This is a genomic window from Hyphomonas sp. (assembly GCF_046313735.1).
Taxonomy (GTDB): Bacteria; Pseudomonadota; Alphaproteobacteria; order Caulobacterales; family Hyphomonadaceae; genus Hyphomonas.
This window is the reverse complement of sequence record NZ_JBKBXW010000018.1, coordinates 1-55,302: the sequence shown is the minus strand read 5'-3', so window position 1 is coordinate 55,302 and position 55,302 is coordinate 1. Positions and strand designations below refer to the sequence as shown.

53 protein-coding genes and 3 tRNA genes (1 of these 56 only partly in view) are annotated in these 55,302 nt (G+C 65.3%); 30 read left to right on the top strand and 26 right to left on the bottom strand.

Going from position 1 to position 55,302, the window contains the following annotated elements; translation table 11 throughout:
- Positions 1-833, top strand: partial view of a 3-hydroxyisobutyrate dehydrogenase gene (mmsB, locus tag ACK4SV_RS10295; RefSeq protein WP_409917739.1) — the 3' portion only. It extends 58 nt beyond the left edge of the window; only the last 833 of its 891 coding nucleotides appear in the window; its start codon lies off the left edge, out of view; it ends in the stop codon at positions 831-833.
- Here mmsB and ACK4SV_RS10290 read toward each other — a convergent pair.
- Positions 830-1,135, bottom strand: coding sequence for a DUF190 domain-containing protein (locus ACK4SV_RS10290; RefSeq protein ID WP_409917738.1), 306 nt, complete (start codon positions 1,133-1,135; stop codon positions 830-832). The two genes, mmsB and ACK4SV_RS10290, sit on opposite strands and share 4 nt — an antisense overlap.
- Positions 1,136-1,146: 11 nt before the next feature.
- Entirely contained in the window at positions 1,147-2,124 is a 978-nt protein-coding gene (locus ACK4SV_RS10285; protein ID WP_409917737.1) for a sodium-dependent bicarbonate transport family permease, read from the bottom strand.
- A gap of 315 nt (positions 2,125-2,439) precedes the next feature.
- On the opposite strand from ACK4SV_RS10285, the gene ACK4SV_RS10280 reads away from it, so the two are divergent.
- Complete coding sequence (locus ACK4SV_RS10280; protein WP_409917736.1) at positions 2,440-3,042, top strand: phosphoribosyl-AMP cyclohydrolase; 603 nt, start codon at positions 2,440-2,442, stop codon at positions 3,040-3,042.
- Positions 3,043-3,156: 114 nt separating this feature from the next.
- Positions 3,157-3,813, top strand: a complete 657-nt coding sequence (locus ACK4SV_RS10275) for a DUF2490 domain-containing protein (protein WP_409917735.1) — start codon at positions 3,157-3,159, stop codon at positions 3,811-3,813.
- Between the two features lie 9 nt (positions 3,814-3,822).
- Here ACK4SV_RS10275 and ACK4SV_RS10270 read toward each other — a convergent pair whose 3' ends face one another.
- Complete coding sequence (locus tag ACK4SV_RS10270) at positions 3,823-4,761, bottom strand: hydrogen peroxide-inducible genes activator (protein WP_409917734.1); 939 nt, start codon at positions 4,759-4,761, stop codon at positions 3,823-3,825.
- Between the two features lie 115 nt (positions 4,762-4,876).
- On the opposite strand from ACK4SV_RS10270, the gene ACK4SV_RS10265 reads away from it, so the two are divergent.
- Positions 4,877-5,041, top strand: coding sequence for a hypothetical protein (locus tag ACK4SV_RS10265; protein ID WP_409917733.1), 165 nt, complete (start codon positions 4,877-4,879; stop codon positions 5,039-5,041).
- Positions 5,042-5,277: 236 nt separating this feature from the next.
- Here ACK4SV_RS10265 and ACK4SV_RS10260 read toward each other — a convergent pair whose 3' ends face one another.
- Complete coding sequence (locus tag ACK4SV_RS10260; RefSeq protein WP_409917732.1) at positions 5,278-5,724, bottom strand: MarR family winged helix-turn-helix transcriptional regulator; 447 nt, start codon at positions 5,722-5,724, stop codon at positions 5,278-5,280.
- A gap of 122 nt (positions 5,725-5,846) precedes the next feature.
- On the opposite strand from ACK4SV_RS10260, the gene ACK4SV_RS10255 reads away from it, so the two are divergent.
- From ACK4SV_RS10255 to ACK4SV_RS10240, 4 genes are read left to right on the top strand one after another with little or no spacing between them, the layout of a single operon-like run.
- Positions 5,847-6,497, top strand: coding sequence for a glutathione S-transferase family protein (locus ACK4SV_RS10255; RefSeq protein ID WP_409917731.1), 651 nt, complete (start codon positions 5,847-5,849; stop codon positions 6,495-6,497).
- Positions 6,498-6,517: 20 nt separating this feature from the next.
- The gene (locus tag ACK4SV_RS10250) at positions 6,518-7,000 is read left to right on the top strand and encodes a VOC family protein (protein ID WP_409917730.1); all 483 of its coding nucleotides are present in this window, start codon (positions 6,518-6,520) and stop codon (positions 6,998-7,000) included.
- A complete protein-coding gene (locus tag ACK4SV_RS10245; protein ID WP_409917729.1) occupies positions 6,997-7,485 on the top strand; it encodes a VOC family protein in 489 nt (162 codons plus the stop codon). Before ACK4SV_RS10250 ends, ACK4SV_RS10245 begins: the two co-directional genes overlap by 4 nt.
- Positions 7,486-7,511: 26 nt before the next feature.
- A complete protein-coding gene (locus tag ACK4SV_RS10240; RefSeq protein WP_409917728.1) occupies positions 7,512-8,234 on the top strand; it encodes a DUF1428 domain-containing protein in 723 nt (240 codons plus the stop codon).
- Between the two features lie 16 nt (positions 8,235-8,250).
- Here the strand turns inward: ACK4SV_RS10240 and ACK4SV_RS10235 are convergent, their stop codons facing one another.
- Together ACK4SV_RS10235 and ACK4SV_RS10230 are read right to left on the bottom strand one after the other, a co-directional pair.
- Positions 8,251-10,143 carry a polysaccharide biosynthesis protein gene (locus ACK4SV_RS10235; protein WP_409917727.1) on the bottom strand — a complete coding sequence of 631 codons (1,893 nt, stop codon included), beginning with the start codon at positions 10,141-10,143 and terminating at the stop codon, positions 8,251-8,253.
- Positions 10,144-10,260: 117 nt separating this feature from the next.
- Positions 10,261-10,337 (bottom strand) — tRNA-Ile (locus ACK4SV_RS10230).
- A gap of 99 nt (positions 10,338-10,436) precedes the next feature.
- On the opposite strand from ACK4SV_RS10230, the gene ACK4SV_RS10225 reads away from it, so the two are divergent.
- On the top strand, positions 10,437-11,216 hold the full coding sequence (locus ACK4SV_RS10225) for an SIMPL domain-containing protein (protein WP_409917726.1): 780 nt from the start codon (positions 10,437-10,439) through the stop codon (positions 11,214-11,216).
- 7 nt (positions 11,217-11,223) lie between these two features.
- On the opposite strand, the gene ACK4SV_RS10220 is transcribed toward ACK4SV_RS10225, so the two are convergent.
- Positions 11,224-12,189, bottom strand: coding sequence for an SIS domain-containing protein (locus ACK4SV_RS10220; protein WP_409917725.1), 966 nt, complete (start codon positions 12,187-12,189; stop codon positions 11,224-11,226).
- Positions 12,190-12,282: 93 nt separating this feature from the next.
- Complete coding sequence (locus ACK4SV_RS10215) at positions 12,283-13,569, bottom strand: D-alanyl-D-alanine carboxypeptidase family protein (RefSeq protein WP_409917724.1); 1,287 nt, start codon at positions 13,567-13,569, stop codon at positions 12,283-12,285.
- 279 nt (positions 13,570-13,848) lie between these two features.
- Between ACK4SV_RS10215 and ACK4SV_RS10210 the strand changes: the two genes are divergently transcribed.
- The 5 genes from ACK4SV_RS10210 (at position 13,849) to clpA (ending at position 19,049) form a co-directional block, all read left to right on the top strand.
- Positions 13,849-14,271: a phasin gene (locus ACK4SV_RS10210; protein WP_409917723.1), complete on the top strand. Its 423-nt coding sequence runs from the start codon at positions 13,849-13,851 to the stop codon at positions 14,269-14,271.
- 232 nt (positions 14,272-14,503) lie between these two features.
- Positions 14,504-15,820 (top strand): tetratricopeptide repeat protein, encoded by a 1,317-nt coding sequence (locus ACK4SV_RS10205; protein ID WP_409917722.1) that lies wholly within the window; start codon positions 14,504-14,506, stop codon positions 15,818-15,820.
- A 3-nt stretch (positions 15,821-15,823) separates the two neighbouring features.
- Entirely contained in the window at positions 15,824-16,225 is a 402-nt protein-coding gene (locus tag ACK4SV_RS10200; RefSeq protein ID WP_409917721.1) for a DUF1499 domain-containing protein, read from the top strand.
- A gap of 137 nt (positions 16,226-16,362) precedes the next feature.
- A complete protein-coding gene (clpS, locus tag ACK4SV_RS10195) occupies positions 16,363-16,680 on the top strand; it encodes an ATP-dependent Clp protease adapter ClpS (RefSeq protein WP_409917761.1) in 318 nt (105 codons plus the stop codon).
- Positions 16,681-16,733: 53 nt separating this feature from the next.
- The gene (gene clpA / locus ACK4SV_RS10190; protein ID WP_409917720.1) at positions 16,734-19,049 is read left to right on the top strand and encodes an ATP-dependent Clp protease ATP-binding subunit ClpA; all 2,316 of its coding nucleotides are present in this window, start codon (positions 16,734-16,736) and stop codon (positions 19,047-19,049) included.
- 55 nt (positions 19,050-19,104) lie between these two features.
- Here clpA and ACK4SV_RS10185 read toward each other — a convergent pair whose 3' ends face one another.
- The 5 genes from ACK4SV_RS10185 to ACK4SV_RS10165 all read right to left on the bottom strand — a co-directional run bounded on the left by ACK4SV_RS10185 (position 19,105) and on the right by ACK4SV_RS10165 (position 24,239).
- Entirely contained in the window at positions 19,105-20,100 is a 996-nt protein-coding gene (locus ACK4SV_RS10185; RefSeq protein WP_409917719.1) for a glutathione S-transferase family protein, read from the bottom strand.
- Positions 20,097-20,519 carry a DUF1330 domain-containing protein gene (locus ACK4SV_RS10180; protein ID WP_409917718.1) on the bottom strand — a complete coding sequence of 141 codons (423 nt, stop codon included), beginning with the start codon at positions 20,517-20,519 and terminating at the stop codon, positions 20,097-20,099. The genes ACK4SV_RS10185 and ACK4SV_RS10180 overlap by 4 nt, the downstream gene beginning before the upstream one ends.
- Before the next feature lie 3 nt (positions 20,520-20,522).
- Positions 20,523-21,086: an NUDIX hydrolase gene (locus ACK4SV_RS10175; RefSeq protein WP_409917717.1), complete on the bottom strand. Its 564-nt coding sequence runs from the start codon at positions 21,084-21,086 to the stop codon at positions 20,523-20,525.
- Positions 21,083-23,347: a DPP IV N-terminal domain-containing protein gene (locus ACK4SV_RS10170; protein ID WP_409917716.1), complete on the bottom strand. Its 2,265-nt coding sequence runs from the start codon at positions 23,345-23,347 to the stop codon at positions 21,083-21,085. The genes ACK4SV_RS10175 and ACK4SV_RS10170 overlap by 4 nt, the downstream gene beginning before the upstream one ends.
- Positions 23,348-23,483: 136 nt before the next feature.
- Complete coding sequence (locus ACK4SV_RS10165; RefSeq protein ID WP_409917715.1) at positions 23,484-24,239, bottom strand: hypothetical protein; 756 nt, start codon at positions 24,237-24,239, stop codon at positions 23,484-23,486.
- A 126-nt stretch (positions 24,240-24,365) separates the two neighbouring features.
- On the opposite strand from ACK4SV_RS10165, the gene ACK4SV_RS10160 reads away from it, so the two are divergent.
- The 3 genes from ACK4SV_RS10160 (at position 24,366) to ettA (ending at position 27,071) form a co-directional block, all read left to right on the top strand.
- Positions 24,366-24,707 (top strand): hypothetical protein, encoded by a 342-nt coding sequence (locus tag ACK4SV_RS10160; protein ID WP_409917714.1) that lies wholly within the window; start codon positions 24,366-24,368, stop codon positions 24,705-24,707.
- A 51-nt stretch (positions 24,708-24,758) separates the two neighbouring features.
- Positions 24,759-25,307, top strand: coding sequence for an MBL fold metallo-hydrolase (locus ACK4SV_RS10155; RefSeq protein ID WP_409917713.1), 549 nt, complete (start codon positions 24,759-24,761; stop codon positions 25,305-25,307).
- A 99-nt stretch (positions 25,308-25,406) separates the two neighbouring features.
- Positions 25,407-27,071 carry an energy-dependent translational throttle protein EttA gene (gene ettA / locus ACK4SV_RS10150; protein ID WP_409917712.1) on the top strand — a complete coding sequence of 555 codons (1,665 nt, stop codon included), beginning with the start codon at positions 25,407-25,409 and terminating at the stop codon, positions 27,069-27,071.
- Here ettA and lipB read toward each other — a convergent pair.
- On the bottom strand, positions 27,061-27,765 hold the full coding sequence (gene lipB, locus ACK4SV_RS10145; protein ID WP_409917711.1) for a lipoyl(octanoyl) transferase LipB: 705 nt from the start codon (positions 27,763-27,765) through the stop codon (positions 27,061-27,063). The two genes, ettA and lipB, sit on opposite strands and share 11 nt — an antisense overlap.
- 86 nt (positions 27,766-27,851) lie before the next feature.
- On the opposite strand from lipB, the gene ACK4SV_RS10140 reads away from it, so the two are divergent.
- A tRNA-Leu gene (locus tag ACK4SV_RS10140) sits at positions 27,852-27,936 on the top strand.
- Between the two features lie 148 nt (positions 27,937-28,084).
- Here the strand turns inward: ACK4SV_RS10140 and ACK4SV_RS10135 are convergent.
- From ACK4SV_RS10135 to gltX, 4 genes are all read right to left on the bottom strand, one after another.
- Positions 28,085-28,618 carry a M15 family metallopeptidase gene (locus ACK4SV_RS10135; RefSeq protein WP_409917710.1) on the bottom strand — a complete coding sequence of 178 codons (534 nt, stop codon included), beginning with the start codon at positions 28,616-28,618 and terminating at the stop codon, positions 28,085-28,087.
- A 117-nt stretch (positions 28,619-28,735) separates the two neighbouring features.
- Positions 28,736-30,025 carry an aminotransferase class V-fold PLP-dependent enzyme gene (locus ACK4SV_RS10130; protein ID WP_409917709.1) on the bottom strand — a complete coding sequence of 430 codons (1,290 nt, stop codon included), beginning with the start codon at positions 30,023-30,025 and terminating at the stop codon, positions 28,736-28,738.
- 97 nt (positions 30,026-30,122) lie between these two features.
- A complete protein-coding gene (locus tag ACK4SV_RS10125) occupies positions 30,123-32,540 on the bottom strand; it encodes a TonB-dependent receptor plug domain-containing protein (RefSeq protein ID WP_409917708.1) in 2,418 nt (805 codons plus the stop codon).
- Between the two features lie 363 nt (positions 32,541-32,903).
- Positions 32,904-34,244 (bottom strand): glutamate--tRNA ligase, encoded by a 1,341-nt coding sequence (gltX, locus tag ACK4SV_RS10120; protein ID WP_409917707.1) that lies wholly within the window; start codon positions 34,242-34,244, stop codon positions 32,904-32,906.
- A 130-nt stretch (positions 34,245-34,374) separates the two neighbouring features.
- On the opposite strand from gltX, the gene ACK4SV_RS10115 reads away from it, so the two are divergent.
- On the top strand, positions 34,375-35,211 hold the full coding sequence (locus ACK4SV_RS10115) for a hypothetical protein (protein ID WP_409917706.1): 837 nt from the start codon (positions 34,375-34,377) through the stop codon (positions 35,209-35,211).
- Between the two features lie 81 nt (positions 35,212-35,292).
- Here the strand turns inward: ACK4SV_RS10115 and ACK4SV_RS10110 are convergent, their stop codons facing one another.
- The 4 genes from ACK4SV_RS10110 to ACK4SV_RS10095 form a co-directional block, all read right to left on the bottom strand.
- Positions 35,293-36,951, bottom strand: a complete 1,659-nt coding sequence (locus ACK4SV_RS10110) for an NAD+ synthase (protein ID WP_409917705.1) — start codon at positions 36,949-36,951, stop codon at positions 35,293-35,295.
- A gap of 64 nt (positions 36,952-37,015) precedes the next feature.
- Positions 37,016-38,551, bottom strand: a complete 1,536-nt coding sequence (locus ACK4SV_RS10105) for an SUMF1/EgtB/PvdO family nonheme iron enzyme (protein ID WP_409917704.1) — start codon at positions 38,549-38,551, stop codon at positions 37,016-37,018.
- A gap of 109 nt (positions 38,552-38,660) precedes the next feature.
- A complete protein-coding gene (locus ACK4SV_RS10100; RefSeq protein WP_409917703.1) occupies positions 38,661-39,446 on the bottom strand; it encodes a glutathione S-transferase family protein in 786 nt (261 codons plus the stop codon).
- Between the two features lie 14 nt (positions 39,447-39,460).
- A complete protein-coding gene (locus tag ACK4SV_RS10095; protein WP_409917702.1) occupies positions 39,461-40,501 on the bottom strand; it encodes a hypothetical protein in 1,041 nt (346 codons plus the stop codon).
- A 175-nt stretch (positions 40,502-40,676) separates the two neighbouring features.
- On the opposite strand from ACK4SV_RS10095, the gene ACK4SV_RS10090 reads away from it, so the two are divergent.
- Both ACK4SV_RS10090 and ACK4SV_RS10085 read left to right on the top strand, forming a co-directional pair.
- Positions 40,677-41,057 (top strand): DUF6152 family protein, encoded by a 381-nt coding sequence (locus tag ACK4SV_RS10090; protein WP_409917701.1) that lies wholly within the window; start codon positions 40,677-40,679, stop codon positions 41,055-41,057.
- Positions 41,058-41,113: 56 nt separating this feature from the next.
- On the top strand, positions 41,114-41,578 hold the full coding sequence (locus tag ACK4SV_RS10085) for a DUF2214 domain-containing protein (protein ID WP_409917700.1): 465 nt from the start codon (positions 41,114-41,116) through the stop codon (positions 41,576-41,578).
- 44 nt (positions 41,579-41,622) lie between these two features.
- Here ACK4SV_RS10085 and ACK4SV_RS10080 read toward each other — a convergent pair.
- Positions 41,623-41,696: transfer RNA gene (locus ACK4SV_RS10080), tRNA-Gly, on the bottom strand.
- 128 nt (positions 41,697-41,824) lie between these two features.
- On the opposite strand from ACK4SV_RS10080, the gene crcB reads away from it, so the two are divergent.
- From crcB to ACK4SV_RS10065, 3 genes are read left to right on the top strand one after another with little or no spacing between them, the layout of a single operon-like run.
- On the top strand, positions 41,825-42,208 hold the full coding sequence (gene crcB, locus ACK4SV_RS10075; protein ID WP_409917699.1) for a fluoride efflux transporter CrcB: 384 nt from the start codon (positions 41,825-41,827) through the stop codon (positions 42,206-42,208).
- A complete protein-coding gene (locus tag ACK4SV_RS10070) occupies positions 42,205-43,257 on the top strand; it encodes an RluA family pseudouridine synthase (RefSeq protein ID WP_409917698.1) in 1,053 nt (350 codons plus the stop codon). The genes crcB and ACK4SV_RS10070 overlap by 4 nt, the downstream gene beginning before the upstream one ends.
- Positions 43,257-43,931: an HAD-IA family hydrolase gene (locus tag ACK4SV_RS10065; RefSeq protein WP_409917697.1), complete on the top strand. Its 675-nt coding sequence runs from the start codon at positions 43,257-43,259 to the stop codon at positions 43,929-43,931. Before ACK4SV_RS10070 ends, ACK4SV_RS10065 begins: the two co-directional genes overlap by 1 nt.
- 23 nt (positions 43,932-43,954) lie before the next feature.
- Here the strand turns inward: ACK4SV_RS10065 and ACK4SV_RS10060 are convergent, their stop codons facing one another.
- The gene (locus ACK4SV_RS10060) at positions 43,955-44,479 is read right to left on the bottom strand and encodes a hypothetical protein (protein ID WP_409917696.1); all 525 of its coding nucleotides are present in this window, start codon (positions 44,477-44,479) and stop codon (positions 43,955-43,957) included.
- Positions 44,480-44,656: 177 nt separating this feature from the next.
- On the opposite strand from ACK4SV_RS10060, the gene ACK4SV_RS10055 reads away from it, so the two are divergent.
- Together ACK4SV_RS10055 and ACK4SV_RS10050 are read left to right on the top strand one after the other, a co-directional pair.
- Positions 44,657-45,382: an ATP12 family chaperone protein gene (locus tag ACK4SV_RS10055; protein WP_409917695.1), complete on the top strand. Its 726-nt coding sequence runs from the start codon at positions 44,657-44,659 to the stop codon at positions 45,380-45,382.
- 98 nt (positions 45,383-45,480) lie between these two features.
- Positions 45,481-46,464: a hypothetical protein gene (locus tag ACK4SV_RS10050; protein ID WP_409917694.1), complete on the top strand. Its 984-nt coding sequence runs from the start codon at positions 45,481-45,483 to the stop codon at positions 46,462-46,464.
- 22 nt (positions 46,465-46,486) lie between these two features.
- Here the strand turns inward: ACK4SV_RS10050 and ACK4SV_RS10045 are convergent, their stop codons facing one another.
- On the bottom strand, positions 46,487-46,705 hold the full coding sequence (locus ACK4SV_RS10045) for a hypothetical protein (RefSeq protein ID WP_409917693.1): 219 nt from the start codon (positions 46,703-46,705) through the stop codon (positions 46,487-46,489).
- Positions 46,706-47,120: 415 nt separating this feature from the next.
- Here ACK4SV_RS10045 and ACK4SV_RS10040 point away from each other — a divergent pair, with 415 nt between their 5' ends.
- The 3 genes from ACK4SV_RS10040 (at position 47,121) to ACK4SV_RS10030 (ending at position 51,568) form a co-directional block, all read left to right on the top strand.
- Positions 47,121-48,653 carry an acyl-CoA carboxylase subunit beta gene (locus ACK4SV_RS10040; RefSeq protein WP_409917692.1) on the top strand — a complete coding sequence of 511 codons (1,533 nt, stop codon included), beginning with the start codon at positions 47,121-47,123 and terminating at the stop codon, positions 48,651-48,653.
- A gap of 384 nt (positions 48,654-49,037) precedes the next feature.
- Positions 49,038-50,240: an endo-1,4-beta-xylanase gene (locus ACK4SV_RS10035; RefSeq protein ID WP_409917691.1), complete on the top strand. Its 1,203-nt coding sequence runs from the start codon at positions 49,038-49,040 to the stop codon at positions 50,238-50,240.
- A 404-nt stretch (positions 50,241-50,644) separates the two neighbouring features.
- Positions 50,645-51,568 (top strand): alpha/beta fold hydrolase, encoded by a 924-nt coding sequence (locus ACK4SV_RS10030; protein ID WP_409917690.1) that lies wholly within the window; start codon positions 50,645-50,647, stop codon positions 51,566-51,568.
- 7 nt (positions 51,569-51,575) lie between these two features.
- Here the strand turns inward: ACK4SV_RS10030 and ACK4SV_RS10025 are convergent, their stop codons facing one another.
- Positions 51,576-52,238: a hypothetical protein gene (locus ACK4SV_RS10025; RefSeq protein WP_409917689.1), complete on the bottom strand. Its 663-nt coding sequence runs from the start codon at positions 52,236-52,238 to the stop codon at positions 51,576-51,578.
- Positions 52,239-52,535: 297 nt separating this feature from the next.
- Between ACK4SV_RS10025 and ACK4SV_RS10020 the strand changes: the two genes are divergently transcribed.
- The gene (locus tag ACK4SV_RS10020) at positions 52,536-55,121 is read left to right on the top strand and encodes a M14 metallopeptidase family protein (RefSeq protein ID WP_409917688.1); all 2,586 of its coding nucleotides are present in this window, start codon (positions 52,536-52,538) and stop codon (positions 55,119-55,121) included.
- Positions 55,122-55,302 lie beyond the last annotated feature (181 nt).

Below are 55,302 nucleotides of genomic sequence, written 5' to 3'. Positions count from 1 at the left end.
TCGTCAAGGCAGGCCATGACGTGGCCGCGTTTGATCTGAATGCTGATGCGGTGGCTGCAGCGGTCTCGAAAGGCGCGCGCGCGGCGGGGTCCGTCGAGGCGGCCGTGCGCAATGCCGAGGTGGTCGTCTCGATGCTGCCGGCGGGCAAGCATGTGCTCGGCGTCTATTTCGGGCCGGATGGCGTGTCCGATCATGCGCCCCCCGGCGCGCTGTTCATCGATTGCTCGACGATCGCCGTCACCGATGCGCGCGAGGCTCATGCGAAGGCCGAGGCTTCAGGCTTCCGCATGGTCGATGCGCCCGTCTCCGGCGGCACGGCTGCGGCTGAGGCCGGCACGCTGACCTTCATGGCCGGTGGCACGGCGGAGGCCTATGCGCAGGCCGAGCCGGTCCTGAAAGGCATGGGCAAGAACATCTTCCATGCCGGCGCGGCCGGCAACGGACAGGCCGCCAAGATCGCCAACAACATGCTGCTCGGCATCTCGATGATCGCCACTTCGGAAGCCTTTAACCTGGCTGAAAAGTTGGGGCTGGACGCACAGACCTTCTTCAACATTTCCTCGGTCTCCTCCGGCCAGTGCTGGAGCATGACGAGCTATTGCCCGGCGCCCGGCCCCGTGCCCGCCGCGCCGTCGAACCGGGATTACCGGCCGGGCTTTGCCGTCGCTATGATGCTGAAGGATCTCCACCTTGCCGGCGATGCGGCGCGCGCCGCCGGGGCAGACATCCGCCTCGGCGAGATGGCAGAGGCGATCTACCAGTCACTCTCGGACGCCGGCCATGACGGGCTCGACTTCTCTGGCGTGATGCGCCGCGTGAAGGGCGAGATCTAGAACCTGTCGGGCCGCAGCACTTTCACTTCGGAGACGTTCAGCACGCCGATATGCCGGCCGAGCAGCTGTTCCAGCTGTTCGAGCGCGGCTTCGATGCGTTCCGGCGTGCCGATGGAGATGACGACCAGCATGTTGCCCGCCGCCGAGATGTCGGTGTCCCGGTTCCAGCGGTTGCCGCCGCCAAAGCCTGCGATGGCGGGCAGCACGGTATAGCCCGTCAGCCCGGCGCTTTCGAGGATGGTGCAGGCGCGCCGCAGGGCCATGCGCTCGATAATCAGTTCCAGTCGAAGCCGTGGATGCATGAGCCGTCTCCTCATCCGGCGACCAGCTTGCCGAGCCAGATATAGACCGGCAGGCCGATGATCAGGTTGAAGGGGAATGTAATCCCCAGCGATAGGGTCAGATAGATGGACGGGCGCGCCTTGGGCAGGGCGAGCCGGATGGCGGCTGGCACCGCGATATAGGAGGCAGAGGCCGCAAGGGTGATCAGCAGCGCGGCATCGCCCGCAGACATGCCATTGGCCCAGGCGGCGAGCGCGGCGAGGCCTGCCGAAATGAGCGGCATGTAGAGGCCGAACAGGATCGTGCCGGGTTCCAGCTGGCGCCAGCCATTGCTGAGGCCCCGGCCTGCCGAGAGGCCCATGTCCAGCAGGAACAGGCAAAGCACGCCCTGGAACGGCGTCACGAAGAAGGGCGCGATGCGCTCCATGCCCGCCTCGCCGGTGATCCAGCCGATCAGCAGCGATCCGATGAGCACGACCACGGACGCATTGAGCAGCACTTCGCGCGCCAGTTCTCCGCGCTCGGAGGGGCCACCCGCGCCCGCGCCATTCCCGCCGCGCCCGGCCAGCAGCAGCGCTGTAATGATCGCCGGCACTTCCATCAGCGCCGCGACAGCGACGAGGTGGCCCGAGGCCACAAGGCCGGAGGCGGCCACCGCCTGGCTCGCCGCCACAAAGGTGACGATCGAGATCGAGCCATAATGCGCCGCAGCGGCGGCTGCATCCGTCCGGTCCAGCCGCGTTGTGAAGCGCAGCAGGCTGAAGGCAATCATCGGCAGCAGGAAAGAGAGCGCCACGCCGGAGGCCATCACGAACGCGATGTCCCAGCTGAGCTCGCTTTTCGACATCTCGACCCCGCCCTTGAGGCCAATGGACATCATCAGATAGATCGCGAGGCCTTTGGCGAAGGCCTCAGGTATCGACATCTGGGATTTCAGAAGCGCCGCGCCGAGGCCCAGCACGAAGAACAGGACCATCGGGGAGAGAAGCGTAGAGAGGGCAATGTCCATCACGGACCCTCATGGAAGCGAGGCCGCAAGCCGGGCCCCGGGGGCGGATGCGCCTATCCGGAACCAAGCGCCAGATCAACTTCGCGATGATACTGATAGTTTCAGGCTATGGATTGATTACGGCGACTTGGCGGTGATGGCTGTATGAACGATTTCAGGGATGTATCGTTAAACAGGGAATATGTGGTGGGTTGCCTTCGGGGTTCATTCTGTCTTTTTTCATAGTGTAAAGCTATCAAACTCAGACAATTATTTGATTTGAGCTATTCTAATTTCAGCCCACTTAGCGCGACATCACCCAACAGGAGACTGACCATGACCCGCCCCAACGTGGCCATTGCCGCCCTCTTTGCTGTCGCCTTTGCCGCCGCACCGGCGGCCTGCGCGTCGACCGCCGCGAACACCGCTGCCTCGACCGTTGCCGCCGCTCCGGCTGAAGTGCGCGCCCCGATCACGGAAGCTGATGTGAAGGCTGCCCAGAAAGCCTGGGGCAATGCGCTCGTCAGCATTTCCAGCACCTATAGCGAGCAGGGCATCGAAGCAGCCCGCGCGTTCGCCGGAGACGTGCTGGACGGCGCCTATGGCTACCAGATGGGCCCGGTGCTGTTCAAACCGACGCTGACCCTGGCGCCGCAGACCTTCCGCACCACGCGCGAAGGCGCGCTTGCCTACTTCGTCGGCGGCGACGCGAACTTCCCGAATGACAACGGCTTTGCGCTGATCGGCTGGGAAGCCTTCGAGGTGAAGAACGCCGCGATCTTCATTGACGGCAACACGGCCATGTCCATGGGCAATGTCATGCTGACCAACAAGGATGGCAGCGTCACCACCGTCGACAAGACCTGGGGCTATCTGCGCGACGAGAACGGCACGCTGCGCATCGTCCTGCACCACTCTTCACTGCCTTACACGCAGTAATCGGTCCTCCCCCGCGGCTGGCCGCCGGACGGGTCCGCTCTCAGCGGCCCGCGCCGGCGGCCAGTTTCGTTTTCCGCTGATCCGTATTCATCAGACCTCCTGACTGCCTGAACCATGCACAAACCGGCTATCCTGTTTGCTTCCGCCTGGCTGCTTGCGGGGATTGCTCCCGCCCATGCCGCCGATGAAGGCTTCGAACTCTGGCTTAATCCGTCCGTCAGCCGTGATCTCAACGATCGCACCGGGATCGAGCTTGAAACCGCCCAGCGCCTGCGCAGCGCGGAGGACGGCCGCCCCGATACCTATTTCTATCGCCTCTGGCTGAGCCATGAAGCCGCGCGCTGGCTGACCCTCTCCGGCGCGGTCGAGCGGCGCATCAATGATGGCGGCAGCGATGAAACCCGTTTCATGCAGCAGCTCTCCGCCCGCCATGGCATCTGGCGCGCGCGGCTGCGCCTCGAGCAGCGCAACGTGGACAATGCCGATCAGATGGGCCTACGCCTGCGCCCCCGCGCGGGCATCTCCGTGCCGCTGGACAATGACCGGCGCTGGAGTTTCCGGACCGATGCCGAACTGTTCCTGACGCTGCGCGCCACCAGCCCCACCGGCGATGAAGGCCTCACCGGCCTGCGCACGCAGATCGGCTTCGGCTACCGGGTGAACGAGCGCCTCTCGCTCAGCGCCGGATACCTGCGCCAGCAGGACATGTTCACGAGCCGGCCGGATGTGGTCGGCCACGCGCCGATCATTGCGCTCGATCTCAGCCTTTGAGGTTGCGTTTCAGCTGGCACCGGCGCCAAGCCGGCGGCCTTCCTGCGCCAGGATTCCCGCCGCCGCCTTGGCCAGCGGCTCGGCCAGCGTCTTGAGGCTCGCCGCCAGCGGCGAGGTATCCCGCCAGATCAGCGAGACCAACCTTTGGGCGAGCTCATGCGCGATGGGCCGGGCATAGAGGCTGCGGTCGCGGCGCGCCTCCGACAGCGCATAGAGGCTCGGCAGGATCGCGACGCCGGCGCCCATTTCCGCCATCAGCCGGATCGCGTCGAGCGACGTGCCTTCATACTCCGAGCTGATCTCCGCGCCGGAGGCATCGGCAATCTGCTGGATGATGCTGTTCAGCCTGTGCCCCTGCCCGAGAGTAAGAAGGCTGCGGCCCTTCAGGTCGATCAGGGCAACGGGTCCCTTCTCCTGCGACAGCGGGTCTTCCGGCGCCGCGCAGATATAGAGGCTCTCGGTGAACAGCGGCTGATGGCCGATATTCTGGTGGTCATCGGGCGTCGAGATGATCGTGTCGAAATCGCCGTTCTGCAGATGCTCGTCGAGATCGACGGTGCGTTCCTCGCGCACGCTGAGGCGCAGCGTGGGGAAGCGCGCGTGCAGGTCGCGCACGGCATGGGGCAGGAGGTAAGGGCCCACCGTCGGCAGGATGCCGAGCCGCAGGCGGCCGGTCAGGTCCTGCCGCCCGAACTTGGCGACGGCTTTCAGGTCCTCAACTTCCTTCAGGATGATCCGCGCCCGGCGCACGAATTCCTCGCCCGCCCGCGTCAGCATCGCCCCCTGGCGCGAGCGCTCGATCAGCGTTACGCCGAGGGCCGCTTCCATCTCGGCCACCTGCGCCGACAGGCTCGGCTGGCTGACATTCACCACCTTGGCGGCGTCCCCGAATTTCCCGGTATCCGCGATGGCGACGATGTATTGCATCTGCCGGAGGGTAGGGCGCATTTCATAGCTCCAGACTATTGGTTCGAAAAAATATTTAGATTGGAGCTATCAGGCTTCAAGACCCATTTGCGTGGCAGGCCGGAAAACAGCCTCCGGCAGCAAAAGGAGATCCACCATGAACATCCAGTCTCAGACCCACGAGCTGGCCGGGGTGACGGGATCGGCGATCCCTGCGCTTCCGGCGCCTGCCCGCGCCAGCCTCAGCCGTGAGCAGCGCCGCGCCTGGCGCCGCCGCCGCCTGCTGCGTGCCCTCCGGGCCGCACACATGCTGCGGAGCTGACCCATGCTCTCGCCGGCTGACTTTGACATGCTGTTTGGCGAAGCGCGCGCACGGGAGGGCCGGAAGGCGCCACCCCCGCGCAAGGCAGGACGAGCCACCCCCGTGCTTGTCCCTGTGCCGGTTCGTCCGGCCCGCCCCGTGCGCCGTAAACCCTGACGACGCTTCGCCATCCGACCGCTGGCCGGGACCTCCTCCCCGAACCCCGCCCGGCCAGCGGTCCCTTCCTTCTCTCTCTTTCAGGCGACGGACGCGATGTGGCGCAGCTGCGTGCGAAGAGCCCCTCCGTCACCGCTGACAGCCCCGTCTACCTCATCATGCGTTGCCCGCCAGACGGGAACGGCGGCCTTCAGCACCGCGCGGCCCGCATCCGTCAGGACAAGCCGGCGAGAGCGCCGATCCTCCTTATCCGGAACAATTGACACGAGCCCCATCCGCTCCAGCGGTTTGAGGTTCGCCGTCAGTGTCGTGCGGTCCATGCCGAGGAAATCCGCAGCCTCGCCAAGCCTGGGCGGGTCCGGCCGGTTCAGCGAGATCATCAGCGAATATTGCCCGTGGCTGATCCCGAATGGGGCGAGGGCGGCATCAAACCGGCGGGCAAGGGCGCGCGCCGCACGGTGCGCCGCAAAGCAGAGGCAGCGGTTATAGACTTCCAGCGTGGTCGAAAGCGGCAAATCAGAATCCATGACAAAGATATATGTTGACATCAACGTATATGTCAAGGAGAAGGGCGGGAAAGAGGCACCCAGGAAGGGGCCACCGGCAGCGCCGCGATGATGCTGCCAAGTACCGGGCAGGTGATGACCAGATGAGAGAAGTGACCGCCTATAACTGGGTGCCTGATTTTGCGCAGGGCTTCGTCAAGGATCTGCGTGTGCGCTGGGCGCTGGAAGAGGCCGGGCTTTCCTACACGCAGCGCCTTATCGATCACGAACAGAAGGTGCAGGCCGGGCATCTTTCCCGTCAGCCTTTCGCCCAGGTCCCGGTCTATCGGGACGATACGGCTGACCTTTTCGAATCCGGCGCGATTGTGCTGCGCATTGCGTCGGGTTCTTTGGCCCTGATGCCCGAGGGTGCAGCCGCGCAGGCGCGCGTGTCGAGCTGGATCTTCGCGGCGCTGAACTCGGTAGAGCCTTATGTCGCCAATGTTCAGACCACAGAGCTGTTTGACAGCGAAGCGGACTGGGCGCCGGGCTTTCTGGAGATTGCGCGCCAGCGCCTGTCGCAACGCATGACGCGCTTGTCGGACTGGCTGGAGGCGCGCGAGTATCTGGAAGCAGGCCGGTTCACGGCCGGCGACCTGATGATGGCGACCGTGCTGCGCGACCTGGAGCGCGGCGAGATGCTGGCCCGGTTCCCGGTGATCGACGCCTATCTGGCGCGCTGCCTTTCGCGGCCCGCCTTTCGGCGGGCGCATGAGGCCCAGCTTGCCGCATTTTCCGGGCAGATGCCCGGCTGATCACACCACGGAGGATTGCAATGGCCACCCTTGAAAAGAAAGTCCGGACCTGTTTCTGGTTCCAGAGCGGCGGCCTCAGGGCAGCGGAGTATTATGTCAGCCTGCTGCCGGACAGCCGCATCGACGGCGTCATGGAGCATGGCAATGCCGCTGACCCGATGGTGGTGGAGTTCACCCTCGCCGGCGCGCCCATGATGATCCTGACCGCCGGACTGCACTACAAGCTGACGCCGGCTGCTTCGATCTCTGTGCTGACGAAAGACCAGGAAGAGACGGACCGGCTCTGGGCCGCGCTGCTCGATGCCGGCGGGCAGGAAAGCATGTGCGGCTGGCTGGAGGATCGCTACGGCCTTTCCTGGCAGATCGTGCCGGAGGCGCTGCCGAGGCTCATGAATTCGGGCGATGGACCGGCGGCCATGCGCGTGCGCGACGCGATGATGCAGATGCGCAAGATCGACATTGCGGCCATCGAGGCGGCGTACCGCGGAGAAACCGTGTCATGACAATATCCACCCGCAAGCCTGTGGCCGAGATTGCTGCCGAGATGGGCGTCGGCCTCGTCACGCCGCACCTGACCTGCGATGGCGCCGCCGACGCGATCGAGTTCTACAAGCAGGCCTTCGGCGCCGAGGAGATGATGCGGCTGCCCGGCCCGGACGGGCGCCTGCTGCACGCAGCGGTTCGCATCTCCGGCGCCATGGTCTTCCTCGTCGACACTTTCCCGGCAAACGAGATGCATGAGGCGGCCCGCTCACCGAAGGATTTCGGCGGCACGCCGGTGACGATCCACCTGATGGTCGATGATGTCGATGCCGTCGCCGCACGGGCCGTGAATGCCGGGGCGAGCATCATCATGCCGGTGGCCGACCAGTTCTGGGGCGACCGGTACGGGATCCTCGAAGATCCGTTCGGGCACAGATGGTCGATTGCAACGCCGGTCTGGCCACCGCGCACGCCGGAAGAAATGTCGGCGGCGATGTCCGCCTGATTTCAAACACCCAGGAGAATGCTCTGATGACCTATATCGACGGCTTCCTGCTCGCTGCGCCCAGCGCCAACCGGGAGGCTTATCGCAGACATGCTGAAGAAGCATGGCCGATGTTCCGCGGTCGCGGTGCTCTCACGATGGTCGAGGGCTGGGGCGATGATGTGCCCGATGGCAAGGTCAATTCCATCAACTCCGCCGTGATGCGCAAGGCGGATGAAACGGCGCTGTTCTCCTGGGTCACCTGGCCGGACAAGGCGACACGCATGGCCGGCTGGCAGACGATGATGGAGGCCGGCCCGCCCGAAGGCGCAATGAGCGAGATGCCGTTTGATGGATCACGGATGATCTATGGCGGCTTCGAGACGCTGCTGGGTGACCCCGGCGTGAAGGCCGGCTATTTCGACGGCACGGTGATGCCGGTGCCGGCGGGCAAGCGCGCGGCCTTTACCGAAGCGTCGAAAAGGATGGCCGAACTCTTCATTGAGCATGGCGCGCTGACGGTGGTGGATGCCTGGGGCGATGATGTGCCGGAGGGCAAGATCAATGATTTCCACGGCGCGGTGCTCCGCAAGCCCGACGAAGCCATCGTGCTCTCATGGATCGGCTGGAAGGACAAAGCCGCGCGCGATGCGGCCTGGGAAAAACTGATGCGCGATCCCCGCATGGATCAGCACAGCCTGAAATCGGTGGGCGCAGATATGGGCCGCATGATCTTCGGCGGCTTCATCCCGATTGTGGATGTCAGGTAAACAGCGCCGCGCTGGCTCAGGCGAGGCGGCGGGCGATGACTTCCGCGCGCTCGGCGCCGAAATCCGGCACGAGCATACCCAGCAGGCGCAGCGCCTCGCTGGCATCGTGCCGGCTTGCCGCATCAAGCATCTGGTGCAGCAACTTGCGGAACAGTTCGCCCTGGTATGGCCCGGGAACGACCTGCAATACGCCCTCGACCGATGTGGTCTCGATCGCCTCATGCTGATAGGTCAGGCATTCGTGCAGCTTCTCGCCGGCACGCAGCCCGGTGGTGACGATGCTGATGTCACGGCCGGGAACCTTGCCTTTCAGGCGGATCATCGTCTCGGCGAGCTGTCCGATGGCGATGGGCACGCCCATGTCGAGCACATAGAGGCCCGCCGTGCCAGCTTGCGTCTGCAGCGCGGCCGCCTGCAGCACGAGCGCCGAGGCCTCCTCGATCGTCATGAAATAGCGGGTCGCCTCGGGGTCGGTGATTGTCACCGGGCCGCCCTGCGCGATCTGCTTCTCGAACAGGGGCACGACGGATCCTGATGAGCCCAGCACATTGCCGAACCGGACCATGGCGCCGGTCATTCCGGATTCCTGCACGATCTGCATCAGCGTCAGTTCGGCCAGCCGCTTCGAGGCGCCCATCACATTGTCAGGGTCCACTGCCTTGTCGGTCGAAATGAAGACGAACAGCTCCGTGCCGCTCTCTGCGGCTGCGCGGGCGACAATCTTCGCGCCGCCGACATTGGTCAGCAGCGCCTCGCAGCTGTGGCGCTCCATCAGGGGCACATGTTTCAGGGCGGCGGCATGGATCACGATGTCCGGGCGCACCGCCTTGAAGATCGACTGGACCCGCGCTGCATCACGGATGTCGCCCAGATGGAACGACATGTTCAGCTCCGGATAGCGCCCGGTCAGCTCCATCTCGATCTGGTAGAGATTGTATTCGGAGAAATCGATGATCGCGAGTTCAGCCGGGTTCTCCGCCGCCACCTGGCGGGCAAGCTCTGAACCGACCGAGCCGCCGCCGCCGGTCACCACGACCCGCTTGCCGGTCAGGAGCCGCGTCACCGGCGTCTTGTCCAGCTTGCGTTCCGGGCGGGCGAGCAGGTCTGCCGGCCGTACTGGCTCCAGCGTCTGCGCGGTCTCGTCATGGCCAAGCGCCATGATCTCGGCCTTCCGGCTGGAGGTTACTTCCAGCACTTGCAGCATGATGGGCGGGGTGCGCGCCGGGCCGGTCAGCGCCACCCAGGGTGTCTCGCCATAGCGCACGGTCAGAACATCGATCACATCGCCCAGCTCGCGCAGGCTGCCCATGATCGGCACGCCGCGCACAGCGCGCCCTGGCTCCTGCGCCGTCAACTCGATCAGCCCCAGCACGCGCACGGCCCGGCCGGATTTCTGGGTCTCAAGGCGGCGCAGCACGTCGATCCAGCTGTCGGGGTCGCCCAGCAGCAGGATCGGCTGGCTCTGCTTCGGCAGGCGCTGGAAGATCTGCATGGGCCGCTGGGTCGACCGCCAGCGCGCGATCATCCGCCCGCCGAACAGGGCTGCGGTCCAGAAGCCTGCCGCCATCAGCAGGGATGGCACCGGTGCGACCAGCAAGCCGTTCAGCGCAACCATTACGGGCAGGTAGAACAGCACGGCCAGGCCAATGACCTGAACCAGCCGCCACGCATCCGGTGCGCCCATATGACGCCAGACCTGCCTGTGGATTCCGCCGAGGAACAGGGCGGCGGCAGCGGCCATCATGAACGCCGCCGTCGCCGCGAGCCAGGCGATCACCGGGAAAGTGCCGGTCACGGCGCCGGTCAGGTAGGTGTCCAGATGGGCCGCCGTCATGGCGAGGCCCGCCATGGCGATGTCGAACGTGAGTGTGAGGGCCATGGCACGCCGGGCGGCGTCTCTGGGTGTCACGTTCTGCACTCCTCAACCGTTGCCGTTAAACCCCCGGGCGGCAGCCCCTGTAGTGCCACCACCGGCTTCAAATGCAAAGCGTTTAAGATCGCCTGAAGCGGGAATTTTTTGTAAACATGGTGGGCCCGGCAGGACTTGAACCTGCGACCAGACCGTTATGAGCGGTCCGCTCTAACCAACTGAGCTACAGGCCCTCTGGCCTGTCGTTTAAGCGCCGCGCTGCTGCCATGCAACGGCCTTGTTCCGGTTTGAAGACAGGCCTACCGTCGTTTCACCTGTTTGAGGACCTGCCCATGAAACATGCAACTTTGTCTGCAATTGCGCTTGTTCTGGCCATGGCGCCTGTCGCCTGCGCGCAGGGCGCTTCCGCCTTCACGCCCCAGGCCGCGCCTGTTGCCGGCCATCCGAACTCCATCCAGCCGGAAACCACGATCCAGCTTTCAGCCGAATCGCGTGTGAACCGGGCGCCGGACATCGCGTTCATCACCGCCGGCGTTACACAGGAGCGGGCGACGGCCGGCGAGGCGATGGCGGCCCAGTCTGCGGCCATGAACGGCGTGTTCGAGGCCCTGCGCGCCAGCGGTGTTGCAGACCGGGACATGCAGACCTCCGGCCTCAGCCTGTCGCCGCGCTATGATTATATCGAGACGCCGGGTCGCGATGGCCGCATCCGGGGAGAGCAGCGCCTCGCTGGCTATGTCGCCTCCAATCAGGTCACTGTCCGCGTGCGCGATCTCGCCAATCTGGGCGAGACGCTCGACCGGATGGTGGCCTCCGGCGGCAACACGATTTCCGGCATTTCCTTCGCCATTGATGACGACAAACCGCTGCGCAACGAAGCCCGCGCGAACGCCATGAAGGAGGCGATCGCCAAGGCAGAGCTTTATGCCTCGGCAGCCGGCCTGCGTGTCGGCCGGATCGTGACGATCCGTGAAGGCTATGAGGCCAGCCCCCAGCCGATGCCGATGGCCCGCATGGCAATGGCCGAGGCGATGGACATGTCCACCCCGGTTGCCGGCGGCGAAGTTGGCATCACGGCGAATGTCAGCGTGCTGTTCGAGCTCGTCCGCTGAGGCCAGCTCAGACATAACCTTCTGCGAGCAGGTCCTTCATGTCGATGAGGCCGATCGGGCGGCCGGTCTCATCGACGACGAAGGCGTTCGAGATCCGGTGCTCGCTCAGGCGCTTGATAACCGTCTGCATCCGCTCGGCCGGGTCGATGGTGCGCGGGCCAGCCGTCATCACTTCAGCCGCCGGCGCGTTTGTTTTGCCCGCCAGCATGGCACGGCGCAGGTCGCCATCGGTCACCATGCCGACCAGCTCCCCGTCCGCGCCGGTCACTCCGGCGCAGCCCTTGCGCCCCTCGGACACGGCCAGCACCACAGCTTCAAACCCGGCGTGCGCAGCAACCAGCGGCAGCGGATCACGCCGGTCGTGCACATAATCCCCGGCGGTCTGCAGCGACCGGCCGAGCTTGCCGCCGGGATGGCGGAAGCCGAAATCCTCGCGCGAAAACCCCCGGCGCGCCATCAGCACGATGGTCAGCGCATCGCCCAGCGCCAGCGCCATGGTCGTGGAAGATGTCGGCGCCAGTCCGTTCGGGCACGCTTCCTCCACGGCGGGCAGCTCCAGCACCACATCGCTGAAACGCCCGAGCGTTGAGTCCTTCGCCCGGGTCATGCCGATCACCCGGATGTCGCTCGCCTTGCAATAGCGGAGCAGGTCGATCAACTCGCGGCTTTCCCCGGAATAGGAAATCGCGATGACGACGGATCCGGGCATGATCATGCCAAGGTCGCCATGGCTGGCCTCGGTCGGATGCAGGAAGAAGGATGGTGTGCCGGTCGAGGCAAAGCTCGCGGCGATCTTATGGCCGATATGGCCGGATTTGCCGACGCCGGCGACGATCACATGCCGGTCGGTCGACAGGATCAGGTTGACCGCTTCGACGAAGGCAGGCGTCAGCGAGGCTTCGAGCTTCTCCAGCGCGGCGCGCTCGATCCGGATCACCTCCCGCGCGCGGGCGAGATCAGATTGGGTGGACACAGGCAAAGCCTCCGCTGAGACGGCACAATGGGCCTGCCTTGTGCAGAATGCGGCGGTTCGCTTCAAGTCCCCCGGCGCGGTTGGCGCTGCGCCTCAGCGGCGCCGGGTCTGGCGGCGGGTGTAGTCAGCCACCCGCGCCCCGGCCGTGGCGCGGGCAATCTGGGCGGCATTGTAGTCTGCCACTGCGGAGCCATCAAACAGGAAACCGGAGGGTTCCGGCGCCTCTGGCTGGGCCGCGACAGGGGCTGCAATATAATCTGATGGCGCGGCCAGGAACTCGCTCGCCACATCATAATCGACGGGGCCAAAGGCGGCGATCTCTGTCGGGGCGGCCTGATCTGTCCCGTCCCCTTCCATGTATTCGGGCATATATTCAGGCAATTCGCGCGCAAATTCCGGTCCAGCTTCGGCGGCGGCCTTGGCGGTCTGCTCGGCAAGGATATCGCTCAGGCGCCGCCCGTTCAGCATCGGCTCAGCCGCGCCGTTCGGGTTGGACGGCGTGCGCACTGCTGCAAACACCACAGGCCGGTTGCCGGGGTCGATCGTGCCGGGCGTCTGGCCGAGCGCGAGGAATGCGGTCTCGACCAGTTCGGTCACATGGGTGTTGCGCGAGCGGGCTGTTGCCCCGCCCAGCATGATCGCGATCACCCGGCGGTCGTCGCGCACAGCCGAAGTCATCAGGTTGAAGCCGGACGCGCGGGTATAGCCGGTCTTGATACCGTCCACGCCGTCCACGGTGCGGATCAACTCATTGTGATTGCGATAGGTTGTGCCGCCCCAGCTGAACTGCTGGTTCTGGAAATAATGATAGTAGTGGGGGAAGTGGTTCATCACCGCATCGGCGAGCATCGCCAGGTCGCGCGCGGTGGAAACCTGCGCAGCATCCGGCAGGCCCGAGGCGTTGCGGAAGGTCGTGCTCTCAAGGCCAAGCTCGCGGGCCCGCGCGGTCATGCGCTCGGCAAACGCGCGTTCCGAACCGGCGAGGTATTCCGCCACCACGACCGCCACATCATTCGCGGACTTGGTGACCAGTGCATAGATCGCGTCCTCGACCCGCATCCGGTCGCCCGCGCGCAGGCGCAGGTTCGAAGGCGGTTGGCTGGCTGCAGCGCGCGATACCGTCATCCGGTCGGTCAGGGTCACTTCGCCCGAATCGATGGCCTCGAACAGCAGGTAGAGGGTCATGACCTTGGTCAGCGAGGCAGGGTATCGCGGATCGTCTTCATTCCGGGCGTGGAGGACCTCGCCGGTCGCGGCGTCGACCACGATGGCGGCATATTTCTCGGCATGGGCCGCCGGAGCGATGGCCAGGGCGGAGACCGCGACGGTCGCCGCCAGGGCAGACCGGTACAATCCTCCAGACCAGAATTCTGCTGCCATGGGCGATATCCTCCAATGCCGATTTCGTCGCCACCCCAGGACCCGTCGGTGAACCTAGATTCGGCCATCATTCTTGACCACAGATTAACGCAGCCTGAGCGCACGATCTTTTCGTCAGCGAGGTACTCATGCAACGATCATGCAAATTGATTAATGTTGCGCCGCACAATTTTTATTGCATTCGCGAAGGCCTTGTGGTAGGTTCCCGTAGCGTAAACTGCTGGCAGAAGTCTGCCCCAGACAAGTTTCCCCCGAGATTTGCGTAGAAGGATCCCGACCATGGCCAAGACCGCAACCAAGACCGCCCCGCGCGCCAAAGCTGAAGCCCACACCCCGGAAGCTGCCACGAAGCAGATCGAAGCCGGCATGGACCAGCTCGCTGGCTTCGCCACGAAATTCTCCGGCTTCGCGGAAGACAGCGTGAAGGCCATGAAGGACAGCGCCGTCACCTCGACCGAAGTTATGCGCGAAATCGGCACCCGCAACATGAACTTCATGACCCAGGCCATGGAACAGGGCGTTGAGCTGACCCAGGCGCTCGCTTCCGCCCGCGACCCGCGCGAAATCCTCGAGATCCAGTCCGGCTTCGCCAAGTCGATGTTCTCGGCCTACACCGCTGAAATGACCGCGCAGACCGAGCTGTGCCTCGGCGCCTGGCGCGAAGCGGTGAAGCCGTTCGGCGCCCACCTGATGATGAAGTGATCTTTCCGGTTCGGCGACGCTGCGGCGGGGCCGGGCGTAGAGTGACCTTGATGTAGAGTATGAAGGCCGGGCCGTTTGGTCCGGCCTTTTTCATACGCTTTCGCATTCGGGCCGTCCCCTTCCCCTGCGCGAGGGGGCAGGTGCCCTTCGCCTTCGCCGCGAACCGGATTATCCTCCCTGTCATCGGACAAGATTCAGGGGCCAGATACAGGGGCCAGTTCCGGGGAGAGACATGATCCGCGACAGTCAGGGCAATCCGTTACCCGGCGCCAGCGCCGCCGCCGCCGAGCTGTTCGACCTGTCCTGCCGGCGGTTTGCACGCTTCTGCGGTGATCCGGTGGCTCCGCTTGATGAAGCGATTGCCGACTCGCCGGGCTTCGCCATGGCCCACATCGCCAAGGCCTGGCTCTATGTGATGTCGACCGAGCCCGGCGCCACCGCCGGGGGACGGCGCATCCTGCGCGATCTCGACAAGGCAGGCCCCGCCGCCCATCCGCGCGAGGCGGCCCACCGCAAGGCCCTCGCCGAAGCCGCGACCGGCAACTGGACCGAGGCGGCCCGAACGCTGGACCTGTGGTCGGCGGCCCATCCGCTGGACTATCTTGCCCTGCTCGCCGGCCATCAGGTGGATTTCCTCACCGCCAATGCCCGCAACCTGCGCGACCGCATCGCCCGCGCGCTGCCCGCCTGGGAAGAGGTGCCGGGCCGGTCCTTCCTGCTCGGTATGCTCGCCTTTGGCCTCGAGGAATCCGGGGACTATGCCCGCGCCGAGGCAGCGGGCCGGGAAGCCATCGCCGAAGATCCCGAGGATTGCTGGGCGCACCATGCCGTCGTGCATGTGATGGAGATGCAGGGCCGCGCCGCCGAGGGCCGTGATTTCATCCGCCGCCGCCGCGAATTCTGGGCGCAGGAGGAGAATTTCCTGAAAGTGCACAATTGGTGGCACCTGGCGCTCTGCCATCTCGAACTCGGCGAACTCGGCGCCGCGCTGCAGCTTTATGATGATGAGGTGCGCGCCGAGGAGAGCGGCGTCGCGGTAAACCTGGCCGATGCCTCGGCGCTGCTGTGGCGGCTGCATGTGCTGGGCGAGGATGTCGGCGAGCGCTGGGACGAACTGGCTGAGGCCTGGACCCAGCATGCCGACGGGCGCTGCTATCCCTTCAACGACATGCACGCTGCCATGGCCTTCATCGGGGCGGGCCGGCGCAATGATGCGCTCGACCTGCTCGACGCTGCCGAAGGCGCCGCCCCCGGAGAGATGCGCGACTGGATGGAGGCCACCGGCCGCCCGATCATCGAAGGCCTCGTCGCCTTCGACCGGGGCCAATACAGCGAGGCGGTTGAACGCCTGTTCCCGGCACGCCAGATTTACGGCCGGTTCGGAGGCAGCCATGCCCAGCGCGATGTCATAGACTGGACCCTCACCGAGGCGGCCATTCGCGGACGTATCGACGGCGTGGCCACCGCGCTGGCGGCAGAGCGCCTCGCGCTGCGCCCGGCCAGCCGCATCAACCGGGCCTTCGCCGAACGGGCCGCACAGGAGACCTGACCCATGGCCGGATTTCTCGAATTCGGGGCGATCGCCCGCCCTGCCTCGCCCAACACCGCGCTCGTCGCCCCGCCCGGCTATCCCACCAGCGCAGAGGTCGACGCCGCCGCACCGGTTTTCCCCCGTCCGCCGGAAGAGACCTTCAAACGCCTGCTCGCCATGATCGACGCGCGCAGGGACTGGAAGCTCGCTGCTTCGGACCCTGCTGCGCTGAAGGCGCGCTTTGTTGCGGTCACGCCGCTGATGCGCTTCAAGGATGATGTCGATTTGCAGGTCCTGCCAGCCGATGGCCAGCCGGGCCAGTCAACCCTTGTCGCCTATTCCCGCTCCCGGGTCGGCTATTCTGATCTGGGCACCAATCTCAAACGGCTGAAAGCGCTTTGTGAGGCGCTCTCAGTGCCATGAATCCGGGCAAGTCTGGAATTGGACAGCAATTGCACCTTCAATCTCGGTCAGGAACGTATATCTTCATGGGCATGAGCACAGTTACCGATCCTGCCAGGATGAGCGGAACGCCGGGTGCCGGCGATCCCGGGGGCGGCATGACCGGCGGCGATGACGGCACGGGTTTCGATCTCGCCACGCAAACGCGGGTCAAGACCAAGAAACCGTCGCTCTACCGCGTCCTGCTGCTGAACGATGATTACACGCCGATGGAATTCGTCGTGTATATCCTTGAGCGGTTCTTCAACCGCTCTCGGGAGCAGGCGACCCGCATCATGCTTCACGTCCACCAGAAGGGCGTCGGGCTATGCGGGGTCTACACCTACGAAGTGGCCGAAACGAAGGTCGCCCAGGTGCTGGACCTTGCACGCCGCCACGAACACCCGCTCCAGTGTGTCATGGAGAAAGATGACTAGCCGCAACCTCAACACCTGCCCCCTGTAACACCTGAACCCGGAAGGCTCTTCCTTTGCCCCGTCTCTCTCACTCCCTCGAAACCGCTCTGGAGAAGGCGCTGACCCTCGCCTCCGACCGGGATCATGAATACGCAACGCTCGAGCATCTCCTGCTCGCCCTCACCGAGGATGAGCATGCGCGTGAGGTCATGGGAGCCTGCAAGGTCAATATCGACGCCCTGCGCGGCGACCTGACCCGATATATCGACGAGGAACTCTCCAGCCTGATTGTGGACGACAGCGAAGGCCGGGTGCAGCCGACCGCTGCCTTCCAGCGGGTCGTGCAGCGCGCCATCCTGCATGTCGAAAGCTCCGGCCGCGAGGAAGTCACCGGCGCGAACGTGCTCGTCTCGATCTTCTCCGAGCGCGAGAGCCACGCTGCCTACTTCCTGCAGGAGCAGGACATGACCCGCTATGACGCGGTCAATTACATCTCGCACGGCGTCGCCAAGCAGCCCGGCATGTCGCGTCCCACCACCCCCCGCGGCGCCGAATCCTCTGAGGAAGAACCCGTGAAACAGGGCCATGAAGCGCTCGATACCTATTGCGTGAACCTCAATGCCAAGGCCCGGGCCGGCAAGATCGACCCGCTGATCGGGCGCGATGCGGAGGTCAACCGCTGCATCGAGGTGCTCTGCCGCCGCAACAAGAACAATCCGATCCTCGTCGGCGACCCCGGCGTCGGCAAGACCGCCATCGCCGAAGGCCTCGCCAAGAAGATCGTTGACGGGGAAGCGCCCGAAATCCTCGACGAAGCCATCATCTGGTCGCTCGACATGGGCGCGCTCTTGGCTGGCACGCGCTATCGCGGCGATTTCGAGGAACGTCTCAAATCCGTGATGAAGGAGCTCGAACAGCAGGAGAAAGCGATCCTGTTCATCGACGAGATCCACACGATCATCGGCGCCGGCGCGACCAGCGGCGGAGCCATGGATGCCTCCAACCTGCTGAAGCCCGCACTCCAGTCCGGCGGCCTGCGCTGCATGGGCTCGACCACCTTCAAGGAATACAAGCAGCATTTCGAGAAGGACCGCGCCCTCTCCCGCCGCTTCCGCAAGATCGACGTGGTCGAGCCGACCGTGCCGGACACAATCAAGATCCTGACCGGCCTCAAATCGAAGTTCGAGGAATTCCACGGCCTCAAATACACCAACGAGGCCATCAAGGGCGCCGTCGAGCTTTCGGACCGCTACATCACCGACCGCAAGCTGCCGGACAAGGCCATCGACGTGATCGACGAGGCCGGCGCCGCGCAATGGCTGCTGCCCGCTTCCAAGCGGAAGAAAACCGTCGGTGTACGGGATATCGAAGCCGTGGTCGCCAAGATCGCACGCATTCCGCCCAAACAGGTCACCTCCGATGACGCCGCCGCGCTGAAATCGCTCGACAGCGACCTGAAGCGCGTCGTCTTCGGCCAGGACGAGGCCATCGAAGCGCTCGCCGCCTCGATCAAGCTCGCCCGCGCGGGCCTGCGTGAGCCCAACAAGCCCATCGGATCCTATCTCTTCACCGGCCCCACCGGCGTCGGCAAGACCGAAGTCGCCAAGCAGCTTGCCTCCATCATGGGCGTCGAGATGCTGCGCTTCGACATGTCGGAATATATGGAGCGCCATACCGTCAGCCGTCTGATCGGCGCGCCTCCGGGCTATGTCGGCTATGATGAAGGCGGTCTGCTCACGGACGGTGTGGACCAGCATCCGCACTGCGTGCTCCTGCTCGACGAGATCGAGAAGGCCCACCCCGACCTCTACAACATCCTCCTGCAGGTGATGGACAATGGCGCGCTGACCGACGCCAATGGCCGCAAGGTCGATTTCCGCAATGTCGTCCTCATCATGACGACGAATGCGGGCGCGTCTGACGCGGCGAAGAACTCCATCGGCTTTGGCCGCGGCAAGAAGGATGAGGAGCAGGAAGAAGCGCTGAAGCGCATGTTCACGCCTGAATTCCGCAACCGCCTCGATGCGATCATCACCTTCGGCGGCCTGACGCCGGAGATCATCGACCGCGTCGTCGAGAAGTTCATCCTGCAGCTGGAAGTGCAGCTGGAAGACCGCAACGTCACGATCGAAGTGTCGAAAACGGCGCGCGAATGGCTGGCGAAGCGCGGCTTCGATCCCGAGATGGGCGCCCGCCCGCTCGCCCGCACGATCCAGGAATTCGTCAAGAAGCCGATGGCCGAGGAACTCCTCTTCGGCAAGCTGCAGAAGGGCGGCCTCGTCAAGATCGACCTCGACAAGAAGACCGAGGAGCTGACCTTCAAATACGTCGCCGAAGCGCCGAAGAAGAAAAAGCCGGCTCCGGACGAAGCCGAAGGCGCGGCGAACTGAGGCGCTGCACCGCTGACAACAAAGGCCGGCCTCCGTTGGGGCCGGCCTTTTTCATTTAATCCAGAAGCTCCGCCCCCGGACCGATCAGCGCTGCGAGACGCGCGCGCACGTCCGGCGCCAGCCCCGCCCATTCCGCCTTCAGCGTCTCAAGGCATTTCGCCTGATAGCGGAACACGCCTTGTGAATACTGCCCGCCTTCCAGCACCAGAGAGAAAGTCTCTTCGCCCGCCGCAATCGCGGCTGCATTCGCCGTCAGGAATGGCAGGTAAGTGTCGCCCGCCTGCGCCAGCAGCGCCGTCACCGCCGGGCTGCCAAGCGCTTCCTCCGTACCCAGCCAATCGCCCTCAATGCCGCCGGCATCATCGGCATGGTCCAGCCAGCGATAGAGGTAAGGCGTCTCGCCCCGCATCCAGGCCATCGGCGTCGGATCATAGCTCATCACCTTGAGCTGGCCATAGAAGGCGAGATCGGCAAGCGATATCCGCCCGCCAAACAGGAAGCGCGAGGGCCCGAGCGCCAGACCCTCCAGCGCGCGGCAGCTGCGCTGCCAGCTTGCCTCGATCACGGGCGCGGTCTCTGGCGTGCAGCCGACCAGCGGCATCCGCGAAATCTGCCGGGCACGGATCGTTGCGGCAGCAGCCTCGACAGTCTCTTGCCCTGCATCCGGCATGGAATCAAACATCAGCCAGTTCGCGCACCATTCCTGGTCTTCCGCATAGGTCCAGCGATAGTGGAACATCGCCTTCATGAACCATTCGTCGGCCATGTCCTCCAGCAGCAGGCAGGCAAAGCGCAGCGCCGGATCCGCCGGCACCAGCGCGCGGCCCTCCCCTTCAAGGGAGAGGAGGAAAGGTGTGGAATCATTCGTCCACGTCCCATCTGGCCGCCGGATCACAGGAATGACCGGCGCTTTCACATTTGGCATGACCCGCCCGCGCTCCTCGCCCGTCATGCCTGTCCATGTATGGGCAAGGCGTTTGGCGCGCATCGCCGCGCGCACTTTGAGCGAATAGGGCGAACCCAATGCTCCGTAGACCTCATAAGGGTTCACAGCTTCCTCCCTTCCAGCCAGTCCGGCCGCGTCACGATCAGGTCCTGGCAGAGCAGCCCGGCCTCCCGGTGACGCGACATCGACGCATAGTCCTTGTGATTGAGTGTCGCGATGAACGCGTGCCGGTCTGGAAACTGATTGATCAGAACTCCGTCCCAGTCGCCGCCGCCAATGAAATAGCGCTCCGTCGCCCCCAGCAGCAGCGTCACGCCGCCCACCTCCTGCATCGCCGCCGTGAAGGCTTCCGAATAGCGCGCATAGGCCTCCCGCCCGCTGATCTCCTCTCCGAATTCCAGGTCTTCCGGGCGATAGGCGGCTTTCGGGCGGAATTTGAGCAGGTTTACCTGAACCACCGGCCCGTCATGGGGATCATCGCGGAAGGCACGGAACTGGTCAGCCGTCGGCTGAAAGGCGGGCATGGCTCACTCCTTGGGGCGAAGATGCGGATGTTTCAGGAAATGTCGCTCTGCATAGAACAAGGCGGCGGCGTGCAACGCGTGCTGCACTTCGTGCGCCCCATAATCCAGGAATTCCGTATACGGCATTTCGAAAAGCTCGATATCTTCATTGGCGTCGAAATCCTGCGCCACCTGCGGCGTGCAGCCGAGCGCGAGATAATAATGGATGCGGTTCGTCTGCGTCGCGGCATTGGGGTGGCAGGTGCCAATCCAGTGCATTTCGCGCGGCACATGGCCGGTCTCCTCCGCCAGCTCCCGCGCGGCGGCTGCCGCCCAGTCCGTCTCTCCGGGGTCGGCATACCCGCCGGGCAGCCCGTTCAGCATGACCTGCGCGGCATGGCGATACTCGCGCACCAGCAGCACATTGCCCGCATCCGTCAGGGGCACCAGCGTCACCCAGTCACGCACCTCGATGACGTGATACGTCTCGATGATATGCCCGTCCGCCCGTTCGCACCGGTCGGTCCTGAGGCCCAGATACTGGTCCTGCATCACCTGCCTCGATGACAGGATTTTCCACGGCTTCATGGCGCCGTGCCTTTCAGGTGCCGGTCAAGGAACGCCATCCGTGTACGCATCAGGTGCAGCTGCAGCGCCTCGCCCTGTATGCCGTGGCGCTGGCCGGGATAGGTCATCAGCTCGAAAGGCTGGCTGCGTGCCTGCAAGGCCGCCATAAGGCGGGTCGTGTTGTCGAAGGTCACATTGTCGTCCGCCATCCCATGGATCAGCAGAAGCGGCCCGGTCAGCCCGTCCAGATGCGCAAACACGCTGGAGAGGTGATAGCCTTCCGCATTGTCCTGCGGCGTGCCCATGTAACGCTCCGTATAGAACGTATCATAGAGCGCCCAGTCGGTCACCGGCGCGCCGGACACGGCCGCGGCAAACGTGCCCGCCGGCGCCTGCGCATAGACCATCAGCGCCATGTATCCGCCATAGCTCCAACCCTGTATCGCGATCCGGTCCGGATCAACAAAGGGCTGCGATTTCAGCCATTCCACGCCCTTGAGCTGGTCGGCAACTTCCGGCCCGCCCGTGCGCCGGTGGATCACGTCTTCAAATCGCTTGCCCCGGTTCCAGGTGCCGCGATTGTCGAGCCGGAACACGATATAGCCCTGATGGGTGTAGAACTGGTCGCCCAGCGGCCTCCAGTCCCGGCTCACTCGCTGAACATGCGGCCCGCCATAGACCTCCACGATAACAGGATAGCGCTTCGCCGGGTCAAAATCCGGCGGCAGTTGGATGGAATAGTGCAGCATCTGCCCATCCTCCGCCCTCAACGTGCCGAACTCGGGCACCGTATGCGACGCCAGATAAGGTGCATACGGATGGCTATCGTCCAGCGCATTTTCCGAAATCCAGGCGATCCGTGTGCCATCAATCCGGTAAAGCGCCGTCTGTGGCGGCTGGGTGGGCGAGGAAAAGGTTCCCACATAACTCTGCGCCCCCGGCCCCAGAGCGACTGACCAGCTGCCCCCCTCCGGGGTGATCCGGCGCACTTCGGGGCATTCCTTCGTCAAAAGGTTGGAGCCCGGATTGAGGTCGATACACGCCGAATTGGGCAGGCGCGCCGCCCTACGCGCAGCCACCTGCGCATCGCTCCAGCCCACGGGAACCGCATAGAGGTGCCGCTCCAGCGGGCTGTCCATGAAGCCGGTGAAATAGATCATCCCGCTCGCCGCATCAAAGCCGAGCAGCTCGCTGACCACCCAGTCGCCGAAGGTGATCTGCTGCAAATCCGAAGTCGCGGGATTGCGCCGGTAGATGTGCCGGTAGCCGGTCGTCTCGTGCGTCGTCAGCAGGCTGCCATCGGGCAGGGCCAGGAAATCATTCGTCAGGTTCACCCAGCGCGATTGCTCCTCCCTGAAGGGAGACCAGATGCGCCAGGGAAGCCCGTCCGTCCGGTTGAAGCGGATTTCCGTCTGTGCACGGTTCACCGTCTGGATCCACAGGCTTTCCCGCGTCCAGTTCACGCGGGCAAGGTAATCATCCGGGCCGACGGAGAAGATCCGGTCTGTCCGTCCGGTCTCGAAATCCTTCACATGCAGGGCCACCTTCGCATTCGGCTGCCCTGCGCGCGGATAGCGCTGCTCGATCACGGTCACGGCATCGGCGGCAATATCAAAGCGCGGGATGATATCTACCCCGCTCTCATCAACCTCCGTATACGCAATATACCGCTCGTCCGGGCTCCACCAGTAACCAGTGTACCGGTCCATCTCCTCCTGCGCGACGAATTCGGCCAGGCCATAGCGCACCGCCGCTTCGGGGCGCGCATCCGGCGACACCTGCGTTTCCTCCCCGCTCGCAAGGTCGATCACGAACAGCGCCTCATTCCGGATGAAGCTCACATAGCGCCCGCGCGGGGAAACCTTCGCGTCATATTCGAAACTGTCGGTCTCGGTCAGGCGGCGCACGTCCGGGCCAGCATCCTTCAGGGTAATGAGGAACAGGTCGCCCCCTGCCGGCACGAGGATCTTGTCCGCCGTGCCCCAGCTATAGTCGGCAATGCCGCGCACGCCCGCAATGCGCCGGCGCTCGCGCAGCGCTTTTTCTTCCTCTGAAAGTTCGGCATCGGCGGGGTCGAGCAGGGCGGAATCGGCCAGCATCGTCTCCGCGCCAGTCGCCACATCGAACTGCCACAGGTCAAAGCGCGAGAGGTCATCGGCCCGCGGCTTCAGGAAGGTCACGCGCCGCCCGTCCGGCGAGAATTTCACCGCGCGCTGGGCAGGGCCGGACAGGGCAGGTGAGGCATAAAGGCGTTCCGGCGTCAGCCGGAGAGGTTCGGTCATGGCAGCGGTCTCGGAAGGTTGGGGCCGGGGCTCGGCCGCCTGCGAGGCGCAGGCAAAAAGGGCGAAGGCCGCGGCCAGCGCGGCGGGGAAAATCCGGTGTCTCATCGCCCGCACACTAGCGGCAAATTCGGCCCTGTCATCCGATGGATGGGGTGCCGAGCACGTAGATGCAGGCGGCCAGCAGCGCGATGAATTCGGCGATCCCGGACAGGATCACCATCACAAGCGTCATCAGCCCCGCCCGCCACAGCCGCCCCCCCGCCGGCATTGCCGGAGCAAGCCCCCGGAAAATCGTGACGGAGTAGGCAAGGATCAGGATTGCCAGCGCCGCGATGGACGAAGCCTGCGAAGGCTCCGGCTCGAGCGCATGCTGCACGATCACGACAGCGAGGCTGACCAGCCCCGCCGGCACGATGGTGGAGAAATAGAGCCGGCTGCGCACCGGCAGGGTTACGCCCTTGCCCCAGAACCCGATCAGCAGGCTGGCCGGGATATGCAGCGTGAAATAGGCCACTGGATAGAGCACCGCGAACGCCAGGATGATTTCACGGGTCACTGAACCTGGATCCCGCCCGTCCAGTTCCGCCTCGAAGCTCGCAATCGCCTCCTGCACACTGTTCCAAAGGGATGACCCTTCATAGGCCCACAGGAATTGCAGCGTCATGGTCAGCGCCATGATGACGAACACCAGTCGTATCGCCGGTGTATACCGCCCCAGCCAGTCGGGATCGCGCGCCGCCTCGAACACCCGCGCCGGATTGAACACCGCCGCCCACATCGTGCGGAAGCCGCGCACATTCAGCCCGAATACATCATCGGCCAGCGCATCCCAGCCGGCAAAGCGCGACATGTCGTCTTCGCCATAGCCCGCTTTTTTCCTGTCCTGCGCCATGTTTGTCCCCACGCGGAAATCGCCAGCATAGATTTTTCTTCCATTCCGGGCCAGCGCCATGCTTTGCTGGGGGCAGAGACAGGACAGAGTTCCGGTACAGGACTGATGGGGCAAGGGAGGTCCGCCATGCTGCGCGTCATCATCACCATCGTCAGCGTCATCCTGGTCGCGGCGGGCGCGGCCTTCTGGTGGCTGTTCCTGTCTGGCTCGAAGGCCCCGGCCCGCGCGCCCGGCGTCATGGATATCGCCGGCTGGCGCGCGCTGATCGCGGAAGATGCCGGGCGGGGGCCGGAGCGGATCGGCTGGCTGGAAGTCGCACATGACAATTTCCCCGCCTTTGTGGTGCAGGCAGGCCGCTTCGACGGGCCGGTCGGCATGTCGTTCAACAGTGTCCAGCTGTCATGGCCAGACCGGACCATCCTGATCGACACGGCCGTTGACGCCGAAATCATGAAGCAGATGGCGTAGACCCCGGCCGCTGAATTCAATGCCGCCGCCTATGAAACCCTGCTCGCCGCCATGGGCCGGGCGGAGCAGATCCTCGTCACCCATGAACATATCGACCATGTGATCGGCATCGCCCGCCATCCTGATCCTGCCGGCATCGCTCCGCGCCTCGCGATCACCGCAACACAGCGCGCTGCCCTCGGCCAGTTCGCCCTTGAAGGCGCCCTGCCGGAGGCGATCACCGCCCGCCCGGCGCTCGACCTGCCCGCCGCCGCCCGCATCGCGCCCGGCGTCGTCGCCGCCCCCATGTCCGGTCACTCGCCGGGCTCGCAGGTCATCTTCGTCCAGCGTGCCGATGGGGCGGAGTTCCTGTTCATCGGCGACATCGCCTGGACCATGCGCAATATCGAGGAGCTCACGACTCGCCCGCTCGCCCTCAACTACATGATCTTCGACCCGCCCGAAGTGCGCGACAGAGATGTCCGCGCCCAGCTGCGCGCCCTGCACGATTTGATGGAAACCGACCCCGCCCTGACGATCATCCCCGCCCATGACCGGCCCTACCTGCTCGCCCTGGTCGCAGAAGGGCGGCTGGCGGAGGGATTTGTGCAGCACCCGTGACCTGCCGGACACTGCGCCCCGCTTGACCCCCGGCGCGCCCCGGGCCACATCCGCGCCCAGCAAGCAAAACCCCCAGCTCCCCGAAGGAATCCCCCGCACATGGCCGGTCCCCAATACGTTTATCACATGCAGGGCCTCACCAAGGTCTATCCCGGTGGCAAGAAGGTGTTCGAGAACATCCACCTGTCTTTCCTGCCGGATGCCAAGATCGGTGTGGTCGGCGTCAACGGCTCGGGTAAATCGACCCTGCTGCGCATCATGGCGGGCGTGGACAAGGAGTTCAGCGGCGAGGCCTGGGCCGCAGAAGGCGTCAAGGTCGACTACCTGCCGCAGGAGCCGAAGCTCGACCCGGCCCTCAACGTGTTCGACAACATCGCCTCGCAGTGCCCCGAGAAGCAGATGCTCGACAAGTTCAACGCCATCTCCATGCAGCTCGGCGAGGAATACACCGACGAGCTGATGGAGGAGATGACGAAGCTGCAGGAGCAGATCGATGCGGCAGATGCCTGGGACATCGACTCCAAGATCGAAATGGCGATGAACGCCCTGCGCTGCCCGGAAAACGACGCCGATGTCAGCAAGCTCTCCGGCGGCGAGATCCGCCGCGTCGCCATCTGCCAGCTGCTGCTGTCAAAGCCCGACATGATCCTGATGGACGAACCGACCAACCATCTCGACGCCGAAACCGTCGCCTGGCTGCAGAACTACCTGATCAACTTCCCCGGCTGCGTCATCCTCGTCACCCACGACCGCTACTTCCTCGACGACATCACCAGCTGGATCCTCGAACTCGACCGCGGCCGCGGCATTCCCTATCAGGGCAACTACTCCAACTGGCTCGAACAGAAAGCCAAGCGGATGGAGCAGGAAGCCCGCGAGGAGAAGGGCAAGCAGAAATCGCTCGCCAAGGAACTCGAATGGGTCCGCTCCGGCCAGAAGGCGCGCCAGGCCAAGTCCAAGGCGCGTATCCAGGCCTATGAGCAGAAGGCCGCCGAGGCGGAGCGCGAGCAGGTAATGACCGCGCAGATCCGCATTCCCCCAGGCCCCCGCCTTGGCGGCGTCGTGCTGGAGGCCGAAAACATCCGCAAGGCCTTCGGCAACAACCTGCTGATCGAAGACCTGTCCTTCAAGCTGCCGCCCGGCGGCATCGTCGGCGTCATCGGTCCCAACGGCGCCGGTAAGTCCACCCTGTTCAAGATGATCCTTGGCCAGGAAAAGCCCGACGCCGGCAGCCTGCGCGTCGGCGATACGGTCAAGATCGGCTATGTCGACCAGAGCCGCGACAAGCTCGACCCCAACAAGAATGTCTGGGAGGAAATCTCCGGCGGCACCGATGTGATCGACCTGGGCGGCGTCACCGTCATGTCGCGCGCCTATGTCGGCGCGTTCAACTTCAAGGGCACCGACCAGCAGAAGAAGGTCGGCATCCTCTCAGGCGGTGAGCGCAACCGCGTCCACCTCGCCAAGATGCTGCGCGGCAGCCACAACCTCCTCCTGCTCGACGAACCGACCAACGATCTCGATGTGGAAACCCTGCAGGCCCTCGAAGAAGGCCTCGACAACTTCCCCGGCTGCGCCGTCATCATCAGCCACGACCGCTGGTTCCTCGACCGCATGGCGACCCACATCCTCGCCTTCGAGGGCGACTCCCATGTCGAATGGTTCGAGGGCGACTTCTCCTCCTACCTCGAAGACAAGAAGCGCCGCCTCGGCGAAGACGCCGTCAACCCGAAGCGCCTGAAGTTCAAGAAGTTCAGCCGCTGATCGGTGCGTTGAGGGGATCGGGGGCGCGCACCAGCTCGCTCCCGAACTCCGCCTCGAACGCCGCCTTCAGCGCCATGTCCACCTCCGGCAGGCTCACGACGCGCCCAAGGCAGGCGAGGCTCGTCACCCCATAGCGCGGATCGGCGATGCCGCACGGCGTGATGCCGGTGAAATGTTCCAGCTCCGGCTCCACATTCAGCGAAATGCCGTGGAAGCTCACCCAGCGTTTCAGCCGCACGCCGATGGCGGCGATCTTGTCCTCGCGCGGCGGCCCGCCGGGCTCAGTCCGGTCGACCCAGACGCCAACCCGGCCCTCGCGCACCCCGCCTTCGACATTGAACGCCACCAGCGCCCGGATGATCCAGGCCTCCAGGCCCGCCACAAAGGCGCGCACATCCCGGCCCCGCGTGGCCACATCCAGCATCACATAGGCCACCCGCTGGCCGGGGCCGTGATAGGTGTATTGGCCGCCGCGCCCGGCGTCATAGACGGGGAAGCGGGCCGGGTCGCGCAAATCCTCCGGCCGGGCCGAAGTTCCAGCCGTGTAAAGCGGCGGATGTTCAAGGAACCAGACCAGCTCCGGCGCCCCGTCCTCACGGATCGCGCGGGCCCGCGCCTCCATGAAGGCGAGCGCGGCCTCATACGGCACAGGGGCGTCCGAAACGGCCCATTCGACGGGGGAATGTTTCTGCATTGGCCCCGCGATATAGGCGTTTTTCAGGGCTTCACAAAGCCGGAACACCGCCTTATACGGCCCGTCTGCCCCGAATATACCAGTGTGCGGTCGTGGCGGAATTGGTAGACGCGCAGCGTTGAGGTCGCTGTGGGGCAACCCGTGGAAGTTCGAGTCTTCTCGACCGCACCATCTTTCCCGAATTGTCAGTCAGGACCCACAGCTCGATGGCTGGGATCGAGCTGGCCAGCGCAGGGCAGCCAGAACCAGCCAACTCTACTCCGGAAAAGCCGGCCCCTTAAAGATGAGGCCGGCTCCTTAGGCGACTTGCTGGCCGGTCTTATGCAAGCGCTGGCTTCTCGAAGATCGCCGGCGGCGGCGGTGCAGGTGGCTGGCCTGTCCATGATGCAATTGCGCTTGCGAGGTTTTCTGCCCAGGCATCGTCACCCCCTGCCGGATAGCGTCCCTCACGAAGAGCATTGCTCGAAGTTCCGGCCAGTTGAACGTGCGGCTTCTCAAAGTTCAGCGGCATCAGGTCGAACTTGCGGGCGATCTGGTGATACTTGTCCCACATACCCTTCTTGGGCTCATCCCATGTCCATTTACCCGGTCCGTTAAACGCCATGTCCACTGCGAGGCCATACTGGTGATATGAATGCCAGGCGGGGGCATGAGTTATAATGCTCTCTGGGCGCGTGCGGCCTTGAGCGTACAGATGTGTCTGTCTGACTGGCGACCTGAACCCCTCAAAAATAAAGAGCGGGATGCCCTGCGTGTTCAACTCAGACATGACTTTAGAAAGCGCTTCACGAAAGACCGGATGTAGAATTGCGGTCTCGGTATTTCGGAAAGTCGGGCTGGTTAAATCTGACATGATGTCCTCCAAGCAGGGCGTCCGGCCTCTGCAGGGCGACAATACTTCGTCTACCTAGGGTTTTCCAGTCTTTCGAGTTAGGGCGTCAGACGCTGCAGGCGCCGTGCTGAGCGCCCGTTAGCCGCCCGTCACGTGCCGCAGCGCCGCCACCAGCGCGAACACCTCATCCTCCCGCGTGAACACCGCCGGTGTCACCCGGACGCAGGCGCCGCTGGCGAGGCCGTCACGCATCACGGTGAATATCCCGAACTCTTCGGCCAGCCGCGCTGCCAGCGCCGCATTCTCCTGCACACCGGTCTGGCCGGCGAGGCGGAAGGAGGTGATGCCGGCGTGGAGGCGGGGGTCCGCCGGGGTCAGGATATCGACGCCCGGATGGTCCCGCAGGGTTTCGGCCCAGACGCTGCGCAGATGGCGCAGCCGCGCCGCTTTCCGCGCGGCGCCAAGTCTCTTATGCAATTCGAGCGCTTCGGGCACCGCCAGCAGCGCCGCGAAATTGACCGTGCCGGTCGTCACCCGCGCGCGGATGCTTTCAGGCGGCGGCTCGGCGGCGTTCATGTACGGGTCGATATCTTCCGTCCGTCCCCGGCGGATATAGATCGCGCCGACACCCAGCGGCGCCCCGATCCATTTATGCAGGTTGAGGCCGATGAAATCCGCGCCCAAATCGGTGACATCAAACTCCACCTGCCCGAAAGCGTGCGCCGAATCGAGCAGGACATCAGCCCCCCGCGCCCGCGCCATTTCGGTAATCTCCGCGACTGGCAGGACCAGCCCGGTCCGGTGGCTGACATGCGTCAGCAGGATCAGGCGGATGCCGGGATTTGCGTCCAGCGCGCTGGCATAGGTGTCGATCAGGCCCTGATACGTCGCAGGCTCGGGCAGCGCGATCTGATGCACCACAGCCCCGCGACGCGCCGAGAGCCAGCCCATCGCCGTCTGCATCGCGGGATAGTCGAGGTCGGCAAACAGGACGCCGTCGCCGGGGCGCAGCCGGTTATAGCCGGAGATCAGCGCCAGCATGGCCTCGGTTGCATTCCGCGTAAAGACGATCTCATCCTCGCGCGCGCCGATGGCTGCGGCCGCGGCTGACTGGATCGCCTGGAAGTCCCGCCCGAATTCGCGCCGTGCATAGATGGAAGTGCGGGCGTTGACGCGGTCGAGCGCTGCCTTGTGGGCATCCAGCACCGGCCTTGCCATCATGCCCCAATTGCCATGCTCCAGATGGATCATCTCATCGGTCACATCATAAAGCCCGCGCACCGCTTCCCAATAGGCCGTGTCGCGGGCCGCCTCTTCAGGGTTTTGCGGCGCGGCGGGCAGGCCTGCCGGTGTGCCGGCAGAGGCAGCGCCCGCTGCAGCCAGCCCGGAAGCCGCCCCCAGAACGCCCCGGCGTGTCAGTTTCGCCATCATCATATCTCCTCGGTCCTGCCATCTGCCCTGAACGGATGCGGGAGGCAGCGCCAGGGCGCCGCCTCCCGCCAGTTATGCCCGGTCTCGGCGTAGCCTAGAACTCTGCCGTCACGCGGATGTAAGCCTTGCCACCATCGGTGTCATAGGGCGCGTTGCGGGAGTAGATGAGGCCGCGATTGGCCTGGTGGCGCGACTCGTCGGGGAATGTGTTGAACACATTCTCCGCGCCCGCGCGCACCCGGACCTGCCCGGTCAGCTGGTACGACACCGCCACATCGAACAGCGTGATCGGATCGAAGTCCTGGAACGTCACATCGGCGCTGTCATCGACATCGGTCCACTGGCCATAATAGCGCGCCCGGGCCAGAAGGCCCCAGCGGCCGCGGGAATAGTCTGCGCTCGCCACGAGATTGTGCTGCGGCAGGCCTTCCTCGAACAGGCGGCGCGAGACATCGTTGAACACGCCGGCAATCGCCTCGCGGGTCACCTTGGTCTCGTTCCAGTTATAGGCGGCCGTCAGGCTGAGATTGCCCCCGAATGCGGCCCCGCCCCAGCTGCCAACGAAGTCCACGCCGCGGGTGCGCGTGTCAAACACGTTCTGGAAGAAGGACGCGGTGGTGATGCTTTCGCCGCCGGGAATCCCGAGATCGGCAAGCTGCTGGCGCTCGGCATTGGTCAGCTGGAAGCCGCCCCGTGTCGAGAACCGGTCCTCCAGTTCGATCTGGTAGACATCCAGCGTTGCGGTGAAGCCCAGATCGTTGCGGTAGACGACACCGACCGAGATGTTCTCGGAGGTTTCCGGCGTCAGCGGCAGGATCACCTGGCCGGCCGCCCGGCTGTTGATGATGTCGGCAACCGGCCCGGTCGGATTGAACCGTCCGCTGGTGACGAGGTTCAGCGTCACCGAGTTCAGGCCCTGGCTGGTGCGCTCGGATTCCAGCTGGCCCGGCGTCGGGGCCCGGAAGCCGGTTGACCATGTCCCGCGCACGGCCAGCCCGTCGGTCAGGGCGTACCGGGCGGCGAGCTTGTAGTCCGTGGTCGAACCGAATTCTGAGAAGTCCTCATACCGGATCGCGCCGCCGACGGTCAGCTTGTCGGTCAGGGCTGCCTCGATATCGATATAGGCCGCCTGGCTGTCCTGTTCGAAGGTTCCCGCCTGCAGGTTGCTATAGCCGGGGAAGCCGTTCGAGCCGGAGGGCAGGCCCGCCGCCGCCAGGGGGCCGACTGCATATGATGCCACATCGCCAGCTTCGATCTCGAAACGCTCATCGCGGCGTTCCAGTCCGAAGGCGATGTTCACCGGTTCAGAGAGGCCGGTTTCGAGCAGGTAGACGAAATCGGCGTTCAGGTTGATGTCGCGCTGGCGCAGGATGCCGGCGCGGAATTCGGTCGGGCTGGCCGAACCGAGCGAGGCGTTGATCGTCTCATTGATGAAATAGTCTATCTCGTTGCGGCCATAGCCTGCCGAGACATCCCAGCTGAAAGCAGCGCCGATGTCGCCGCGCAGGCCGGCGGTGAGGGCGCGGTCATTGTCATCCTGCCCGAAGCGCGGGGTAAAGCCGGCCGGATAGATTGCCGACAGATTATAGGCCGGATCAAGCGGAGTCGTATTGTAAGCGTTCGTGCTGGCAGGGTTGCGCCAGTTGAAATCGTTCACACCCTTGCCTTCGCCCCAGGTGGCGAAGCTGTAGCCTTCGACCGAAGGCGAGAAATCGTAGGATGCGTTCAACGCCAGGCGCAGGGCTTCACGGTCTGGCTTGCCCCAGCGCTGAACGGGATTGGGCACGTTGATCTGCGGGTTGGCGGCCTGGAAAGCAACCGCGTCAGGGCGCTGGCGTGAGCGCGAGGTGGCCTCGGCGTCGGTGTATTCGGCCGTGACTACAACCGAGCCCCGACCGCCAAGATCAAAGCCCGCCTTGGCGCCGAGTTGGTACTGCGTGCCGTCGCCTTCATAGTATTGCGAGACCTGGCCAAAGCCGCTGTAGCCCGGTTCGCTGTCGAGAATGATGTTGATCACCCCGGCAATTGCATCGGAGCCATACTGCGCCGAGGCGCCATCGCGCAGCACTTCCATCCGCGAAATGGCAAAGCTCGGGATCTGCGCGAGGTCGACAGCCTGTGCGCCGCGATTGCCAAGGAAGGCAGAGCGGTGACGGCGCTTGCCATTGATCAGCACGAGCGTCTGGTCGGGCGAGAGCGAGCGCAGGCGCGCCGGGCGCACGAAGATCTGACCATCAGCCATCGGAAGGCGCTGCACATTGAAGGACGGGATCAGCTGCGCCAGCGAGTCGACCAGTTCGGAGGAAACCGTCTGGCTGATCGCCGTGCCGCTGACGACATCCACGGGCGCCAGCGTTTCGAACGCGGTGCGCTCTGCCGAACGTGTCCCGGTGACGATGACAGCGTCAAGCGTGCGCGCCGGCTGCGCTCTCTCGGTCTCAGCCTCCTGCGCAAAGGCGGGGTGGATCGCCGCGATGGCAAGGCAGGAGGCAGACATGAAGAAACGATGCATTTGTGTATTCCCAGCAAAAATTTCGTTGATGCTGGGGGGCACATCGCAGTCATCCGTGACACTCGCGTGAAGCAAACACGAATGTTCCGCAAAGGTTATTTTACACTCATCTCAATTCGACTTTTGGGAAACTGTCACACACGCAGGGCGCGAAGTATAAATTTGTCGCCTGTGGAGAAAATACTTCTCAGATAGCAGAAAATGACAGTATTTCTTCTTTTTTGGTATATTTAACAATGCTTTCGTGACCTCAAGCCGCAGCCTGCCGGAGCCGCTGGGATCGGAACGGTGCCCCCGCCGCTCATTCCCCTTAATCCGCCCGGTCCGTAGGCGGACGATGTGCGGAACCCGCGCGAGACTGTGTCAACCGCCCAGCCGCGCCAGCACCCGCTCGCGCCCGATCACGGGCAGCAGTGCGCCCATGTCCGGCCCATGCTCCAGCCCCGTCAGCGCCTTGCGCAGCGGCATGAACAGGCTGCGGCCCTTGCGGCCCGTCGCGGCTTTCAGCGCGTTCGTCCAGGCGCTCCAGCTTTCGCTGGTCAGGCCGCCTTCCGGCAGGTGCGCCGCCGCGCCCGCCACAAATTCGCGGTCTTCCTCCGCTACCACCGGCGTTGTCTCGCCGAACACGATCTCTGCCCACTCGGCCGCCGCGTTCACCCGCGCGCAATTCTCGCGCACCGCCAGCCAGAACGCCTCATCCGCCGCCCGCGGATCAATCGCCGCCAGCCGCTCGGCCACCGCCTCATAGGGCAGGGAATGGACCAGCGCCGCGTTCAGCGCCTCAAGGTCTGTCTCGTCAAACCGCGCCGGCGCCCGGCCGATCTTCGAAAACGAAAACTCCGTACACAGAACATCCAGCGAGCCGCGCAGTTCGATATTGTCCGATGTGCCGAGCTTCGCCAGATGGCTGAGGATCGCCAGCGGCTCGATGCCTTCGGCGCGCAGCTCTCCCATCGACAGCGAGCCAAGCCGCTTCGACAGGGCCGAGCCGTCCGCCCCGATCAGCAACGGCATGTGCGCCATCTCCGGCGCCTTGCCGCCGAGCGCCATGAAAATCTCGATCTGCGCGCCGGAATTCGTCACATGGTCCTCGCCGCGCACGACATGCGTGATACCCGCCTCGATATCATCGACCACAGAGGGCAGGGTGTAGAGATAACTGCCATCCTCGCGCACCAGTACGGGGTCCGACACCGAGGAGGTATCAATCCCCTGCGGCCCGCGGACCAGATCCGTCCACTCGACCCGCCCGCCCGAAAGCTTGAACCGCCAGTGCGGCCGGCGCCCCTCGGCCTCAAGTTTCGCGCGGTCCTCTGCCGTCAGCTCCAGCGCCGCCCGGTCATACACCGGCGGGCGTCCGCGCGACTGGGCGATCTTGCGTTTGACGTCCAGCTCCTCAGCCGTCTCATAGCAGGGATAGAGCAGGCCCATCGCCTTTAGCCGGTCTGCGGCGGCGTCATAAATACCGAATCGCTCCGACTGGTTGAACGTCTCGTCCCAGACAAGGCCCAGCCAGGAGAGATCCTCCTTCAGCCCGTCCTCATAGGCCTTGGTCGAACGCTCGAGGTCCGTATCGTCAATCCGCAGGATGAACTTGCCGCCCGCGCCGCGCGCAAACAGCCAGTTAATCAGGGCGGTACGCACATTGCCGACATGCAGGCGGCCAGTCGGCGAGGGGGCGAAACGGACGATGGGGCGGGTCATGAAACAGGCGCTTCCGGTGTGACGAAACCGGCTTGAGACATCAAATCGGGACAAAAGCCAAGCGCCACCGTCATATTCTTGCTATTGTTCCGGTTCATGTCCATGTAGCAAGGCAAAGCAGGAGCGGGACATGAAATGGTATGGGGTGCTGGCGGGGGCGTTGGTGCTGGCCGGTTGCAATCCATCGGCATCGGCCCCGGAAGCTGCAGACGCGGCACCGGCTCCGGGTGAGGTGGCGTCCGGGGCCGACGAGGCTGAGGCCGGGCGGCCGCAGCGCCGGGTGCGTCCGCCGAGCGATTTTGCCGCCCTTTCGGGATACAGCGACGGCTGGTCGCTGAAGGCCGGCTGGCAGGGCGAATACCCGCCGGGCTTTGCCGTGCTGGATGCGAATGTCCGCGTGCCGGCACGTGCGCGCCCCAATCCCGGCGACCCGCAGGACATCACCTGCCTCCTGCCGCAATACGCCAACTACCATCTCTGGAACGAGGAGCGGGTGGAAAGCGACAATCTCGAATTCTTCACCGCCACCAAGAAATTTCCCGTCACCGTCCTCGAAGACGCAGAGGTGGAATTCATCGCCAACCGCGATATCGAAACCCTCTCCCTGCGCGCGGGCGACCGGCTGACCTATACCGGCTATATTGGTGAGGGCTTCCTGATGCTCACCTTCAATGACCGGCAGTTCCAGATCAATGAGAGCGAGCTGCGCGAGATCACCGATATCGGCGCCATCCAGAATGAGGACCACCTCTGGGTCCGCGTCGCCTGCCTTGCGGGCCGCGAGGCGTGGCTGATGTTCGATGAGGTGATCGCCGAAGATGGCATCTATGCCTCGCCCTTTTCCAGCCAGCGCTATGCCGAGGACATCTATCCCGAGGATGTGGAAAGTGTCCGCGCCATGATGAACCCGGACATGTTCGGCCTGCCCCCGGGCGGCGGTGACATCAGGCCGCCCTCGCCGGAATAAGCGGCCCGCCGGGCCCAGCAGGCCTTTTGATTTGTCGCGGCGTTTTTCCGAAAACCGGTTCCCACTTTTCGGAACGCCGCTTCAGTCGTCCCGGAAGCGGTTTGTGATTGGATAGCGCCGGTCGCGCCCGAAATTCTTCGAGCCGACCTTCACCCCCGGCGGTGCCTGCCGGCGCTTGTATTCGGCGATGTAAACCAGATGCTCGATGCGCCGCACCGTCGCCGCGTCATGCCCGCGCGCGAGGATCGCGTCCAGGTCTTCCTCCCGGTCCACCAGCCCGCGCAGGATATCGTCCAGCACGGGGTAGGGCGGCAGGGAATCCTCATCCTTCTGATCGTCGCGCAGCTCCGCCGATGGCGGCTTGGTGATGATCCGTACCGGGATCACTTCGCCTCCCGGGGCCAGCCCGCCGCGCGGCACATGCCCGTTGCGCCACTTCGCCAGCTCGAACACTTCGGTCTTGTAGAAATCCTTCAGCGCATTGTACCCGCCGCACATATCGCCATACAGCGTCGCATAGCCGACCGCCATCTCGCTCTTGTTGCCGGTCGTCACCACCATCTGGCCGAACTTGTTCGACAGCGCCATCAACGTCACCCCGCGCAGGCGCGACTGGATGTTCTCCTCGGTGATGTCTGTCCTCATGCCCTCAAACGACGGCCCCAGCATCTGGTCCATCGCCGCCACGCCCGGATGGATGTTGATGATGCCATACCGGCATCCCAGCGCCTCGGCGCAGGCCTTTGCGTCCTCAAGACTGTCCGTACTCGTATATTTCGACGGCATCATCACGCACCAGACCTTGTCCGGCCCCAGCGCGTCCGCCGCAATCGCCGCCGTCAGCGCCGAGTCGATCCCGCCCGACATGCCGAGCACCACGCCCGGAAACCGGTTCTTGCGCACATAGTCGCCCAGCGCCTGCATCGCCGCGCGGTATTCCGCCTCCCAGTCCTCAAGGCTGCCCGCGCAGCCTGTGCCCAGCCCTGAAAATAGCTTCGTATCCGGATCAAACTCGACCAGCGCCGTGCCCGTCTCGAACTGCGCCACAAGTCCGCACCGGCCCGCATAGTCCGTATCCGTCGCATACGAGCCGCCATCGAACACCAGCTCGTCCTGCCCGCCCATCTGGTTCACCCAAAGGTATGGCAGCTTCACGTCCGCCCAGCGGTCGAACGCAGCCGCCCGCTCGGCCTGGATCGCGCGCCGCCACGGCGAAGCATTGGGCACGATCATGAGCTCGGCCCCCGCCGCCGCCAGCGCGCGCGGCAGGCGCTCAAACCACACATCCTCACAGATCGCGATCCCGATCCGCACGCCCTTGAAGCTCACCACCACCGGCAGCCCGCCGCCCGGCGTATAGTGCCGCTTCTCGTCGAACACGCCGTAATTGGGCAGCTCCCATTTGTCGTGCCGCGCCAGGATTCGCCCCTCGCCGAGCAGCAGCGCCGAATTGAACAGCTTCCCCTCCGCCGCCCAGGGCGACCCGATCAGCACCGCCGGCCCCTCAGCGGTCTCCGCCGCCAGCGCCTCCACCGCCGCCATCGAGTGCGCCACCGCCGCCGGCTTCAGCACCAAATCCTCGGCAGGATATCCCAGCACGAAATGCTCCGACAGCACCACAAGGTCGGCCCCCGCCGCCCGCGCCTCCTCCCGCGCCGCCCGCGCCAGCGCCATATTGCCCGCAATATCCCCCACAACAGGGTTCAACTGGCCAACGAGAATCCGGATATTTTTGCTCATACTGAGCATTTATCGCGGCGCCTCGGAAAGGGGAACCCGGTTTTCAGCTGCCCTGACCCATCCCTTATGGCCCGCCAGCGTCCCGGTCAGGCGAAGAGGCCGGGCTAACTTCACGTGCCACCCGGAACCCGGCATCATTGCGCGCTGCCTTCGGGTCCTCATGGATTCGCGAGACCGGGGTGACGTCCAGCTGCCCGCTCCGCCACGATCCACCCGCAAGCAGTCGCGGCACTTCACGGTCAAGGCCGGATCCCGGACCATGTCCCGGAGACCCAAGCGTTCGCCGGCAGGTCTCCTCCGGCGGCGCGGAGCCGTCTGCCGCGATCACCATGTCCTCGGGAAAGAGATAGCAATCCTCGACCCACTCCCAGACATTGCCTGCCATGTCATGCAGGCCGAAATTGTTGGGCGGATAGGTGCCGACCGGCAGGGTCTGCTGCGGTGTATTTCCGCCCCATGTGCAGATATAGCAGTGCGCACGGGTCACCTCGTCGGGAAAGAACGCATCGCCCCAGGCATAGGTTGTCGCGGTCCCGCCGCGTGCTGCATGTTCCCATTCGGACTCGGTCAACAGGCGGTATGACTTGCCCGTCATCGCAGAAAGCCAGTCAGCATAAGCCCGCGCATCGTGCCAGGAAACTCCCGTCACTGGCCGCGTTCCGCGTCCCATGCCGTAATCATCCGGCAAGGGCGTCTCCCGGCATCCCCCGCGTGCCGCGCATACGGCCCAATCCTCATGCGTGATCTCATGCCGGGATACGGCGAGCCGCTGCACGGCGACCAGGATTTCGGTCTCCTGCTCATCCCTCCCGGCCCGGCGTACAAGGTCTCCGGCCGGCACCATGATCATCTCCGGGCAATCGCCGGACCGTGGCCGGCAATCCTCGAACGAGGCGCCTGCCGGCAACCGGTCGAGTGCTGCCGCCGCATGCACAAACGGCCCATAGACGAGCGACTTGCGGTACATCTGCTTCAGCGGTTCCTGGAAACCGAACAGCAGGGCGCCTGCCGCCAGCACCCCGGCTGCCACCGCCCCGGCTCGCACGCGGTTCGCCCGCCGCCGGCGAAGGTCGCGCTGCCACAGGTCGTCAAATCCCACGTCCAGAAGCCCCGCAGCCAGGCGCGCGCACAGCCGCGCGCGTCCATCGGAGCGGACATCCAGCCCGACCGGCTCCACCGGCATGGCACCAGGTGTTTCCGGATCCTTCACGGCCCGCAGGGCAGGCGGAAAACACTCCGTATCGGGATCGCCCGAGTTCGGCTTCCCGTCGATGATCACCGCAAAGACCTTGCTCGCCCGTCCCGTCTGCCGGAAATGCTCGATCTCTGCACTCACCCATGCCGACTTGGCCGAGCGCGGCGAACAGATCACGATCAGGCTTTCGGACCCCTGCAGCGCCTCCCGCACGGTGCCGGCAATGTCCGCCGCAGCAGCCATGTCCTCATCGTCCCGAAAGAACTTGCCGAGCCTGTCGGGCAGGCGCAGGTCCACAGCCGAGCCCAATGGCACGCGGTAGGTCTCCAGCCATCGATGGATTCGCTTGCCCCACTCCCGGTCATGCTGGGAATAGGAAATGAACGCACGGTATGTATGAGACACGGCATCCCCCTTCAGGCCCTGTGCGGTTCAGGCGCAAACGGGAGTGGGCGCAGCCGCGCGAGCCTGAGCCGACTTGTCTAGTCCCTTCCCGGACGATTTCCAATCGCCCTCAAGGCCCCGTAAACCGGATATTCCCCGCCTGGATCCCCGCGAGCACGATGTCCGCGCCGCCCGATTTCAGCATCCATTCCAGCCGGTGGTCGCGGTACTGGCGTTTGAACAGGCCGGCCTTTACCGCCTGGTCCACCTGCGCCATGGCCGCAATCGAGGCCTCCGCCTCGCGCCGCGCGCTGTCCACGCTGGGCCGGGCATTCGCGCGCGCCATCCAGGCGGCCAGCGCCGATCCCTCCGCCGGGCGGATGCCAAACCCCGCCGCGCCATTCAGGAACGGCACCACGCTGAGGTCGCCCCAGCCAAACCGCGCGCCATTGAGCCATTCCCGCCCGCCGAGCCAGGTTTCAAGCTGGCCGAAAAACGCCTCCGCCTGCCGCCGCGCCGCAGCCTCCATCGCCTCTTTGAGCGTGCCCTCTGCCCGGCGGAAGAAATTCAGCTCGCCGAGGCCCCATGTGATCGCCTCGAACTGGGTGTCCATCACATCCTCGATCATGCGCACCCGCGCGCGCTCCGCCGGTGTCTCCGGCAGCATCGGGGTCTGAGGCCAGGTCTCCTCGATATATTCGAGGATGATCGTGCTGTCGAAAATCTCTGTCTCGCCGTGCACCAGCGCCGGCACCTCGCCGCGCAGGCTCGCCCGCGCAAAGCCCCCGCCAGTCGCGCCCGTGCCGATCCCCTCCGGCAGCCGCGTTTCGAACGCGACGCCTTTCTCCCGCAGCGCAATCTTCACCTTCTGCGCATAGGGCGACAGCGGATGCTCATAGAGGATCAGTCCGGCCATATCCGATAAACCCCTCAGTATCCGGACAGCCGCCCCAGCGGCCGCCCATCCACGATCTGGTCCAGATACTCGCTCATGCCATAGCCCGTCTGGCCGTTGCAGCGATACTCCGTCATCGCCTCGGTGATCCGCGTCGTCAGCTCCGTACCGTCCGGCGCCGTGCGCCGGTTGCGCAGCGGGATCAGCGACAGAACCCGTCCGGATACGGCATATGTCCGCCCCGCCTTGGTCGTCACCTTCGCCTCCAGCGCGGTCTGGTATTCATTGCCGTCCCACTCGCTTGAAAGCTCGCAGGCGGTGATCTCGTCATACACCCCGCCCTCCAGCACCATGCCGCTCGCCCGCGCGCCGCCGCGTCCGTCGCCCATCACGGTGAACATCATGCCAAAGTCTGCCTCGAAATTCATCGGGCACCAGCGATACCATTCAATCGCCTGCCAGTGGCGCGGTCCCCAGGATTTGTCGCGCAGGCCATGCCCGTCGATCTCCAGCCGCTCGCCGCCGCATTCGATAAAGCCGCGCGCCGCGCAATGCTGCTCGTAATGCGCCTTGGCGAAGGACTTCTCCGGGTCGATCTCGATAGGCGATCCGTCCGCCTTTACCGTCTCCCCGCCATACATGGGCGAAACCCCGGTATACTCCATCTCCATCCGCGCCGGCATCCGGGGATTGTTGCGGAAGGCCACCTTCGGGTTGGCCATCTCCTCCGGTTTCGTCAGCACAAGGAGCTCTCCGGAATAGGTCACCTTCAGCCGCTTGAACGGCTCGACCACCTCGATGCGTAGCCCGCCCGCATTCATCTCCGCATTACCGCTGATCTCGGGCCGCTGAAACATGAAGCCCACCCGCCCATCGGGGAAATAGACGCAGATCGACATTTCCGCATAGCGCTGGTTCGGCCGGTTGCCGAGGCGAAACCACGCGCCCGCGCGCCGGCGCGCATCGAACACGTTGAAATACATGCTCTCATTATAATTCTCCGCCTCGCCGGGATCGTGCGTGAACTCATCCTCCGGCGCGAGGCGCAGTTTGAAACCCTCAGCAACGCTCGCCATGCCTTCCTCCCGTTTGCCTGTCTGCCTTTCCAGGGAAGGTGCCACGCGCGCCGCCCCGCGCAAGCCTGACGCCGCGTCCGGCCCGGGGTGTCGCTTTGGGGTGGGCAATGCGGGAAGATGCCCTTAACTCTCGTCCACAGGCCAACCCTCCGGCCGCCCAGTCAGGAGAACCCCCATGCGCACATCCCGTTTCGCCCCTGCGCTTGCCGCGCTCGCCCTTGCCGCCCTGCCGGTGCTTCCGGCCGCCGCCCATCATGGCTGGGCCTGGGCCGAGGAAGCCCAGACCGAGATGACCGGCACGATCCGCACAATCTCCTTCGCCCCGCCGCACCCCTCGATGACCGTCGACGTCGATGGCACAGTCTGGCAGGTCGATCTCGGCAATCCCAGCCAGACCCAGCGCTCCGGCTTCGCCCCCGGCTCCGCCGGGGAAGGCCACGCGGTCGTCATTCTCGGCAATCGCTCGCTGAATGCCGATGAAAAGCGCATCAAGGCCGTCCGCATTACGGTCGGCGGCCAGCAGTTCAACATGTACCCCGAACGCATCCGCGAATAGGCCAGACGGCAGCACATGACAGGGCCCAAAAGGCTGGGGAGGCCGGGAGCGCCGCGATGATGGACTGGCTCGCCGGCCTCGGCGTCGCAGGCGTGATGATCGCCCACCCCTGGCTTTATATTGCCACCAGCGCCGCCCATATCCTGGGCCTCGGCCTCCTCATCGGCGCCATCCTGCCGCTGGACCTGCGCCTGACGGGCCTTCTGCGGCGGGCCGATCTCTCCGTCCTCTTCCCCTTCCTGACGCGCGCCGCCATGGCCGGCTTCGCCCTCGCGGCCGTCACCGGCACGGCGCTGTTCCTGGTAAACCCGGTCGAATACGCCGCCAATCCTGCGCTTCAGGTGAAAGCCGCGCTGATCCTGCTGGCCACCGCCAACGCCGCAGCCTTGCATCTCACCGCCCGCGCCGCCGGCTGGCAGGTCGCCGCGCCCGTCCCCCCTCTCGCCCGCGCCAGCGCCGCCCTCTCCATCGCCCTCTGGCTCAGCACCCTCCTCGCCGGCCGCTGGATCGGCTTTGTGTGAGGGGAGAGAAGAGGCGTTTCAGGATCGCTGGATCAACAGGAAACTGGAGCGGGTGAAGGGAATCGAACCCTCGTCGTCAGCTTGGGAAGCTGCTGCTCTACCATTGAGCTACACCCGCTAAGGCGCGGCGCCCGCAGGCGCCAGACCCGCTATCTGCCGCCGAATCCGCCCCCGCGCAAGGGGGCCGCAGCCGCCCCTGCCAGCCAGCGCTGGAACAATTCCCGCAGGCCGTGTAAAGGCCGCGCGATGAACGGATTTCTCCTCGTTGCCCTCGGCGGCGCCCTTGGGGCCAGCCTGCGCCATGGCGCGGGCCTCCTCGCCGTGCGCCACCTGCCGCTGAGCTGGCCCTGGGCCACCACCTTCGTCAACATCACCGGCAGCCTGCTGATGGGCCTCCTCGCCGGATGGCTCGCCACGCGCGATGCCGGCCTCAGCCAGAACACCAAGCTCTTCCTCGCCACGGGCCTCCTCGGCGGCTTCACCACCTTTTCCGCCTTCTCGCTCGAGATGGCCAATTTCCTGCGCGCGGGCGAGATGGCCAGGGCCGCCGCCTATGCCGGCGTCTCGGTCATCATCTGCGTCGCGGCGCTGTTCGCGGGCCTCTGGCTCGCCCGGAGACTGTTTGCATGAGCGGCCAGATCATCACCGAAACCGTCTCCGGGAAGGAGGCCGGCGCCCGCCTCGACCGCTGGATCAAGCGCCGGCTGAACCTTAGCCAGGGCCAGATCGAGAAGCTGCTGCGCACCGGCCAGGTCCGCGTCAACGGCGCCCGCGCCAAGGCCAGCACGCGGCTGGAGGAAGGCCACGAGGTGCGCCTGCCGGTCTTCACCGCCTCCGCCTCCGCCCCGCGCAAGGCCGCCGCCGCCAAGCAGATCTCGGCCGAAGACCGCGACTGGCTGCGCTCCCTCATCCTCCATGAGGACGATGACATGCTCGCGATCAACAAGCCCGCCGGCCTCGCTGTTCAGGGCGGATCGGGGCAGGGGCGCCATCTCGACGGGCTCCTCGCCGGCATGAGCGAGGGCGGCCACCGCCCGGTCCTCGTCCACCGGCTGGACAAGGAAACCTCCGGCGTCCTCCTGCTGGCCAAACACCCCGCCGCCGCCGCGCGCCTGGGTGATCTCTTCCGCGGCCGCGACATGGAAAAAGTCTACTGGGCCGTCACGGTCGGCGTGCCCAACCCGCCCGCCGGGCAGATCCGCTGCTGGATGGCCAAGGGCGTGCCCGACGAGAACGAGCCCTCCGGCTTCCGCGTCGTTGATCCCAAGGCCGGCGGCCCCCGCCGCGACGGAGACCGTGAACGGATGATCCGCTCGGCTCAGGGCGTCGAAGGCGCACGTCATTCGATCACGGACTATAACGTCATCTCCACCGCCGGCCAGAAAGCCGCCTGGGTCGCCCTGCGCCCACATACCGGCCGGATGCACCAGCTGCGCTTCCACATGCTGGAAATGAACACCTCCATCCTCGGCGACCACAAATACAAATCCCGCCGCGAAGTGCCTCAGGGCCTCGCCCCGGGCATGCACCTGCACGCCCGCGCGCTCATCATCCCGCGCGCCAATGCCAAGCCGCTGATCATTCAGGCGCCATTGCCGCCACACATGAAAGAGACGTTCGAAGCCCTCGGCTTCCTCGAGCAGGAAGCGGGCCGAAACCCGCTCGATCCCTTCATCTGATGACGCAGCTTCACCTCGCCATCTGGGATGTAGACGGAACCCTCGTCGACAGCCGCAGGGTCATCCAGGCCTGTATGGAAACCGCCTTCCGCAAGAGCGGCCTGCCGCCTCCGGAGTATGACCAGACGCGCCAGATCGTCGGCCTCGGCCTGCATGAAGGCTGCGCCATCCTCGCCCCGCCGGACATCGGCCCCGCCCGCCTTGATGCGCTGGTCGAAGCCTACAAGAACGCCTTCATCGCCCATCGTGCGTCTACGGAGTTTCACGAACCTCTCTATGAGGGCGCGCTGGAAACGCTCGAACGCCTGCGCGGCGATGGCTGGCTGATGGCGGTCGCCACCGGCAAGTCCCATCGCGGCCTCGCCGCCCTCTTCGCCACCCATCCGCTGAAACACTTCTTCGACACCGTCTGGTGCGCCGATGACGGTCCCGGCAAGCCCCACCCTTTCATGGTCGAGCAGGCGATGCGCGCGCTCGGCTGCGACCCCGTCCGTAGCCTGATGATTGGCGACGCCGTCCACGACATGGCCATGGGCCGCTCCGCCGGCGTGCGCAGCCTCGGCGTCAGCTGGGGCTTCGGTGAGGCCGCCGAACTCGCAGGCGCCGGCGCCGATGAAGTCCACCATGATTTCGCCAGCCTGAACGCCAGCCTCGACACCTTCCGCCAGCGTTGATCCGCAGGCTGATTAATCCCGGTTCAGAGCTGGTCGCGGTTCAGCACCGGCGCGTCTGTGTCCAGTAGGTAGCTGCGGAAATCCGTCAGCGCCTGGCTCCAATGATACACCTCGTCCATCGCGAACACATTCTCGTCGCGCAGGTCGATGAACAGCGTCACGCAGGACATGTCGCCCAGCAGGCGGTTATCGTCGATCACCATTGTGCCGGCATAGGAGCTCAGATTGTATTCATTCGCCAGTTCCAGCAGCAGCAGGCGGTCCGCCGTAGGCTGCATCTGCACGCAGGCCTTGAACCCCACTTCCTCGCACACCCGCCGGCCAGGGTCTCCCGGCGTGCACCGGCGCAGCGCCGCCACCGTGCCGATGCCCTGCAGGTCGCCCGACACCATCGGCTGGCCACTGAGTATGCCGATCTGCGCGCCCTTGAGGCCCGCCGCAATCAGCGCGTCGCGCACCGCATGCACGCCCACCGGGTCTGCCGCCGCCATCAGGGGCAGGCACATCGTAGCGGCTGCCGCGCCAAGGATCTTCAGGTTGCGCGTCATTCTCATCTCGGATTGAAAGTGCTGAATTGGAACTTTGAAACTATATCCATGACCTATCCGCTACAAGGAATTGCCACTCCAAAGGGTGGGAAAGGCCGCCAGAACCCGCAGGGCGCCCTGGGTCCGAGCAGCCGCGCAGGCTTCCAAGGCCCGCCAATCCGGCGTATGGCGCCCCTCATGACAGAACGTTCCGCCTTTGAAGCCCCCCGGCGTTTCTATGAAACCGTCAGCATCGAGCCCGCCCTAGGCGGCGGCTGGCAGGTGCTGCTCGACGGGCGCAGCCTGAAAACCCCTGCGCGCAGCCTGATCCGTCTGCCCACCGAAGCGCTCGCCCGCGCCGTCGCCGCCGAATGGTCGGCCCAGGAAGGCCGGATCGACCTGGCCGCCATGCCGCTCACCCGCCTCGCCAATGTCGCGCTCGACCGCACGCCGGAGCTGCGCGAGGAAATGGCCGAGGAAATCCTGCGCTATTGCGAGACCGATCTTCTCTGCCACATCGCGGAGGAGCCCTATGAACTCGCCCTGCTGGAAGAGGCCCGCTGGAGCCCGGTGCGCGACTGGGCCGCCGCAACCCTTGGCGTCGACCTGATCACCACCGAAGGCATCGTCGCCGTGCCCCAGCCGCCCGCCTCGATGGACGCGGCCCGCGCGTATGCCCTGGGCCTCGACGATTTCCGCCTCACCGGCCTCGTCTATGCCTGCGGCCTCTACGGCTCGGCCCTGCTGGCGATGGCCACGGTGGAGGATGCGCTCGACGCTGCGTCCGCCTTCACCCTCTCCCGCCTCGATGAAGACTGGCAAGCCGACCGCTGGGGCGAAGACGAAGACGCCAAAGCCATTGCCGAGACCAAACGCGAAGACGCAAAAGCGCTGGGCGCATGGCTGGAGGGGTTGCGCGAGTAGGGCGCCTCAACCGCAAATTCCAACCGCCGCAATTGACACCTGCTTTCGCCGGAGCTGTAGTGATGACGCCAGAGTCATCGGCTTTGTCCGGGGGTATCATGAATATCAAAACACTGCGCTGCGCGGTCCTCGCTGCCTGTCTGGGCCTTGCGCTTTCCGCCTGTGGCGACCCTGCGCAAAGTGGGGCGCGGCCCGAGCGCAGTGCCCACCGCGATGGCGCCGAAGCCCTGCTCAAGGCGGCGAGACGCTCGCAGTCACCGGAAGATTATGCCGCTGCGGTCGCTGTCTATGAGAAGCGCCTTCCGGCTGACCCCTCAGGGGGTGCCTATATCGAAGTCCTGCAGCAACAGCAGCAAGCGGCCTGGAACATGGACCAGCACCGCGCCCTGCGCGAAACCTATCTGCGCACCCTCAGCGCCACCGATGCCCAGAGCATCTGGGACTATGCCGTCCTCAGCCTGCAGAAGCCCGACGGCGCGCTCATCGATAAATCCGGCCTTTACACCCATCATCTGATCCAGATGTTCCGGGATCTGATCCTGCTCGGCCATGGGGATAGCGTCTTTGCCCTCGCGCGCGCGATCCAGGCGGAAGCGCCGGCGGCGCCTGGTCGCGGCTATATGACAGATGTTGAGCTCAACAATCGCGGGATTGCCCAGCTTATCATTGGCGTCGTTGCTGAGGCGGGCCATCCGGAGGCGATCCTCGCAGCCGCAGAGACACCGATCGCGCAGGCGGAACAATACTTCCGGTCGGGCCCAAACTGGCACCAGGCCGCGCGCTCCGAACTGATCTCAGCCGAACTGATCATCGCGGAGGCCCTGAAGCTGCCCGGCCCGCACCGCGACAAAGCCAACGAGATGCTGGTCCAGATCGAACAGCTCCGGCAGGGCAACCAGGTCAACTGGGAAGCCAACCTGGCGATTCTGGCCAGCGTGCTGCAAAGTCTCGGGACCTTCAATGGCGGCACCACGACCTATCAGCAGGGTTATGAAAGCAACCAGCGCGCCATCGCCTGTTCAAGCGCCGCCTTCGGCGACGACGCCCACCAGATGGCTGCGGCCATGGCCTGGGGCTGCTGATCCCGCCCCAAATCCCGCAGCCTCACGCCGCAAACACCCGGGCGCCGGTCTCTACTCCCGCCATCTCCAGCCCGCCCACGGGCTCCAGCGGCGTCGCAGCAAGGGGAGCAACTTTCGGCCACGCCTTCGGGATCGCCCCTTCGGAAAACAGCGCGGCGGCGGCGCGGATGGCGGCGGTGTAGGGGCTCATCAGGGCGAAGTCGGCCGGCGCGGTGGACGGCGCGGGAACAGTGCGGGTCATCTCACTCTCTCCTCTCATGCCCCGCCGCCGAGGGGCCGGCGGGCGGGGCGGGGTGCCGGCAGGGCCCGCCGGCGGAGCGCCCGCTTGATATCCGGCGGCGGGGCCCGGAAGCGGGGAAGCACCCCCGGGGCCCGCCGCCGCCAAACACAAGCGAGCAAACGTTCACTCGCATCAGAATGTGGCAAAAATACGGCAATGTGATCAATTGATCACTAGTTTGCAGGCGCGGCCATTCCCGCCGCCGGCCCGCCCCGCGCCGCTGGCGGCAGGGCCCCGGGGCCGGCCTGACGCTGCGTCGCCCGGCGGCAATCGGCCCGGCGCCGCGTCAACTGCGGCCCCCGCTGCTTGCCAAGCCTGCGCAAGGGGCTATTCAGTCTCCCGGATTTCGTCATCGGAAAACTGGGAGCAGGCGCATATGCAGGATGTGATCGAAGCACTGGAGCAGAAGCGCATTCGCGCCCGTCTCGGCGGCGGCGAGGCCCGCATCGAGGCCCAGCACGCCAAGGGCAAGCTGACCGCGCGCGAGCGGATCGGCGTCCTCCTCGATGAAGGCAGCTTCGAGGAATACGACATGTTCGTCGAGCATCGCTGCGCCGATTTCGGGATGCAGGACCAGAAGGTGCCCGGCGACGGCGTCATCACCGGCCATGGCACGATCAATGGCCGCCTCGTCTATGTCTTCTCCAAGGATTTCACCGTCTTCGGCGGCTCGCTCAGCCTCGCCCATGCGGCCAAGATCGTGAAGGTCCAGCAGATGGCCGCGCGCAATGGCGCGCCTGTGATCGGCCTGTTCGATGCCGGCGGCGCGCGCATCCAGGAGGGCGTCGACAGCCTTGCGGGCTATGCCGACATCTTCATGGAGAATGTCCTCTCCTCCGGCGTTATCCCGCAGATCTCCGTCATCATGGGCCCCTGCGCTGGTGGGGACGTCTACTCCCCCGCGATGACCGACTTCATCTTCATGGTGAAGGACACCTCCTACATGTACGTGACCGGTCCGGACGTCGTGAAGACCGTCACCAATGAGGAAGTCACCCACGAAACCCTCGGCGGGGCCTCGGTCCATGCCAAGAAGTCCGGCGTGGTTGATGGCGCTTTCGAGAATGACATCGAAGCCCTGATCCAGGTCCGCCGCCTGATCGATTTCCTGCCATCCTCCAACCGCGAGGCCCCGCCGGTGCGCCCGGTGCATGATGTGCACGACCGGCAGGAATGGAGCCTCGACACGCTCGTGCCGCCCAATCCGAACACGCCTTATGACATGAAGGAGCTCATCACCAAGATCGTCGATGAGGGCGATTTCTTCGAGCTCTCGCCCCAGTTCGGGGCCAATATCATCTGCGGCTTCGCCCGCATGGAAGGCGCGCCCGTCGGCATCGTCGCCAACCAGCCGATGACGCTCGCCGGCGTGCTCGACATCGATGCCAGCCGCAAGGCCGCGCGCTTCGTGCGCTTCTGCGACTGTTTCAACATCCCGATCATCACCATCGTGGACGTGCCGGGCTTCATGCCGGGCACACGGCAGGAATATGGCGGCCTCATCCGGCATGGCGCCAAACTTCTCTTCGCCTATGCCGAGGCGACCGTGCCGAAGATCACCCTCATCACGCGCAAGGCGTATGGCGGGGCCTATGTCGTCATGGCGTCCAAACACCTTCGCGGCGACGTGAACTATGCCTGGCCCACCGCCGAGATTGCCGTGATGGGCGCCAAGGGCGCGGTGGAGATCATCTTCCGCAAGGAAGCCGGCGACCCTGAAAAGCTCGCCGCGCGCACCAGGGAATATGAAGAGAACTTCGCCAACCCCTATGTGGCCGCGAAGAAGGGCTATGTCGACGACATCATCATGCCCCACAACACCCGCCGCCGCATCACCACGGCGCTGCGCACCCTGAAGGGCAAGAAGCTGGCAAACCCCTGGAAGAAGCACGACAACATTCCGCTTTAGGGGGGCTCATCCCGAGCGAAGCGCCCACTCATCCCGAGCGAAGCGCTCACTCATCCTGAGCGAAGTCGAAGGATGGGCCACAAAAGCGAGTGCGCCATCTGGCCATCCTTCGACTTCGCTCAGGATGAGCGTCACATTGTTTGACGCCTATTGGCCGTCATCCCGCAAAGGGCGCAGCCCTTGTCCGGGATCCGGTCTTTATCCGCTCACGAACCATATCGGCCATCGGGAGGAACGGCAAGGCGGTTGGGCGCGGTGCCGGGCTGACACCACCCTGAAGCGTTCCTGCTTTCCCAGGCTCACTGTTTGCGTTAACATGTTAGCGTAAACAAAGCTGCCCGGCAGACTGGCCAGACGCCGGCGGGGCTCAAGGGAGGATCGAAGATGGAGTTCTCAAAGCGTGACCGGCTGCGCCTGCTCGGCGGGGCGGCGGCCGGTGTCATTGCGGCCTGCAGCGGCGGGGGCGGCGGGTCATCGCCGCTGCCACCGCCTCCGCCCCCACCGCCCCCTCCACCTCCTCCGCCGCCACCACCCCCACCGCCGCCTCCGCCACCCCCGGTCAGCGCGGTGCTGCGCGAGGTCTACGCCCCCAATTTCCTCGTCGGCGCAGCCATCCAGCGCAGCCAGATCGCGACCGCCACCGCTGACCGGCCAATTATCGCCGGCCAGTTCTCGTCGATCACGGCGGAGTTCGAGATGAAGCCCGACATCATCGCGCCCACCGAAGGCGCCTATGACTGGTCACGCCCTGATGCGCTGGTGGACTGGGCCGAGGCGAATGGCATCGCCGTGCGCGGCCATGCGCTGCTCTGGCACTCGACCACGCCCACCTGGTTCCTGACCGGCACGCGCGAGGAGATCCGCACAAAGCTGCAGCGCTATGTGACCGATGTGGTCACCCGCTATGCCGGGCGCATCTATGCCTGGGATGTGGTGAACGAACCCACCAGCGACAGCGCCGGCGGCACGGCGCCCTATCGCGACTCCGGCTGGTACCAGGCGGTTGGCAGCGACTATATCGACTGGGCCTTCGAGGCGGCGCGGGCAGCAGACCCGGCCTGCAAGCTGTTCATCAATGACTACAATACCGAGCTTTCGGGCAAGCGGGCGCGCTATCTCGAGATTATCTCCGGCATGATCGCGCGCGGGGTTCCGTTTGATGGCGTGGGCCACCAGTTCCACCTGCAGATCAATGCCAATGTCGCCGATTCGCTGGCCGCCATCGACGCGGTCGATGCGCTCGGGGCGGGGCTGGAAAACCATGCCACCGAAATCGATGTCTCGGTGTATTCAGACCCGGGAGATTGTTTTGGGAGCGGCATCAATTGCGCTGCCGGGTACGGATCAAACCCCGCCAATGTGCCCGCCAGCGTCTATGCCGCGCAGGCACGGATTTTCCGGGGCTTGTTCAACGGATTCCTGCAGCGCCCGAGCGTCACTTCGGTCACGGTCTGGGGGATCAATGACCGCCAGTCCTGGCTCAACAATTTCCCGATTCGCCGGGACAATTACCCGCTGATGTTCGATCCGGACCGGCAGCCGAAAGCGGCCTTCCGGGCGGTGGTGGATCCGGATTATGCGATCTGACAGGGTGGGGATGAGTTCAGAAAGCCGGACACTGGTGCAGGCGCAGCAGGGGACGGCGCAAATGATGCGCCGGAGAAGGAGGAGGCTAACGAAAGCATTGGCATACGGATGTTCAGTGCCGGGACAGTAATCCGCGGTCCGGAGCGCGCAGGCCGGCAATGATCCGCACAAACATCGAAATCAGCGTATATGTGCTATCAATAATACCAATCGGTAGGGTCTGGCCTTGCCCAAAGAGCTTGCGAGGGATTCCATCAAAAGGGGCAATGCAAAAAAAATTGGCAGTTATAGTGCAGCGATGCTTGCGCCGGGCGGCGGACTGCTGCATCTGCGCGGGAACAAAAGTGAGCAGCGGTACGTAAACCGCTCATTGAAGTGAGCAGTGCATGAAGGCGGGGGCTCAGTTGGCATTACCAACAGCAAACCGGCTGGATCAAATCGGGGACAAGAAGCGGCTGCTGCGCTACTGGCAGACCGCGCACCTCGAGGCGACCGGCACGGACCTCGAATATATGCAGTTCGGCGCAGATGACCTGCGGCCGCTGATCTTTCTTACCTCAATTGAATATCCCGCTGCGCCGCCCTGGGGCTTTTGCATCGATGCGGCGAATGAGGGCTTCGGCGTCTATTCGATCCGGCGGCCAGGCTTCGGGGTGTCCACCCCGGCGCCGTCGCTGTCGGATCAGGCGCGCGCGCTCGCAGCCTTCCTTGAGGAGGCGGGCCTTCAGGATGTGGTCATTGTCTCAACCGGCAGTGCCAATCCGGTGGCCGTGCGCCTTGCCTTGCAGAGCAAGCGGGTTGCCTTCTTTGTCTTTGCCAACTGCGTGTTCAACCGCGATGTGATGGGCGAGTTCCGGCCCGCCTGGTTCGGCAAGCTCCTCTCCCAGACGCTGGAGAGCCGCGCCGGGGCGCGTGTATCCCTCGGCGCGATCCGGCAGGCCGGGCGCCAGTTCGGGTCCAGCTGGTTCTTCCAGACCTGTTTCCAGAAAAGCCCCGGCGATGTGGCCTTCGTGAAATCACATCCGCGGGAGATGGCCGAGGCCTGGGAGGTTTCCAGCGTGATCACGCCGGAAACCTATGTGCAGGAGATTGAGCCGTCGCTGCGCGGCGATACCTTCCTGACCGATGGCCTGCTGAAAGACCTGCCGGCCCTCGCGGTTTCCGGGGTGGAGACGACCGATACCTGGAAGGCAGGGTTCGAACAGGAGGCCGCGCGCCTCGGAATCGAGACGGCCTACCTCGCCAGCGGCGATGTGCTCGCGGTCTACCAATCGGGCATGGAACTCCTGAACCTCATCCGCAAACGGCTGCCGTCGAACGAGGCCTGAGGCACGTTCAGGATGTGTCGCGGGGGCCGGGTTGTCCTTGCGCGGGGCCGCAGAGGCTGGCGCGGGCGGCGGCGGCGGACTGGCAGAGCGTATCGAAGGCGGCGCGCAGGTCCTGCGTCAGGCTGGGCGCCTTGCCGCCGGGGGCTTCCTCGAGGACGGGCGCGAGATAGGGCGCCTCGCCCCTCGCTGCGAGGCGGGCGAGGCGGAGCGTTTCCCGCGAGGGGTTGGCATGAGCATCGGTGAGCGCGTCGAGGCGGCGCTTGAGGCGGGCCGCATAGCGGGCGGGATCGGGCGCGCGGGGCGGTGCTGGCGGCGTCGTTGGAGTTGACTGGGCGCCGCCGGGCGCGGTGCGCCGGGGTGTTTCGGTGAGGCGGAAGCGCAGCGGAGCCTCGCGCGGGGCGGACGGCGCGGAAGGCAGGCCGGCGACGCGCAAGCGGCCGGGCGCAAGGCGCGGGGACGGCAGCGCGGCATAGGCGGGCATGTTGGCTGCCACCATCCAGAAGCAGCGCCGCAGCATCGCCTCGGCCGGCTCGATCAGCCATTTCACGATGCGCCGGGCCGCCGCGACCGGCAGGGGGCAGGCGGAGCCGCCCAGCGCAGCGGCGGCTTCGCGGATCATGTGCCCGATCATGGCGAGGACGAGCGGCGGGATGGCGGGGGCGCGGATCATGGAGAGGAGTATGACACAGCCCGGAGGGAGGGGGATAAGATTGCGTGATTTTCTGCCAAGTGCCGGGATTTACGGGATTTTCTGCGCGCGAAGTGTTGGATAGGCGCCGCTTTGCGCCCCCAGGGGGCGATTTCGGTTGAAACAGGCGGCAGCGGCGTCCAATAAGGCCCGGCAAGCAAGGACAACCGGAGTATTCAGGTGAAAATCATCCGCAGGACGCAAGTGTTTCTGGCCGCTCTACTGGCCGTTGTGACGGTTTCACTTGGCGGCGGGCAGGCAGCCCTAGCGCAGGGGATCATGGCGGGCAATTTCGATCCGGCGATCCCGTCGCTGGAGGAGACCGTCGGCCACCGGCTGGGCGAGAAGATCACCCGATCCGAGGATATCCTGACCTACCTTCAGGCGCTGGAACGGGCGGCGCCGGACCGGGTGCGGCTGGTGACCTATGCGCAGAGCTGGCAGGGGCGCCCGCTTTTCTATGCCATCATTGCCTCGCCGGAGACGATGGCGCGGCTGGACGCTGTGAAGGGCGACCTTGCGCGCCTCGGCAGCGGGCAGGCATTGAGCGGGAGCGAGCAGGCCGAGATCATCCGGCGCACGCCGGCGGCTGTGTGGCTGGGCTTCGGGGTGCATGGCGACGAGATCACGCCGTCTGACAGCGGGCTGGCGCTGGCCTATCATCTGCTCGCCTCGCAGGGCGATGCGCTGGTGGAGCGGATCATGGCCAATACGGTGGTGATCATTGATCCCAACCAGAACCCGGACGGGCGCGCGCGCTTTATCCACGGCTTTACCGAGGCGCTGGGGATTGTTCCGCAGGCGGACCGGTTTGCCGCCGAGCATGACCAGCCCTGGCCGGGCGGGCGGTTCAATGGCTATGTCTTCGACATGAACCGCGACTGGTTTGCGATGACGCAGCCGGAAACGCGCGGGCGGGTGGCCGCCTATCTCGACTGGCACCCGGTGGTGTTTGTCGACTCTCATGAGATGGGCGGGGACGAGACCTATTTCTTCCCGCCGGCGGCAGAGCCGTTCAACCCTCTGATCACCGATGCGCAGAAGGCGAGCCATGACCGCTTTGGCCGCAATCGCGGCGCCTGGTTCGACCGGCTGGGCATCGCCTATTTCACGCGCGAGATTTTCGATGCGTTCTATCCCGGCTATGGCGACATGTGGCCGGCGCTGAATGGGGCGATTGCCAAGACCTTCGAGCAGGGATCGCCGCGCGGGCTCGTCTTTGCGCGGAGGAATGGTGACCTCCTGACCTTTGAAGAGGGCGTGTTCAACAATTTCATTGCCTCTCTCGCCACCCTCGAAACAGCGGCGAACGAGAAAGACCGCCTGCTGACGGAATATGCCGCTTACCGGCGCAGCGCAGTGACCGAGGGCGAGCGGGCGGCAGAGCGCTATTATGTGATCGACCTGGCGCAGCGCCGGGGGCAGGCCGAGCGCCTCGGCCGGACACTGGCGGCGCAGGGCATCGCCGTGTCGCGCGCGAATGCCGGCGTAACCTTCTGTGGGCGGAACTATCCGGCCGGCGCGCTGGTGATCGACAAGGCGCAAGGCGCGGGCCGGCTCGCCCGGGCGCTGCTGGAGCCGCAGATCGCGCTGCCGGCAGATTTCATGGTGCGCCAGGAGGAACGCCGCAAGGCGGGCCTGCCGCATGAGCTCTATGATGTGACGGCCTGGTCGATGCCGCTGATGGAGGGCGTGAGCGTTGCGGGCTGCCGGAACCTGTCTGCTGCGGGCCTCACGCGCGTGGCGCCGGACAGCCCGCCGCCGGCGGTGCTGAGCGGGCAGGGCGATGTCGCCTATGCTGTTCCGTGGACGGATGCTGTGCAGGCGCGGATTGTTGTGGCGGCGCTGCAGGCGGGCCTGACCGGATCGGCAACGGACGAGGCGTTCACGCAAGGCGGGCGCGAGTTCGGCAAGGGCACGGTGGTGTTCCCGCGCGCGGGCAATCCGGATGACCTGGGCGCGCAGCTGCGCGCGATTGCCGCCGGGCATGGCGGCGAGATTGCCAGCCTGCCGACAAGCTGGGTCGAGCGCGGGCCGAATTTCGGCAGCAGCGCCTTCGTACGCCTGACCGCACCGCGCATTGCCATGGCCTGGGATGATGGCACCTCGCCGACCGAGGCCGGGGCGGCGCGCTGGACGCTGGAGCACAAGCTCGGCCTGCCGGTGACGCCGATCCGTGTGCGGACTTTGCGATCCGCGCAGCTCTCGGACTATGATGTCCTGGTGCTGCCGGAAGTCAGCGGCCGGTTCAGCGCGGCGCTCGGCAGCGCGGGAGCGGGCGCCCTGAAGGAGTTCACCGCGCGCGGCGGTGTGCTGGTCTCCTTCGGGTCGGCGACGGGCGTGCTTGCCTCCGAAGAGGTGGGGCTGCTCTCTACCGTCACGGAAAAGGCCTGGACCGAGGCCGAGGCGGTGAGCGATGAAGCGCGCCGCAAGGGCACGCGGCTCGGCTCGCTGGACGAATATGAGGCCATGATTGCGGACCCGGAAGCCGCGCCGGAGACCGTGCCGGGAACGCTGGTGCGGGTTGAGGCCGATCCCGACCACTGGCTGGCGGCGGGCTATGACCGGGCGATTGCGCTGGTCAGCGGGCGGACGATCTTCCGGCCGCTCGGCCGCGCGGACGGGGCGAATGTGCTGCGCTTTGCGGATGCCGGCGAGCTGGTGGCGAGCGGCTATCTCTGGGAAGAGAGCCGGCTGCAGCTCGCCTACAAGCCGTTCCTGATGGCAGAGAACCGCGGGCAGGGGCTGGTGATTGCCTTCACGCAGAGCCCGGTGACGCGCGGCTATCTGGGCGGGCTGGACCTGCTGGTGGCGAATGCGGTGCTGACGGCGCCGGCGCGGGTGAAGGCGGGTTCTGCGCGCTGATCGCCCTGCCGCCGGACTGACTGGATCAGGCAGAAGATAATCAGAAGCCGGACCATCAGGCAGAGGTGGCTCGGGAAAACTGAACACGGTGGTTAGGTGAGATTTCTGCCTGCAGATCGGCTATTTTGCCGGACACAGGAGACGACCATGCCCAGACGACCCCGCCGGAATCACAGTCCGG

Bases quoted from the DNA above. Each gene is read 5' to 3' on its own strand.
- ACK4SV_RS10090 (WP_409917701.1), top strand. From the start codon at position 40,677: ATGCGCACATCCCGTTTCGCCCCTGCGCTTGCCGCGCTCGCCCTTGCC.
- ACK4SV_RS10245 (WP_409917729.1), top strand. From the start codon at position 6,997: ATGACAATATCCACCCGCAAGCCTGTGGCCGAGATTGCTGCCGAGATG.
- ACK4SV_RS10270 (WP_409917734.1), bottom strand. From the start codon at position 4,761: ATGCGCCCTACCCTCCGGCAGATGCAATACATCGTCGCCATCGCGGAT.
- ACK4SV_RS10055 (WP_409917695.1), top strand. From the start codon at position 44,657: ATGACAGAACGTTCCGCCTTTGAAGCCCCCCGGCGTTTCTATGAAACC.
- ACK4SV_RS10165 (WP_409917715.1), bottom strand. From the start codon at position 24,239: ATGGCGCAGGACAGGAAAAAAGCGGGCTATGGCGAAGACGACATGTCG.
- ACK4SV_RS10250 (WP_409917730.1), top strand. From the start codon at position 6,518: ATGGCCACCCTTGAAAAGAAAGTCCGGACCTGTTTCTGGTTCCAGAGC.
- ACK4SV_RS10275 (WP_409917735.1), top strand. From the start codon at position 3,157: ATGCACAAACCGGCTATCCTGTTTGCTTCCGCCTGGCTGCTTGCGGGG.
- ACK4SV_RS10050 (WP_409917694.1), top strand. From the start codon at position 45,481: ATGAATATCAAAACACTGCGCTGCGCGGTCCTCGCTGCCTGTCTGGGC.
- ACK4SV_RS10225 (WP_409917726.1), top strand. From the start codon at position 10,437: ATGAAACATGCAACTTTGTCTGCAATTGCGCTTGTTCTGGCCATGGCG.
- ACK4SV_RS10115 (WP_409917706.1), top strand. From the start codon at position 34,375: ATGAAATGGTATGGGGTGCTGGCGGGGGCGTTGGTGCTGGCCGGTTGC.
- ACK4SV_RS10265 (WP_409917733.1), top strand. From the start codon at position 4,877: ATGAACATCCAGTCTCAGACCCACGAGCTGGCCGGGGTGACGGGATCG.
- ACK4SV_RS10065 (WP_409917697.1), top strand. From the start codon at position 43,257: ATGACGCAGCTTCACCTCGCCATCTGGGATGTAGACGGAACCCTCGTC.
- ACK4SV_RS10085 (WP_409917700.1), top strand. From the start codon at position 41,114: ATGATGGACTGGCTCGCCGGCCTCGGCGTCGCAGGCGTGATGATCGCC.
- ACK4SV_RS10155 (WP_409917713.1), top strand. From the start codon at position 24,759: ATGGGCCGGGCGGAGCAGATCCTCGTCACCCATGAACATATCGACCAT.
- gltX (WP_409917707.1), bottom strand. From the start codon at position 34,244: ATGACCCGCCCCATCGTCCGTTTCGCCCCCTCGCCGACTGGCCGCCTG.
- ACK4SV_RS10095 (WP_409917702.1), bottom strand. From the start codon at position 40,501: ATGGCGAGCGTTGCTGAGGGTTTCAAACTGCGCCTCGCGCCGGAGGAT.
- ACK4SV_RS10035 (WP_409917691.1), top strand. From the start codon at position 49,038: ATGGAGTTCTCAAAGCGTGACCGGCTGCGCCTGCTCGGCGGGGCGGCG.
- ACK4SV_RS10215 (WP_409917724.1), bottom strand. From the start codon at position 13,569: ATGGCAGCAGAATTCTGGTCTGGAGGATTGTACCGGTCTGCCCTGGCG.
- ettA (WP_409917712.1), top strand. From the start codon at position 25,407: ATGGCCGGTCCCCAATACGTTTATCACATGCAGGGCCTCACCAAGGTC.
- ACK4SV_RS10110 (WP_409917705.1), bottom strand. From the start codon at position 36,951: ATGAGCAAAAATATCCGGATTCTCGTTGGCCAGTTGAACCCTGTTGTG.
- ACK4SV_RS10175 (WP_409917717.1), bottom strand. From the start codon at position 21,086: ATGAAGCCGTGGAAAATCCTGTCATCGAGGCAGGTGATGCAGGACCAG.
- ACK4SV_RS10040 (WP_409917692.1), top strand. From the start codon at position 47,121: ATGCAGGATGTGATCGAAGCACTGGAGCAGAAGCGCATTCGCGCCCGT.
- ACK4SV_RS10255 (WP_409917731.1), top strand. From the start codon at position 5,847: ATGAGAGAAGTGACCGCCTATAACTGGGTGCCTGATTTTGCGCAGGGC.
- ACK4SV_RS10285 (WP_409917737.1), bottom strand. From the start codon at position 2,124: ATGGACATTGCCCTCTCTACGCTTCTCTCCCCGATGGTCCTGTTCTTC.
- ACK4SV_RS10160 (WP_409917714.1), top strand. From the start codon at position 24,366: ATGCTGCGCGTCATCATCACCATCGTCAGCGTCATCCTGGTCGCGGCG.
- ACK4SV_RS10135 (WP_409917710.1), bottom strand. From the start codon at position 28,618: ATGTCAGATTTAACCAGCCCGACTTTCCGAAATACCGAGACCGCAATT.
- ACK4SV_RS10180 (WP_409917718.1), bottom strand. From the start codon at position 20,519: ATGCCCGCCTTTCAGCCGACGGCTGACCAGTTCCGTGCCTTCCGCGAT.
- ACK4SV_RS10210 (WP_409917723.1), top strand. From the start codon at position 13,849: ATGGCCAAGACCGCAACCAAGACCGCCCCGCGCGCCAAAGCTGAAGCC.
- ACK4SV_RS10100 (WP_409917703.1), bottom strand. From the start codon at position 39,446: ATGGCCGGACTGATCCTCTATGAGCATCCGCTGTCGCCCTATGCGCAG.
- ACK4SV_RS10130 (WP_409917709.1), bottom strand. From the start codon at position 30,025: ATGGCGAAACTGACACGCCGGGGCGTTCTGGGGGCGGCTTCCGGGCTG.
- ACK4SV_RS10060 (WP_409917696.1), bottom strand. From the start codon at position 44,479: ATGACGCGCAACCTGAAGATCCTTGGCGCGGCAGCCGCTACGATGTGC.
- ACK4SV_RS10020 (WP_409917688.1), top strand. From the start codon at position 52,536: ATGGCGGGCAATTTCGATCCGGCGATCCCGTCGCTGGAGGAGACCGTC.
- clpS (WP_409917761.1), top strand. From the start codon at position 16,363: ATGACCGGCGGCGATGACGGCACGGGTTTCGATCTCGCCACGCAAACG.
- crcB (WP_409917699.1), top strand. From the start codon at position 41,825: ATGAACGGATTTCTCCTCGTTGCCCTCGGCGGCGCCCTTGGGGCCAGC.
- ACK4SV_RS10070 (WP_409917698.1), top strand. From the start codon at position 42,205: ATGAGCGGCCAGATCATCACCGAAACCGTCTCCGGGAAGGAGGCCGGC.
- ACK4SV_RS10170 (WP_409917716.1), bottom strand. From the start codon at position 23,347: ATGACCGAACCTCTCCGGCTGACGCCGGAACGCCTTTATGCCTCACCT.
- ACK4SV_RS10200 (WP_409917721.1), top strand. From the start codon at position 15,824: ATGGCCGGATTTCTCGAATTCGGGGCGATCGCCCGCCCTGCCTCGCCC.
- ACK4SV_RS10205 (WP_409917722.1), top strand. From the start codon at position 14,504: ATGATCCGCGACAGTCAGGGCAATCCGTTACCCGGCGCCAGCGCCGCC.
- lipB (WP_409917711.1), bottom strand. From the start codon at position 27,765: ATGCAGAAACATTCCCCCGTCGAATGGGCCGTTTCGGACGCCCCTGTG.
- ACK4SV_RS10280 (WP_409917736.1), top strand. From the start codon at position 2,440: ATGACCCGCCCCAACGTGGCCATTGCCGCCCTCTTTGCTGTCGCCTTT.
- ACK4SV_RS10025 (WP_409917689.1), bottom strand. From the start codon at position 52,238: ATGATCCGCGCCCCCGCCATCCCGCCGCTCGTCCTCGCCATGATCGGG.
- ACK4SV_RS10290 (WP_409917738.1), bottom strand. From the start codon at position 1,135: ATGCATCCACGGCTTCGACTGGAACTGATTATCGAGCGCATGGCCCTG.
- ACK4SV_RS10125 (WP_409917708.1), bottom strand. From the start codon at position 32,540: ATGCATCGTTTCTTCATGTCTGCCTCCTGCCTTGCCATCGCGGCGATC.
- ACK4SV_RS10260 (WP_409917732.1), bottom strand. From the start codon at position 5,724: ATGGATTCTGATTTGCCGCTTTCGACCACGCTGGAAGTCTATAACCGC.
- ACK4SV_RS10240 (WP_409917728.1), top strand. From the start codon at position 7,512: ATGACCTATATCGACGGCTTCCTGCTCGCTGCGCCCAGCGCCAACCGG.
- ACK4SV_RS10045 (WP_409917693.1), bottom strand. From the start codon at position 46,705: ATGACCCGCACTGTTCCCGCGCCGTCCACCGCGCCGGCCGACTTCGCC.